Origin of the sequence: Calidithermus timidus DSM 17022, assembly GCF_000373205.1 — a bacterium.
GTDB classification, from domain to species: domain Bacteria; phylum Deinococcota; class Deinococci; order Deinococcales; family Thermaceae; genus Calidithermus; species Calidithermus timidus.
This window is the reverse complement of sequence record NZ_KB890700.1, coordinates 109,176-164,998: the sequence shown is the minus strand read 5'-3', so window position 1 is coordinate 164,998 and position 55,823 is coordinate 109,176. Positions and strand designations below refer to the sequence as shown.

Below are 55,823 nucleotides of genomic sequence, written 5' to 3'. Positions count from 1 at the left end.
GTAGCCGTAGACTTCAGTGAGCACGTCGCCGAAGATGTAGGCCAGCGGGAAGAGGATGGTGCCCCCGTCGAAGGTGAAAGGACCGAGCAGGACCACCTTGGTCGAGGCGATGTTGGATACGATGAGCACCACCACGAACACGGCGGTGATGAGGTCTATGTAGCGATAGGTCTTCATGGGCGAGCCCTCAAAAAAGTTTACCGGCTCGAGGCGGCCATGAAATAGCCCACCCATAGGAGCGCACGACGTATGTCCCTATGGCGGTCGACCACCCACAATCGACGCCCAAGGCTAATCCGCCTGTGACGTGATAAACGGCAGGTTCCGGTCGAACTGCGCACGGTCGAGGCCGTAGCCGTAGACGAAGGCGTCCTCGATCTCGAAGCCCAGGTAGTCGATGGGCACTTCCACCCGGCGACGGGCCGGTTTGGAAAGCAGGGCGGCGACCTTGAGGCTCGCGGGCTGGCGGGCCTCGAGCATGCGCAGCAGGTAGTTGAGGGTGATGCCGGTATCGACGATGTCTTCGACGATGAGGACGTGGCGGCCCGCGATGGGGATGCGCAGGTCCTTGATCAGCTCGACCTCACCTGAGGTACGGGTGGAGCTGCCATAGGAGGATACCGCCAGAAAGTCGATGCTCAGGGGCAGCTCGATGGCCCGCACCAGATCGGCCATGAAGATGAAGGCTCCGTTGAGCACGCACACCAGGTGGGGCTGCTGGCCGGCGTAGTCCTGGGTGATCCTGGCCCCGAGGGCCTCGATGCGGGCTCGAATCTCGGCTTCAGTGATCTGAACGCTTCCTTTTCCGGGCTGGAAGATGCTCACGCTGCGATTTTACCCGAGCCGGGCGAGGATTTTGGGGTTGGGTCCGATCAGGCGAGGCCTCGGGTGGGCGAGGGTGGGGTCTGGCCTTGCGGGCATCCGCGGCTCCCCTGGGCTTTGCATGCGGCTTGGGTCGGTGAGCGGCCTCGAGCCCCTCCGACCGCGGACGGCGCGGCTTGGGCTTGCTGGGTTCGGCGGTGAGGGCGGAGATTTCCTCAGGGCCCAGGTAGCGCCACTCGCCCGGCTTGAGCTCGCCCAGCTCCAGCATCCCAATCCGGGTGCGCACCAGCCGCTCGACGGGATAGCCCACCGCTTTGAGCATGCGCCGCACCTCGCGCTTTCTGCCCTCGGCCATCACCAGCCGGACTCCACCGCTCACGGGTTTTGCCTCGATGGCTCGAGCCAATCCATCGTCCAGCTCGACCCCTTCCACCAGCTTCCTGCAGGCCGCCTGCGAGAGTTCCCCACCCCTGCACCAGGCCCGGTAGACCTTGCGCACCCCGTAGCGCGGGTGGGTGAGGCGCTGGGTGAGATCGCCGTCGTTGGTGAGCAAGAGCAAGCCCTCCGACTCGCGGTCCAAGCGGCCCACCGGGTGAAGGCCGGGCACGTCGGGCACGAGCTGGTAGACGGTGCGCTCGGCGTGGCGGTCACGCTTGGTGGTGGTGACGCCAGCGGGCTTGTGCAGGGCGATGACCACCTTTTTCTGCGGCAACCGCACCCGCTCGCCGTCGAGGCGTACCACGTCCCCCTCCCCCACGCTCAGGCCGAGGCTGGCCACCTGGCCGTTGACGCTCACGCGCCCGGCCCGGATCAGCTCCTCGGCCTTGCGGCGGCTGGCGATGCCTGCTCGGGCGAGAAATTGCTGCAATCGCATCCCCCTTACTCTAAGCCAAAGCGCCGCCGTATCCTGAGGAGCAAAGCCAGGGAGGAAGCCATGGCAGGCAAGTTCGTGCTCTCGCGCACCGCGGACGGGCAGTTCGTGTTCAACCTTCAGGCTCCCAACGGGGAGGTCATCCTCACCAGCGAGCGCTACGCCAGCAAGGACGCCGCTTTGGCGGGCATCGCCTCGGTGCGCTTCAACGCGCCCATCGAAGCGCGCTACGAGCGGCTGACCTCGAGCGATGGCCGACCCTACTTCGTGCTCAAAGGAGCCAATGCTCAGGTGATCGGACACAGCGAAGCCTACAGCTCGCCGGCAGCCCGCGAGCAGGGCATAGAATCCGTCGGGCGCAACGCCCCGGAGGCCACTCTCGAGGACCGCACCTGAGGCCACAGCCTCCAAAGCCCCATACAATGGACCTATGCTCCTCCGCACGCTGGGCGGACTCGAGCTCGAAGGCTCCAGTTTTGGCCGCCTGAAGCCACTGCTGTTGCTGACGTATCTGCTGGTGGAGGGGGCCTTGGCCGAATTGCCCTAGAGCGGCGCTTTCTTCTGGAAATTGGGCCTACGCTTTTCTTTCAGCGAAGCCAGGCCCTCTTTGGCGTCCGGTCCCATGAAGCCCAGGAATTCCAGCGCCAGCGAGGTGTCGAAGGTCGGGCCGGCCAGGCGCAGCCAGTTGTTGAGGGCGTACTTGCTCCAGCGCAGGGCGGTGGGCGAACCCTTGGCCAGCCTGCGGGCGATCTCCAGCGCCTTGCCATACACCTCGGGGTCCTCCACGCACAGTGAGACCAGCCCCAGCCGCTCGGCTTCCTCGCCGCTCATGGGCTCGTTGAGCAGCAGGTAGTACTTGGCCTTGTTGAGGCCCACCAGCAGTGGCCAGACGATGGCCGAGTGATCCCCGGCAGCCACCCCCAAGCGGGTGTGCCCGTCGAGGATGCGGGCGCTTTTCCCGGCCACGGTGATGTCGCACAGCAGGGCCACCGCCAACCCGGCACCTACGGCGGGCCCCTCGAGCGCCGCCACGGTGGGCTTGGAGCAGTTGATCACGTTGTAGACCAGGTCGCGGGCCTCCTTCCAGACCCGCACCAGCGCATCGTAATCGCCGATCATCTCCTCGATGAGCTCGAAGTCCCCCCCGGCGGAGAAGGCCCCGCCCTCCCCCCGCACCAGCACCGCACCGATGCTCTCGTCGGCGTCGATGTCGCGCCAGACATAAGCCAACTCGCGGTGCATCTGGGCATCGGCGGCGTTGAGGCGACCGGGGCTCGAGAGCAGCACCTCGAGCACCCCTTCCTCGGGCTCGGCAAAGCGCAAGCGTCGATAGGCGTCTTTCCAGGACATGCCCACAGCTTAACGGGTGGCCTGACTGCGTTTTGCACCTGGTATCGGGCGTCCCGCGTTCGGTGGCTGTTAGAATGCCCGCATGCAAGTCAAGGAGCTGATGAAGCCTAGGCCCTACACCGTCCGGGGCGACGAGCCGCTGATCGTGGCGGCGGAACGGATGCTCGAGCACAGGCTCGGAGGACTGCCGGTGGTCAACGAGAAAGGCCAGCTGATCGGGCTGCTGGAGATCGACGACCTGCTGCCCAAGCCCGAGAACGTACCTTTCTCCACCGTGCAGGCCCTGCAGCTCTTCGGGGAGTGGGTGGATCCGGGTTCCATCGAGAAGATCTATGCCCACTACGCCAGGATTCCGGTACATCAGGTCATGCGCACCGAGGTGGCTACGGTGCGCCCTGAGGACTCGCTCGAGACCGCCCTCACCCGCATGCTGGAGGGCCAGCAGTACCGCAGGGTCTTAGTGATCGACGAGCACAACCATCTGCTGGGTACCCTCACCCGCAGCGACTTCTTGCAGCTATTCGTGCGGAGGGGGGCTTAGATGCACGGGGCAGGACACCTGCTCGAGGTCTTCTTCCTGCTGCTGGCCGCCCAGTTCATGGGCTGGCTGTTTCGCCGCCTCAATCAGCCTGCCGTCATCGGCGAGGTGCTGGCCGGGGTGCTGGTAGGGCCTGCGCTGCTGGGCCTGGTACACGAGGGCGAAGTGCTGGAGTTCCTGGCCGAGCTGGGCGCGATCTTTTTGCTGTTCATGGTGGGGCTCGAAACCCGCCTGAAGGACATCCTGGCCGTGGGCAAGGAGGCCTTCCTGGTGGCGGTCCTGGGCGTGGCTTTCCCCTTCGTGGGGGGCTACTTCTTCGGGCTGGCCATCGGCTTCGAGCAACTGCCTTCGCTCTTTTTGGGCACCGCGCTGGTGGCGACGAGCGTGGGCATCACCGCGCGGGTGCTGCAGGAGCTGGGCGTGCTCTCGCGCCCTTACAGCCGCATCATCCTGGGCGCGGCGGTGATCGACGACGTGCTGGGCCTGATCGTGCTGGCGGTGGTCAACGGGGTGGCCCAGAGCGGGACGCTCGAGCTGGGCACCGCGGTGCGCATCAGCCTGCTGTCGGTGGTCTTCGTGGGCAGCGCCGTGCTGCTGGTGCCGCTGGTGGGGCGCATCCCAATCCGGTCTCTGCCGGTGGGCAGCCCCTTCGGCTTCGCCCTGCTGGTGGGCGTGGGGCTGGCCTCGCTGGCCGCTACCATCGGGCTCGCGCCCATCGTGGGGGCCTTCCTGGCCGGGATGCTGCTGGCCGAGGTACGCGAGGAGTTGCGGCTGGAGGAACCCATCCAGGCCGTCGAGGGCTTCCTGGCCCCCCTCTTCTTCGCCATGGTGGGGGTGCGGCTCGAGCTCTCCGCCCTGGCCAGCGCCAGCATCCTGCTCTACGGCAGCGTGGTGCTGCTCATCGCCCTGCTGGGCAAGCTGCTGGGAGGCTTCCTGGGCGCCTTTTCCCAGGGCTTTCGTCGGGCGGTGGTGGTGGGGGTGGGCATGGCCCCCCGCGGCGAGGTGGGCCTGATCGTGGCCGCGCTGGGCTTGGCGGCAGGCGCGGTCAACGAGGAAGAATACGCCTTGGTGCTGTTCATGGTGGTGGGCACCACCCTGCTGGCTCCCCTCTTCCTGCGCCCCAGCATCACCTGGGCCGAACGCGCGCTTGAGCCCAGGGCCGGCCAGGAAGCCATCGACGAAACTCGAGGGTAAAGCAAATTTCAGGTGGGGAGCGCGAGGGCTGTGCTACACTCGGCCTAATGAAAGCCAAAGCCCTGCTCCCCTGGCTCCTGGGCGCAGCACTGTGTACTCAGGCTTTCATCGTGGCTCAGGGGAACACCGCCCCTCCCCCCTCGCAGGCCACCTATATCGTTCAGCGCGGCGATACCCTCTACTCCATCGCCCGGCGCTTCGGCACCACGGTGGCCACTTTGATGGAGCTCAACGGCCTGACCAGCAGCGCCCTGAGCCCGGGGCAGGTGCTCAAGTTGCCGAACAGCGCCCCGACCCCCAAAGCCCAGCCCAAGTCCACCGCCTCTGAACCCATCCCCAACACCTATACCGTCCAGCGTGGCGATACCCTATATTCCATCGCCAAGCGCTTCGGCAGCAGCGTCGAAGCGCTGATCACGCTCAACGGGCTCAACTCTCCGACGCTCGAGGTCGGTCAGGTGCTCAAGCTGCACCCCGAGGCGGCGAAGGCCGGCGAAGCCACGGCGGAGGCAGGGGGGCTCGAGTACGACCCCAACCATCCCCTCATGCCCGTCATCCTCAAGTACCTGGGTCTGGTCTACAAATACGGCAGCAACTCCGACAGCACCCTCGACTGCTCGGCCTTCGTACAACGCGTCTACGCCGACATCGGCGTGCACCTACCCCGCACCAGCCGCGAGCAGTACGCTGCCCTGCCCGAGGTGGCGGGGGAGTTGCGCCAAGGCGACTTGGTGTTCTTCAGCTTCGGCGGCAAGGACATCGACCACGTGGGCATCTACTTAGGCCGGGGCGTCTTCGCCCACGCCAACAGCTACGCCAGCCGGGTGGTGATCGAGGGGCTCTCCACGCCCTATTACCAGAAGACCTACCGGGGAGCCCGACGCCCCGACCTGAGCGCCGTGGCGCGAACGGGGCCATGAGCAAGGCTCCAACCGGCTGAGGCGGGTGCGGCTACGCTCGCCCATGGGCGAGTGTTTGTGGAAGCGGTCAAAACCCGGCCTCCTCGAGCAGCTCCCGCAGCACGCGCAGGTTCTCGAGGGCATGGCCTTTGGTGGTGTTGTTGAAGATGAACCAGGCCTGGCCGATGTCCTCCTGCTCGCGGGCCTCGGCCAGCGACTGGACCCAAAAAGCCAGCTCATCACGGCTGTAGCGGTAGTCGTGGCGCTCAGACTGGTCCTTGCCCTCGTACCACTTCTCCTTGTTGCGCCCGGAGAGCCGGATGTAGACGACCTCGCCGGTGACGTGGAGCCGGTTCTTGGGCAGGCCCGGCAGCGGGGGATAATCGGTGCTGACCCAGATCAACCCCGCCTTCCTGAAGGCCTCGCGCACCTCGTCGTTATCCCAGGAGTGGTGGCGGAACTCCACGGCCAGGCCGCCCGGTGCCAGGACCCGGTCGCGGAAGCGCTCGACCAGGGCCGCAAAGTACTTGCGGTTTTCGGGGGTGCGGTGGAAGCGCTGGGGAAACTGGGCCAAAAAAGGCCCCAGCACACCCGCATTGCGCAGGGGGGCCACCGACTCGAACAGGCGCTTGTAGTCCTCGTCGGTGGCGTTGAGCTCATGGGTCATGCTCTGGTGGATCTTCACGCCCCAGTGCACCCGGCCCCCGCTCTTCTTCAGCATGCCCTCGAAAGCCCGCACACCGGGAATGTTGTAGAAGGAGGAGTTGAGCTCGACCGCGTTGAAATGCTGGGCGTAGATGGAAAGCCACTGGTCTTTTTTGGCCTCGGGCGGATAGATCAGGCCCACCCAGTCCTCGTTGGAATAGCCGCCGGTGCCCAGGTAGAGCTCCATCCCTCTAGTTTAGCCGCGCCGGAAGCGATTGGCGCATCACCTGCTCGAGCAAGCCGGAAGCTTCAGAGGACCGGGGCGGCGGGTTCGGGCGGTGGAGCCTGGTCGTGGTCGGGAAGCAGGGTCTCGGCGTCGCGCACAGCCGGGAACAGGTAGCCCCCCAAGCCCACCAGCGCGCCCAGGATGCCGGTGAACACCAACATCAGGGCGATCCCCGCGCCCGGCCCCGTGCCCACCAAGCCGCCGAAGGTGCCCGCCAGCGCTCCGCCCGGCATCATAGCCGGGGTCATGAGCTTGTCGGCTACCGGGCCCGCCAAGAGCATGGCGAGGGGATTGGCGACCCAGGCGATCATGCGCCGGGCCGAGAAGACCTTGCCCTGCACGTCCGGGGGCACCTTGGCCTGCCAGATGGCTTGATTGGAGCCGTTGAGGATGGGGATGATCATCAAAGCGACGAAGCTGGCGAACGCCCACAGCGCCACGCCCTGCCCCAGGCCCATCAGCAGGCTGCCAAAGAGGCTCGAGAGCACCATCCCCAGCAGTACGCCATGCACTTTGCGCCTGGGGCCGCCCCAGGTCGAAAGCAGCAGGCCGCCCAACACCCCCCCAATCCCGGCGGCGGTGCGGACGATGCCCAGCGCGGTCTCGTCGTTGGCGGTGCGGCTCAAGACCATGGCCGGCAGCACCGACTGACCAAAGGTAGCGAAGAGGTTGAGCAGGAGAAAAGTCGTCTGCAGGCCCAAAAGGCTCGGACGGGCGAAGATATAGCGAAAACCGTAGGCTGCCTCTTGCAGCAGGTTCCCCCGGCCCTCGAGCCCCGCCGCGCTCTGCCTGGGCTGAGGTACCTTCACCGCCAGCAGGGCCCCCAGGGCCACCAGGAAACTCGCCAGGTCGATGGCCAGAAGCCCCCCAATGCCGATCGGGCTGTAGAGCAGCGCCGCCAGGATGGGGGCGCCGATCCCCGCCACCGACTCGCTGAGGGCCATCAGGCCGTTGGCCCGCGCGTACTGCTCCTTGGGCACCATGGTGCTGATGGCCGCCGAGAAGGCGGGCCACTGGAAGGCCTGGAAAGCCCCGGTGATGGCCGCCGCCAGGTAGAGGTGCCAAATCTGCAGGCTCCCCCCGAGGTAGAGTCCATAGACCACCAGGGTGGCGAAAGCCGAACCCAGGTCGGAGAGCATCATCATCCGCTTGCGGTTGCTGCGGTCGACGAGCGCTCCGGCAAAGGGCGAGACCATGATCAGGGTCAGGAAATGGAAGAAGCCGAGCAGGGCCAGCGAGGTCGCCAGGCCAGTCTGCTCGTAGGCCCACAGCATCAGCCCAAACTGGCTCATCTCGGAGCCCAGGATGGAGACCAGTTGCCCTGAGGCCACCAGGGTGAAGCCAGGAAGGCCGGTGGGTACTCTGAAATTCCGCATACGAAGCCAGGCGCAGGCGCCTTTGACAGCGCAACCGTGCCCTAGGTTAGCGGCCCTCTACTCAGATTAGAAGCCAGCGTGTAGAGTAGTAAGGAACATGATTGCAACCGTGGAAATTCCCTCGATGCTGGAGGTCAGGAACCCCCTGGCAGCGCGCATCCTGGCCGATCCCAATATCGCTTTGTGGCTCAAACCGTTCATGAAGGCCGAGCTCTCGGTTAAGGAAGCCGCCGAAACCCTCAAGGTACCCTTGCAGACGCTGCACTACCGGGTCGAGCAGATGGTGGAGGCGGGGTTGCTCGAGGTCGTGGGCCTGGAAGCCCGGCGCGGGCGGCCCATCAAGCGCTACCGGGCTACCGCGCTAGGTTTCAAGGTACCCCTCGAGCTCATCCCCCCCCGCATGCTCGAGGACCTCGAGGGCGCAGTGTTCTGGTCGCGGCAGCTACAAGAGGGCCTGGAGCGCACCCGCAAGCTGCCGAAGTACCGCGACTACCTGATGGTCTATCTCAACGAGCGCGGCCTGATGATCTTCGGCTCGAGCCACGAGAAGGTGCGCCCTAAGATCCTCGCAGAGGACGAGCCCGCCGTGCTCAGCCTGTGGAGCGCCGGCCTGCACCTCAGCCGCGAGGACGCCAAATCCCTGCAAAAGGAGCTGTGGGAGCTCTACCAGCGCTATCACGAACGCCAGGGCCCCGAGCGCTACGTACTACACCTGGGCCTGGCGCCGCACCCGGATGGCAATTAAAACGCCCTCACGCCAACGCCTCTTCGGCAGGCGTATAGGGTAAGCCAAAAGCCTCGGCCACGCCTTTGTAGGTGAGCTTACCCTGGTGGGTGTTGAGGCCCTTGCGCAAAGCAGCGTTGTGGCGCAGGGCATCCAGGCCCTTCTCGGCCAGTTGCAGCAGGTAGGGCAGGGTCTCGTTGGTGAGGGCGAAGGTGCTGGTACGGGGGACGGCGCCGGGCATGTTGGCGACGCCGTAGTGCACCACGCCATCCACCACGTAGGTGGGGTCTTTGTGGGTGGTGGGGCGGATGGTCTCCACGCAGCCGCCCTGGTCCACCGCCACGTCCACGATGACCGCGCCCTCCTTCATGGTGGACAACATATCGCGCCTGACCAGCTTGGGAGCCTTGGCGCCGGGAATGAGCACCGCACCGATCAGGAGATCGGCGTGCTGGATCGATTTCTTGATGTTGGCCTCGGTGGAAGCCAGGGTGATGACGCGCCCGCCGAAGACGTCATCGAGGTATTGCAGCCGGGCTTTGGAAACGTCCAGGATGGTCACCTGAGCCCCCATGCCCAGGGCAATCTTGGCAGCGTTGGTGCCCACCACGCCCCCGCCGATGATCACCACGCTGGCCGGAGCCACGCCAGGCACCCCACCCAGCAACACACCCCTCCCACCATGGGGCTTCTCGAGCGCCGCCGCCCCCACCTGGGGCGCCATGCGCCCGGCCACCTCGCTCATGGGGGTGAGCAGGGGCAAGGAGCCGTCCTCGAGCTGCACCGTCTCGTAGGCAATGGCGGTGGTTCCACCCGCCAGCAAAGCCCGCGTCAGGGGCTCATCGGCGGCCAGGTGGAGGTAGGTGTACAGCAGCAGATCCTTGCGCAGGTACTTGTACTCCTCGGCGATGGGCTCCTTGACCTTGACCACGATCTGGGCCGCCCAGGCCTCCTCCGCCGAGACCATCTGAGCCCCAGCGGCCTCATATTCCGCGTTGGAAAGGCCCGAACCCACCCCAGCCCCTCGCTGCACCAGCACCTTGTGCCCACGCCGTACCAAGCTCTCCACGCCGCCCGGAGTGAGGGCCACCCGGTTCTCCAGGGTTTTGATCTCTTTCGGCACGCCAATGACCATGGCTTCCTCCTCGCTTTTCCCACAAGCTTAGAACCCGATGTCGCAGTTTTGAATGCGAAAGATCCGTGAATTGGGCTAAACCGGCTTAGATCGTTAGGTATAATTCCCCTCGTGGCTTACGATTCAAGCAAGCTGCTCGACGCGACCAACCTGGCCATCCTGCGCGAGCTACAGCAGGACGCCCGGCTGTCCTACAGCGAGCTCAGCCGTCGGGTGGGCCTGAGCGTACCCGCCGTAACCGAGCGGGTACGACGGCTCGAGGACGCGGGAATCATCGAAGGTTACGGGGTGCGACTGAACTTCGAGGCGCTGGGCTACGGCATCACCGCCCTCATCGAGCTCTCGGCCCCACCCAGTCGCTACCCGCAGGTCCTGGCTTTCTGCGAACAGACCCCCGAAATCCGCGAGAGTTACTTCGTGACCGGCGATTCCTCCTACGTCATGCGGGTGGTGGCCCGCTCGGTGCAACACCTCCAGGAGATCATCCAGCGGCTGGGCACTTTTGGCAGCACCCGCACCGCGGTGGTGCTCTCGAGCCCCATCATCAAAACCAGTTTCGATCTCGAGCAGCTCAGGCATTGACGCGGCTTAATGTAGGTCTAACCCTCATGACCCGCGCGCGGCCTTTGCTATGCTTAGCTCAGTGGTTGCAAGGAGGTGTCAATGAAACGCATTTCGCTGATGTTTCTCTGTACTGGCTTGGCGGTATTGTTGACCGCCTGCCCCATGAACAAGCCTCCCACCATCACCGCCTTTCAGGGCGTACCCAGCAGCGGCGCCGCCCCTCTGACGGTGACATTTTCCTGGACTATTTCCGACCCGGATGGCGATGCCCTGACCTGCAAGCTGGACGTGAATAACGACGGTACCTTCGAGTACACCATCAACAATTGCACCAGCACCAGCACCCAGCAGCACACTTATTCCACCGCTGGCGCCTATACCGCCAAGCTACAGCTCGAGGATGGAAGGGGCGGCAGCGACTCCAGGACCACTTCCATCACCGCAACCACCCCTCCCAGCGACCCCTACAACATCACGCTACGCTTTACCGGGACCCTGACTACCGGCCAGCAAGCGGCTTTTGACGCCGCCGCCGCGAAGTGGGGACAGGTCATCACCCAGGGCTTCGCCAGCATCAACCTCAACATCTCCGCCGACGAGTGTGCCAGCGGCTTCCCCGCCTTCAACGGTTCGGTGGACGACATCCTCATCGACGCCGCCGTGGTGACCATCGACGGCCCGGGCGGCATCCTGGGCCAGGCCGGGCCGTGCTTTACGCGAATCTCCAACGACCTCACCGTCTACGGCATCATGCGGTTCGACTCCGCCGACCTGGACGCCCTGGAAAGCAGCGGCCAACTCGACGAGGTCATCTTCCACGAGATGGGACACGTGCTGGGGATCGGCACGCTGTGGAATTACAACCGCTCGCTGCTGACGGGGGCGGGCACCGATACCCCGCTGTTCGTAGGGGCCAAGGCCGTGGCTGAATGGCAAGCCCTGGGCGGCAGCGGCAACGTGCCGGTAGAGAACTGCAGGGACAAGAACAACAACCCCATCTCGGGTTGCGGGTCCGGAACCCGCGACGGCCACTGGCGTGAAGCGGTCTTCGACAACGAGGTCATGACCGGCTACCTCAACAGCGGGGCCAACCCCTTGAGCAAGGTCACCATCGGCTCGCTGGAAGACCTCGGCTACAGCGTCAACTACAGCGCCGCCGACCCCTACACCCTGCCCAGCCTCCAAGCCTCCAGCAGCGCAACCAAGATCCCTTTGAACATCATCCTGATCACGCCCAAGGGTAGCCGCTAGCCTCATCAAACGAAGAAGCCAGGGGCCTCCCCTGGCTTCCTTGCTGCCTGTGGGCTTAGCCGACGAGGGCTTCGAGCTCGTCCACCATGCTGCTGAGCACCCCGAAGCCGCGCTCGAGCGGCTCGGGGCGGGTCATGTCGATGCCGGCGATCCGGAGGGCCTCGAGGGGGTACACCGAGTCGCCCGCCTTGAGGAAGTCCAGGTAGCGCTTCGCGGCGATCTCGCCCTGCTCGAGCACGTCGCGCGCCAGCGCGTTGGCGGCGGCGATGCCGGTGGCGTACTGGTAGACGTAGAAGGGACTGTAGAGGTGGGAGAAGTTCATCCAACCCGAGCCCAGCCGCTCTTTATCGATCTCCACCTCGCCGCCGTAGCCCTCGGCGAAGAGCTCGGCCAGGCGCTCGATGAGGAAGGAGGCGGTGAGGGCCCCGCCCCGCTCGATGCGCTCGTAGAGCTCGAGCTCGAAGCGGGCGAGGGTGGGCATGACGAAGAGGTAGCGGTGGAAGTTGGAGAAGGCTTCCTCGAGCACCGCCAACCGGTAGGCGGGGTCTTGGGCCTCGCGCAGCAGCATGGAGCGCACCATGGCCTGGTTGAAGTTGGAGGCCACCTCGGCGATGAACAGGCTGTAGCGGGCGTAGATGGCGGGCTGGGCCTCGCGGGTGAAGTAGGAGTGCATGGAGTGGCCCAACTCGTGAGCCAAGGTGCTCAGGGAGTAGAGGTCGTCGCTCCAGCTCATGAAGATGTAGGGGAAGGTGCCCTTGAGCCCCGAGGAATAGGCCCCGGCCCGCTTGCCCTGGTTCTGGCCCCAGTCCACCCAGCGCTCCACGAACAACCCCCGGCGCATGGGCTCGACGTACTCCCTCCCCAAGGGCTCCATGCCCCGGCAGATGATCTCGCAGGCCTCGGCGAAGGTAAGCTTGGGGCTTTGGACGATGGGGGCCGGCGAGTCGTAAATGGGCACGTCGAAAGTGTGCAGTTTGCCCCCCATGGCCTTCTTGCGTAGCCGCCAGAAGCGGTGCCAGGTGGGGAGGTTGGCCCGGAAGATCGCCAGCAGGTTGTCGAAGACCGCGCGGGGAATGTTGTCCACGGTGCGGCTGACGGAGAGGGCCATCTCGAGGCTGCTCTTGTAGCCGCGGGTCCTGGCCTGGAAGGCGTAGGCCTTGATGCTGCCCTGAAGGGTGGAGGCCAGGGTGTGCTTGAAGGCTAAGTGGCCGTCGGCGTAAGACTCCCAGGCCGCCTTGCGCACCGCAGGCTCAGGATGAACGAGCAGCTCGCCCACCGTGGCGTGGGCCACCGGGAAGCTCTGCCCGGCGTACTCCACGGGCCTGAAGGTCATGTCGGCGTTGGTAGCGGCGGAAGCCGTGGCGCTATGCCCCGCCAGGGGGTCGCCCACCTCGGCCAGCACAGCCTCGACCTCGCCGCTGCGGACGAAGGGCTTGCGGGTCTGCAGGGCTTCGAAGTAGTGCCGGTAGAGCGCCAGTTGCGGCTCGGCCTGCATCCATGTCTCGAGCCGCTCGAGGGGAATACCCAGAACCTCTGGCTCGATGTAGGCTGCCGCTGCCCCCAGGCGAGCCAGGGCCCCCCGGGCCTGGGTCAGCATAGTGGTGTAGAGCGGGTCCGAGCCGTCGGTGGAGTGGTTGAGGCTGGCGTATACGAGCACCTTGCCCACCTCGAGCTGGAGCCGGTCGCGAAGCTGCAACGCCCGTAAGAGCATCTGCGCCGACTCCCCTAGCCGCCCCCTGAAGGGCTCGAGCTCGCTCAGCGAGGCCAGCGCGGCCTCCAGGGCCTTTTGCCACTCCTCGCTCGAGGCAAAGAGGGCTTCGATGTTCCAGGTCTGTTCTTTGGGCAACTCCGAACGTCGGGGCAGGGTATTGACCATGCACAGATTGTACGAAGCCCGCAGAGGCCAAGGCGCGTAGACTGAGGTCATGCGACCTCGGGTGAAGTTCTGGCTCGAGAGCCCGGAAGGCAAATACCTGATGGGGCCTGGGCTATACCGTCTGCTCTTAGCCGTAGCACAGCAGGGCAACCTCAAGGAAGGAGCCCGTCGCATCGGGGTGAGTTACCGCAAGGCCTGGAGCCAGGTGCGCGAAGCCGAGGAGCGGCTGGGCTTCACACTGCTGCACAAGCACTCGGGCGGCGAGAGCGGCGGGAGCAGCCAGCTCACGCCTCAGGCCCAGGAGCTGCTCGAGCGCTACGGCAAGGTGGCGGAGGGGCTCGAGCGGGTAGTCAGGGAGCAGTTTGCCAGGGCTTTCGAACCAGTGGAGTAGAACTATGCCAAAGACGAATAGATATTACGTGGTGTGGGAAGGCCGCCAGAAGGGCATTTTCGACACCTGGAGCGCCGCCGAAGCCCAGGTTAAGGGCTATACTGGGACCAAGTACAAAGCCTTCGAGAGCCTCGAGGCCGCCCGCGCCGCCTTCGCGGGCGAGCCCCACGAGCACATCGGCAAGAAGCCCAAGGCAGATTCCCCTTTGGGAGCGGCTGGCACCGCTACGCCTAAAGCCGGTTCCCGGCGCATCCTGGCCAACCCGCCCATCTGGGACAGCTACAGCGTGGACGCCGCTTGCAGCGGCAACCCGGGGGTGCTCGAGTACCGCTGCGTCCACACGGGGAGCCGGGAGGTCGTCTTCGCAAGGGGTCCCTACGACGCGGGCACCAACAACGTCGGTGAGTTCTTAGCCCTGGTGGAAATCCTGGCTTTGTGTGTGAAGAAGGGCGACCCCCGCCCCATCTACACCGATTCGAAGACCGCCCTGGCCTGGTTGCGCAACAAGAAGGCCAAGCCCCAGAACCCCCAGCGGTTGAACCCACTGCTGCTCGAGCGGCTGGCTCGAGCCGAAGCTTGGCTGGCAAAGCACAGCTATCCCAACCAGGTGCTCAAGTGGGACACCGGGGCCTGGGGGGAAAACCCGGCGGATTACGGGCGAAAGTGAAGGGGTGCGGATCGCGCCCCCACGTCGTAGGCAAGCGGCTAATTCAGCGTCCGCCCGCCCAGCATGCCCCGGGCCCGCTCGGCGTAAGCGGTGAGGGTCTGGTGCCACTCGTCGGCCTCGGTGAGGTAGGGTAACACCTCGTGGCTGCGCGAGAGCATCTCGGCGGGGTTTTCATAGCCCATCTGGGCGAGGGTGTCGACGATCATCTCCTGGGCGGTGATCCAGTCGCGGCTGCCCTCGGGGGCCTCGGCTACGGCCTCGCGGTAGTGCTTGAGGGCTTGCTGGAAGTTGAGCAGGTCGTAGGCCAGGTGACCCAGGATGATGTGCCCGGCGGCCAGAGCCCCCTCCTCCAGCGCCTCCCGCGCCGCTTCCTCGGCCTCGCTGTAGCGCGACTGACGGTAGAGCACCTCGGCCAAGTCGCCCAGGGCTTCGCCGGGGTAGTCGTAGTCGGGGTCGCGGATCACCTGGCGCAGGGCGGCTTCGGCCTGCTCGAGGTCGCCCGCGTCGAGGGCCGCCACGCCCAGCTCGTGCAGGGCGTAGGTGCGGTCGGTGCCCTCGGAGCGCTCGACGGCTTCGCGGAAGGCCTGGATGGCCTCGGCGTACTGGCCCAGTTGCATCAGGGCCTGCCCCTGCACCAACGGGGTGCCGTGGGCGCGCTCGGCTCCGGCCTCCTCCAGCAGCCGGGCCCGCTGGATGGCCTCCAGCGCCAGGCTGGGGTTGCCCAACAGCAGCTGGGCCCGGGCGGTGAGGTAGTAGCGGGTGGCGGCGTCCTCGGGGTCCTCGAGCGAGGGGTCGAGGCCCTCGGCCTCGGAAAGGTAGCTCATCGCCTCCTCCAGCACCTCCAGCGCCTCCCGGCCCTGGCCCGCCTCGACGAACATGGCCCCCGCGTCGAGGAGGTTCCAGTAGCGCTCCATGCCCACCGACAGCTCGGCTGCACGGCGGTAGGCTTCGGCGGCCTGGGCGGGCTGGCCCATGCGCTCGTGGGCCTTGCCCAGCAGGTTCTGAGCCCGCCAGGCCAGAAAAGGCGGCAGCTCGAGCCCCTGGCTGAGCAGGGCGATGCTCTCCTCGGGCACGCCGAGGTAGAGCAAGGTCTGGGCCTGGTGGAAGCGCACCCGCGCATCCTCGCTCGGCTCGAGCAGGGGCCGAACCTCGTGCTCGGGGGCCCCTTCGAGCGCGCGCGCTTCGGCCAGCAAAGCGCGGAACAAGGGGTCTTCCTGCAAAGTCGGAACGGCGTTGGCGCCGTGCTCGAGAGCCCGGTAAATCCCCTCGATGCCGCCTTCGCCATAAAGCGTGTAAGCCTCTGCCAGCAACAAGGCAGCCTCGGCAGCCTCGCTGCCCTGAGCAAAAGTCAGGGCACGCACCATCACCTCGAAGGCGGTGTCGTAATCCCCTTGGTACAATGCCTGTAACACCCGCTGCATCAGGGGCACGATAACACGCTGGGAGCCGAGGGCAAAGGGATGAGGGTGACATCTTCGGGGGCATCGCCGTAGGCAGGCTTTCCGAATGCCAGAACCCATTCCTCATGCCGGACTGGAGTACCATTGTTCCTTAGGAGGTTACGTTGTCCACACGCATCAATCCTTGGACCATTGTCATCGTGTTGCTGCTGGGCTACTGGCTGTTCAGTCAGTTTAGCGGCAACAGCAGCCGCGCCACGCTTTCTTATAGTGAGTTCCTCAGCTTTGTCGAGCAGGGCAAGGTGCAATCGGTGGTGCTCCAGAACGGGCGTATCTCGGGCGAGTTCAAAGCACCCGAGCGCCTCGAGGTGGGCGGTCGCTCGGTGGTCGAGCGCCGCTTCAGCCTGCCCTCGGTCCCCCGTGAATTCGCGGACCAAAACCTGATTCCCCTGCTCAGAGCGCAAGGAGTCCAGGTCTTCACGCGCGAGGACTCGATCTGGCCCCAGCTCCTGTTCAGCTTCCTGCCCATCCTGCTCCTCATCGGCTTCTGGTACTTCTTCTTCATGCGCGCGCAGGGCGGGGCGGGCCAGGTGATGCAGTTCGGCCAGAGCCGCGCACGTCAGTACGGCAAGGAACGCCGGGTCAACACCACCTTCAAGGACGTGGCCGGCCACACCGAGGCCAAGCGCGAGCTGATGGAGGTCGTGGACTTCCTCAAGAACCCCCAGAAATACATCAGCATCGGGGCCGAGATTCCCAAAGGTGTGCTGCTGGTGGGGCCGCCGGGGACCGGCAAAACCCTGCTGACACGCGCGGTGGCCGGGGAGGCCGGGGTGCCCTTCTTCTCGGTCTCGGCCTCGGAGTTCATGGAGATGTTCGTGGGGGTGGGGGCCAGCCGGGTGCGCTCACTGTTCGATGAAGCCCGGCGCAGCGCTCCAGCCATCATCTTCATCGACGAGCTCGACTCCATTGGCCGCAAGCGGGGTGCGGGGATCGGCGGGGGCCACGATGAGCGCGAGCAGACCCTCAACCAAATCCTCTCCGAGATGGACGGCTTCGAGAAGGACACCAGCGTGATCGTGCTGGCCGCGACCAACCGGCCCGACATCCTCGACCAAGCCCTGTTGCGGCCAGGACGCTTCGACCGGCAGGTGGTCATTGGCTTGCCGACCCTCGAGGAGCGCAAGGAAATCCTGCTGGTGCACATGCGCGGCAAGCCCATCGCCCCCGACGTCGAGCCCACCGAACTCGCCCAGATCACCCCCGGCTTCAGCGGGGCCGACCTGAAGAACCTGGTCAACGAGGCCACCCTGCAAGCCGCCCGCAGCGGTAAAACCCAGGTCACCATGGAGGATTTCCGCCTGGCGCTGGACAAGGTGGTGCTGGGCCTCGAGCGCGGCTCCCTGCGGCTTTCCCCCGAGGAAAAGCGGGCCGTGGCCTACCACGAGGCCGGTCACGCCATCGTGGGCGAGGTGCTGCCCCACGCCGACAAGACCGAGAAAGTCTCCATCGTGCCGCGCGGCATGGCGCTGGGGGTGCGCTGGAGTATGCCCCAGGAGCGCATCCTGATGAAGCAGGAGTACCTCGAGGACACCCTGGCCATGACCCTGGCCGGGCGGGCCGCCGAGGAGAGCTTCATCGGCTCGGTCTCGACCGGAGCCGCCGACGATTTCAAGCGCGCTACCCAGCTAGCCAAGCAGATGGTGCTGGACTGGGGCATGGGCGAGCACTTCCGCAACCTGGCTTGGGGCTCCGACTCCGGCCCGGTCTTCCTGGGCGAGGAGATCGCCCGTAAGAAGGATCACTCCGAGGAGACCGCCCGCCTCATCGACCAGGACATCGAGCACATCCTCGATAAGGCCTACGACCGGGCCAAGCTGGTGCTGCAAGAGCACGCCGAAGCCGTGCACAAGGTGGCCGAAGAGCTACTGCAAAACGAGACCATCCTGGGCCAGCGGGTGCGCGAAATCCTGGCCGAGACCCAAAAGGCTCCCCAGCCCACCACGGCAGCCGAGGGGTAAGGGACGGCGAGGGCCAGTGGCCGAACGATGCTGAAGGGCCGGGTCTTGAGATCCGGCCCTTCCTATACCCCTCCCCTGGCCCCCCGCATGCGTTCACTGCCCCGAAGCCAGCATGCGCTGCCCCAGGTCGCTGCCGATCAGCACGATCACATCGGCCTCTTCGGGATAGTCGGGGTCTTTCTGGAGCTCGCCGATGCCCAACAACTGCTGGATTTCCCTGGCCCACCCCTCGAAGGCGGCCTGCTTGTAGATGACCCTCGAGACCTCGCTGGGCCTGGCCGCGGTGCCGGTGCGCTGGACGCGGTAGCCCTGCTGCTCCAGACGGCCCGCCGTGGCCCGCGCCACACCGCCCAGCCTCGAGGCGTTGTACACGCTCAGTCGCACCAGCCGCCGCCCGGCCTCCTCCTCGCCTTTCAGCAACCAGTCCACCAGGGCCTGCGAGCGAGCGCGGTCGAGGTTGTAGTAGTAGGCCCCGCCGTAGTAGCCTCCCTGGCCGGGAAGGGTGGTGCTCCGCAGCTCGCTCAACCCCGAGCGCCCGAAGCGCGCCCCCAGGGCCAGGAGCTGGGGCCTCGCGAGGTCGGTCTCGACCTCGCGGAATACCACCTCGGCGATGGCCTCGAGGCGCAGCAGGTTCTGCGGGGTCATGGCCTGCTGGGCCATGGCGCGCAGGAGCTGCTGCTGGCGCTCGGTGCGGCGGATGTCGCCCTCCTCCTTGGAGTGCTTGACGGGGTAGATGGGGACGCGGTTGCCCCAGCGGTCGAGCTTGTAGGTGTTGACCTCGCGGAAGCGCACGAAGCCCACCGCCTGCTCGCCGTTGATGAACTGCCGCCCTTTGGGCAGGTGGATGTGCAGCCCGCCCCAGTTGTCGTCGTAGTGCATCTCGTCGATGGTCTCGACCCACACCCCCCCTAAAGCATCGACGATGTTCTTGATGGCGGTGTCCTTGATGATGACGTAATGGTCGATGGTGAGGTCGAAGGTGCGCTCGAGGGTCTGCTTCAAGAGCTCGACCCCGCCCCGGCTGAAGGTGCCGTTGATCTTGCCGCCGATGCCGTCGGGGGCCACCACGTAGGTGTCGCGGGGCACCGAGACGGCTGCGGCCTGGCGCCTGGCCAAGTCGAGCGAGAGCAACATGATGGTGTCGGCGCGGGCGTTCTTGGTGTAGGGCATGCCGCGCGAGTCGTGGTTGTAATCCTTGCCCACGATCAGGATGTTGACCCGCTCCTTGCCCCAGAAGAAGTCCTGCGGCTTCTGCACGATCCGCAGCAAGGTGGCCGGGGGAACGTGCCCCGCGATGGCCGAAACCGTCTTGTACAGCCAACCCAGCCCCACCAGGACGGCAAAGAGTAAAACCCATCGCAGCACACGCATGTACATCGCCCCTGGAGGGCCTGCCGCCCTCTCAGTCCCCCACCTTAGCAGATAAGGATGAAAATTATGGCGTCGTACGCAAAATGCAATACGCAAAGCATACGACGTACGCCACTTTAGCCCACGCTACACGTCGGCCAGCTCGCCCCAACGCGCGTAGAGCCCCTCGAGCCGCTCCCTAAGCTCGGCCTCCTCGGCGGCGATGCGGGCATAGTCCTGAGGGGTCAGACCGGGCTGGTTGGCCTCGGCGTGCAGGGCACGAAGCTGGGCCTCGAGCTCAGCGATGGTGGCCTCGAGCTGCTCTCGCTCGCGCTCGAGGTGCCAGCGGCTCTTCCCGCGCCTGGGTTGGGGCTTTGCAGTCGGGGGCTCGGCGGGGCGGGCCGACTCGGAAAGGGCCGTGACCTTGCGGCGCTCGAGGTACTCGCCGGGCGCAGCCGGGTAGTCGTCGAACTGCCCGCTCCTGAGGTGCCAGGTGCGGGTGGCGAGCCGCTCGAGGAAGAACAGGTCGTGCGAGACCAGCAGCAGCGTACCCTCGTAGGCCAGCAAGGCCCGCTCGAGGGCTTCGACGGTCTGGAGGTCGAGGTGGTTGGTGGGCTCGTCGAGCACCAGCAGGTTGGCCTGCTGCAGCGAGAGCGAGAGCAAGGCCAGCCGGGCCCGCTCCCCGCCCGAGAGGTCTTTTACCCGCTTGAACTGGGCCTCGTAGGGGAACATCCAGGCCCCCAGCGCGGCGTGGGCCTTCTCGCCCAGCAGGCGGTAGAGCGTTTCGAAGAGGGTGAGCTCGGGGTCGAAGCCGGAGAGCTTCTGGTCGTAGTAGCCGATACGCACGCCCGGCCCGGTGCGGATACGCCCGGCGGGGTCGTCGGAGGGGAGCTGGCCCAGCAGCACCTTGACCAACGTGGTCTTGCCCGCGCCGTTGGGGCCGATCAGCGCGATGCGCTCACCTCTCGAGACCAGCAGGCCCTCGATGTCAAAGAGCGTTCGTCCCGCCAAATTCTTGCGCAGGTGGGCGGCCTCCAGCACCCGCTCGGGGCCGGGGGACTCGGTGGGAAAGCGCATGCGCACCACCGCATCGGGGCCCTCGGGTTCGGGCGGGGCTTGCTGCAAAAATTGCTCCATGCGGGCCTCGAGGCCGTGCATTCGGCGGGCGTGCTTGGCGCTGGAAGGCGCCCAGCGGCGGGCTTGCTCGAGGATGCCCTCGCGCCGCTGTTTCTCCTTGAGCCAGCCGGCATACTCGCGGGCCTCCTGCTCCTCCTGCGCGGCACGCTGGGCGCGGAAAGCCGAGTAGTTGCCCTCGTAGAGCCGCAGCTTGCCCTGCCGCAGCCAGGCCACGCGCCGGGCAACCCGGTCGAGGAAGCCGCGATCGTGGGAGATGGTGATGGTGGCCCCGCCGTAGCCCTCCAGGAAGCCCACCAGCCACTCCACCATCTCGAGGTCGAGGTGGTTGGTCGGCTCGTCGAGCAGCAGGGCATCGGCCCCCGACAGCAACAAGGCCCCCAGCGCCAGCCGCCGCGTCTCCCCGCCCGAGAGCACCGTTGCCCGCTCGCCCTCGCGCCCCTCCAAGCGCAAGCCCCTGAGCACCGACTCGTAGTTGGAGCGCCGTCTGTAGCCCCCCAACAGCTCGAAGCGCTCGTGCAGCTCCTCCCAGCGGCGGTACGCCTCGGGGTCGGCCAAGTTCGCCTCGAGCCCGGCCAGCTCGGCTTCGAGCCGCTCCAGCCGGGCGAATCCGCTCTTGAGCACGCCCTCGACGGTATCCTCAGGGCCAAAGCGGGGGTCCTGCTCGAGCAGCCCGAGGTAGACCCCCTCCGGCCTGTACACCCGTCCGCGCACGGGCTCGAGCTCGCCCACCAACAGCCGCAGCAGCGTGGTCTTGCCCGAGCCGTTGGCCCCCACCAGCGCCAGCCGGTCGCCGTGGTAGAGCTCCAGGCTCACCCCTTCCAGCAGGTCGCGGGCGCCCAGGGAGTACTCGAGGTTTTCAGCAAAGACCACGCGCACGAGGACCAGTGTAGCGGAAGAAGCGCCGAGTCTTGACACTCCCACGGCGTGGCGGGAAGCCCACCGATGGTAGGTCTTACACCCTCCACAACCTGAGTACCGGCATCGCCGGGCCGCTGGTGCGGCTTCACCGTGTGCCCCACGGCGACGGGAAAGGGCTTGGATAGCTTGCTTCTCGCCATCCTTCCACGGTATAGCGCAAACATCGAAGTTACGTGGGCGTGGGCTTTGTAGACCCCCACACCCCCCTTTTGTAAACCACCTTCTTTCGGGCAACAAATGTAGCAACCCGAACGTTCCCCTTTGCTGCTCCCACCCCCTCGGTGAGCCGGGGCCATCCCCTGGCTAGGGGGAGGTGAGGATGGCGCCATTCACTCCCACCGCCACGAAGCGACCGTTCCCGTAGATGACGCCGTTGAGCCACGCGCCCGTTCCCGAGTCCACCTCGTTCCAGTTCGTCCCTTCCGGGGAGGTGAGGATGATGCCGCCACTTCCCACCGCCACGAAGCGGCCGTTCCCGTAGGTGACGCCGGAGAGCCACGCGTCCGTTCCCGAGTCCACCTCGTTCCAGTTCGTCCCATCCGGGGAGGTGAGGATGATGCCGTCCCGTCCCACCGCCACGAAGCGGCCGTTCCCGTAGGTGACGCCGAAGAGCCCCGCGCCCGTTCCCGAGTCCACCTCGTTCCAGTTCGTCCCATCCCTGGAGGTGAGGATGGCGCCGTTATATCCCACCGCCACGAAGCGGCCGTTCCTGTAGGTGACGCCGTTGAGCCACGCGTCCGTTCCCGAGTCCACCCAGGTCCAGTCGGTCCCTTCCGGGGAGGTGAGGATGATGCCCTTATCTCCCACCGCCACGAAGCAGTCGTTCCCGTAGGTGACGCCGTTGAGTCCCGCGCCCGTTCCCGAGTCCACCCGGGTCCAGTCGGTCCCATCCCTGGAGGTGAGGATGGCGCCGTCAAGACCCACCGCCACGAAGCGGCCATTCCTGTAGGTGACGCCAAAGAGCCACGCGCCCGTTCCCGAGTCCACCTCGTTCCAGTTCGTCCCATCCCTGGAGGTGAGGATGGCGCCGTTATATCCCACCGCCACGAAGCGGCCGTTCCCGTAGGTGACGCCAAAGAGCCACGCGTCCGTTCCCGAGTCCACCTGGATCCAGTCGGTCCCTTCCGGGGAGGTGAGGATGATGCCGCCACTTCCCACCGCCACGAAGCGGCCGTTCCCGTAGGTGACGCCGTTGAGCCCCGCGCCCGTTCCCGAGTCCACCTCGTTCCAGTTCGTCCCATCCCTGGAGGTGAGGATGATGCCGTCCACTCCCACCGCCACGAAGCGGCCGTTCCCGTAGGTGACGCCGTTGAGCCCCGCGCCCGTTCCCGAGTCCACCTCGTTCCAGTTCGTCCCATCCCTGGAGGTGAGGATGATGCCGTCCACTCCCACCGCCACGAAGCGGTCGTTCCCGTAGGTGACGCCGAAGAGCCACGCGTCCGTTCCCGAGTCCACCTGGGTCCAGTCGGTCCCTTCCGGGGAGGTGAGGATGATGCCGTCCCGTCCCACCGCCACGAAGCGGCCGTTCCTGTAGGTGACGCCGGAGAGCGATGCGCCCGTTCCCGAGTTCACCTGGGTCCAGTTCGTCCCATCCCTGGAGGTGAGGATAGTGTCGCCCACCACCACGAAGCGGCCGTTCCCGTAGGTGACGTCGGAGAGCGATGCGCTGACCACCCGCCAGATCAGCCCTGCATCGGGGTTCCCGCCCCCACCGCCGGAGCCTTGGGTAACTGTGAGGATACACCTGGCAAAGAGAAGGGCTAGGACTGCTAGGACGCCTAGGAGCCACCTGGCCTTCATACCGCTTGCCTCCGTGGGAACTATTCTAACCCAAGTTGCCACCTATCCCTTGCCCTGGGATGACCCCCAGACCAAAGTCCCCTCTAGCGGCATCCTTACCCTCGCCATCCTCGCCGCCCTCTACCTCGGCGGTAACCACCCAAAGGCCCCGAACCTGGCCCGTGACCTCCGCCTCTTCTCCCACCCCCTCCAAAGGCCGCTTCATCCACGAGGTGGGCCCGACCCCGGGGCGCCTGCACGAGCTCACGCCGGATTCAAGCAGACCGCCTGGCAGCAGGAGAAATCCTGCTGGGCAGCCTCAAGGCCTCAACCGTCAGCCGTGAGCCGACGTACGACACTCAAAAACGCTCCAGCGTGACGAAGCTGTACGCGTAAGGGTGCTGCCCGTCGGCCTCGTGGCACTCGCGGGACAGCTCCCGCCACTCACCCAGGTCAAACTCGGGGAAAAAGGCGTCGCCCTCGAGCTCGGCATGGACGAGGGTGAGGTGGATACGTCGGGCCAGCGGCAGAGCCTGAGCATAGAGCTCGGCCCCGCCGATCACAAAGGTCTCGCGGTGCTCGGGAGGCTGGTGAGGGGCGCCATCCGCGGCCTTCAGGGCGGCCTCGAGCGAGCCCACCACCGTGCAGCCAGGGGCCGAGTAGCCAGGCGTGCGGGTGACGACGATGTTGGTTCGGCCCGGCAGGGGCTTGCCGATGGACTCGTAGGTCTTGCGGCCCATGATGACCGGGTGGCCCATGGTAAGCCGCCGGAAGCGCTTGAGGTCGCCCGGCAGTCGCCAGGGCAAAGCGTTGCCCCGACCTATAACCCGGTTTTCGGCCATGGCGACGACGAGCGAGAGCACACTACACCGCTACGGGCGCTTTGATGGGGGGGTGCGGGTCGTAGCCGACGAGGGTGAAGTCCTCGTAGACGAAGTCCTCGAGCCGCTTGCGCTCGGGGTTGAGGAGCATCTGCGGCAGCGGGCGCGGGGAGCGGGTGAGCTGGAGCTGGGCCTGCTCGAGGTGGTTGAGGTAGAGGTGGGCGTCGCCCAGGGTGTGCACGAACTCACCGGGCTTGAGGTCCGTGACCTGGGCGATCATGAGGGTGAGCAGGGCGTAGGAGGCGATGTTGAAGGGCAGGCCCAGGAACACATCGGCGCTGCGCTGGTAGAGCTGGCAGGAGAGCCTGCCGCCAGCGACGTAGAACTGGAAGAGGGTGTGGCAGGGGGCCAGGGCCATTTTGGGCAGGTCGGCCACGTTCCAAGCGCTCACCACCAGGCGCCGGGAGTCGGGGTTGCGCCGAATCTCCTCGACCACCCAGGCGATCTGGTCGTAGGTCCGCCCGTCCGCCCCCTCCCAGCTCCGCCACTGCTTGCCGTAGATAGGCCCCAAATTGCCCTCAGGATCGCTCCACTCATCCCAGATGCTCACCCCGTTGGCCTTGAGGTAGGCGATGTTGGTGTCCCCGCGCAAGAACCACAAGAGCTCGTGGATGATCGACTTCACGTGCAGCTTCTTGGTCGTCACCAGCGGGAAGCCCGCGCTCAAATCGAAGCGCATCTGGTAGCCGAACACCGACTTGGTGCCGGTGCCGGTGCGGTCGGACTTGAGGGTGCCGTGCTCGAGGACGTGCCGCAGGAGTTGGAGGTAGGTCTCCATCACCAGCATGATACCTCCAGCGGGGCATTCCATTCCCTATCGGGAGATCGTCTGGGCCTACAGCAGGAAGCTCCAACACCCAGCCCTTGCATCTTGCGCTTTGCGTCCTACCTCACCACTTCCCCTGGCTCATCCTCACCCCCCGAAGCGCCACCACCGCGCTCACCAGCAGCAAAGCCCAGAAGGCTTGGGGCTTACCCCACAGGGCGAAGAGCGCGTAGAGATAGCCCACCACGGCCCCCGCCGGGATGGGGTACACACCGCGGCGGGCGCGCTTCCAATAGAGCTGCCAGTACAGGGCGGCCACCCCCAGCCCGAGGGCCACGGACGTGAGGGTGAGCTGCGGGAGCAGCCACAGGAAAAAACCGACGGTGGGTGCGATCCCGCCGCCGCCCCGGAAGCCGAAGTAGAGCGGCCAGTTGTGCCCGGTTACCAGCGCGGTAGCCATCAGCGGCAAGGCCCAGGGAGCGTGGGCAAAAGTGCTCAGGTAGGCCACCAGCATACCCTTGAGGATGTCCAGTAGCGCCACCGCCAGGCCCCAGGCAGGGCCTAGCTGGCGGAAGGTACCCGAGGCGCCAGGAACGTCGCGCTGGGTCAGGTCTACCCCGCGCAGCTTACCGGCCACAATGCCAAAGGGTACGGAACCGATGAGGTAGGCGAGCCCAACCAGTAGCGCGTCCATTCCCCAAATTTATCCGTTCTACAAGGCGTAGGCCAAAGGCGGTGTGCTAGTATAAACTGCGTGAGCTAGCCCTAAAACCTGGGCAGGGGTTTCTAAAGTGACGGGCACCAAACGCAAACCCACCATACACGAAGTAGCCCACATGGCCGGGGTCGGGATCGGCACGGTGAGCCGGGTAATCAACAACCATCCCTCGGTGCGGGCCGAGACCCGCGCCCGGGTGCAACAGGCCATGGAGCGCCTGGGCTACGCGCCCAACCCCCATGCCCGGCGGGTGGCCGGGGGACGCAGCTACACGGTTTCGGTGCTGCTGCCCTTCGTGGCGACGGAGTTCTACATCCGCCTGATCGAGGGCCTCGAGGCCACACTCTGCGAGGAGCGCTACGACCTCGCACTCTTCCCCCTCCTCACCCCCAAGCGCCTGGAGCGCTACCTGCGCTCGGGTACCCTGGCCTACCAGACCGACGGCCTCATCGTGGCCTCCTACGACCTCACCGAGCACTTCGCCGGGGGGCAGTTCCCCACCGATCGGCCCGTGGTCCTCGTCGATGCGCGCAACCCCAACTACGATTCGGTGTTCATGGACAATTTCCTGGGCGGGAGGTTGGCCGCTGAATACCTCTCGCGCTTCCCCGGAGAACTCTTCTTCATCACCGTGGAAGAGGACATCGACCGCGCCTTCAGTCACACCGTCTTCGCCGAGCGCCGGGCCGGCTTTCAGCAGGGGGCCGAGCTGGCCCAAAAGACGGTGAACCCCGACCAGATCTTCCACACCCGCCTCTCCGCCGAGGGGGGGCGCCTGGCCCTGCAGAGCTTCCTGCGCCACTATAGCCCTCCCCTCAACATCTTCGCCGGGGCCGACCTGATCGCTTTGGGAGTGATGGAGGAGGCCGAGCGGCTGGGGCTCAGGCTGGGCCAAGACCTGCGCTTGCTGGGCTTCGACGGGCAGCCCTGGACCGCACAATACGGCCTCTCGACGCTGGCGCAGCCGGTCGAGGCCATGGGGGCCAGGGCTGCGCAATTGCTGCTCGAGCGCCTGCAAAACCGCCGCTTCGAGCCACGCCAGGTGCGCTTCGAACCCCAGCTCATCGAGCGCTCCTCGACGCTGGGGCCGCAGGTGGCGGTTTCAGAAGGCTGAGAAGGGGTCAGGATCTAAGGCGCTTTGCGTAGTCCACGCTAAGTAACCCACGTACCAAGTTTCACGATTTGGGGGTGCTAGGATGAGGTTCGATGAACCGGGTACGTGACCCCAAGCTGCTCCCCGTCGTGGAGAAGGTCGAGCGGGGTGAGCGGCTGAGCTTCGAGGAGGGGATGCTACTCTACCACACCCCCGACCTCAACACCCTGATGCGGCTGGCCAACCTGGTGCGCGAGCGCAAGCACGGCGACAAGACCTTCTTCGTGCACTCGCTGCGGCTGGAGTTCACCAACATCTGCTACGTTGGCTGCACCTTCTGCGCCTTCGCCGCCCGCAAGGGCGATCCCCGCGCCTGGGACTACGACCCCGACGTGGTGGTGGAGAAAGTACGCGAGAAGTGGGAACCGGGCATCACCGAGTTGCACATGTCCAGCGGGCATCACCCCAACCGGCCCTGGAGCTATTACCTCGAGATGGTGAGCAAGCTGCGCGCAGCCTTCCCCACCCTGCAGGTCAAGGCCTTCACCGCCGCCGAGATCGAGCATCTGTCGAAGATTTCCAAAAAACCCACCCTCGAGGTGCTGCGCGAGCTGAAGGAGGCCGGGCTGGCCGCGCTGCCGGGCGGGGGCGCCGAGATCTTCGCCGACCGGGTGCGCCGCCAGATCGCCAAGAACAAGGTCAAGGCCGAGAAGTGGCTGCAGATCCACCGCGAAGCCCACTCCCTGGGCATCCGCACCAACGCCACCATGCTCTACGGGCACATCGAAACGCTCGAGGAGCGCCTCGACCACATGGACCGCCTGCGCAAGCTACAGGACGAGACCGGCGGCTTTCACTCCTTCATCCCCCTGGCCTTCCAGCCCGACGCCAACGACCTCGCCAAGAGCCTGGGCAAGAGGGAGTTCACCACCGGCCTCGACGACCTGCGCAACCTGGCCGTCGCCCGCATCTACCTCGACAACTTCGACCACATCAAGGGCTATTGGGTGATGATCTCCTCCGACTTGGTGCAGGTCTCGCTCGACTGGGGCGTCTCCGACATCGACGGCACCATCATCGACGAGCACATCGCCCACGCCGCCGGGGCCACTTCCCCGCTGGGCCTGTCAAAACAGAAGATGGTGGAGATGATCCAGAGCGCCGGGCGGGTGCCGGTCGAGCGCGACGCCTTCTACAACGTGGTCAAGGTGTGGAACCAGCTCCCGCTGGTGCCCGAGAAGGCCAAGGCCCTAGCCAAGGCCCGCGCCTGAGCCGCCTCGGAGTCCCCATGCCCGACTACGTGCTCGGCGTGCCCCGCTACGCCAACAGCGCCCCCCTGTACCACTTCCTCGAGGAAGGCGACGGGATCGCCTTCCGCTACGGCGTGCCCACCGAACTCAACCGCTGGCTGCTCGAGGGCAGCGTGGACCTGAGCCTCGTTTCCTCCTACTTCTACCTCGCCAACGCCGAAAAGCTGCGTCCCCTGCCCGACTTTTCCATAGCCGACTTGGGGCCGGTGTACTCGGTCAACCTCTTTCACACCCGGCCCTGGCAGGCGCTGCGGCGCATCGCCCTCACCACCGAGAGCGCCACCAGCGTGCGGCTGCTGCAATACCTGCTCGAGTCCGACGGCTTGAGCCCCGAGTACACCCGCGAGCAAGGGGGCCTGGAACTGCTGGAGCGCTACGACGGGGTGCTCCTCATTGGCGACCGGGCCATCGCCACCTACGCGGGCTTGCTGAGGCACATCCCCGAGTCGGTCCACCAGGTCCCACGCGAGTTCAGCGGGCCGCAGGGCTCACCCCTGTGGGTCAGCGACCTCTCGATGCGCTGGTACGAGCGCACCCGGCTGCCCTTCGTGTTTGCGGTGTGGGCCACCCGGCGCTCAGAGCCCCCGCCCCCCGAGGTCGTGCGGCGACTGCGGGCGGCGCGTTCGCTGGGGCTGGGCAACCTGGCCGCCGTGGCGGGCACCGAGGCCCAGCGGCTGGGCGTGCCCGAGCGCCTGATGCAGCACTACCTCTGGAACTTCCGCTACCACCTCGAGGCCCCCGACCGCCTGGGGTTGGAGACCTTCGCCAAGGCCGTGGGGATGACCTATCCCGGCGACTACTGGGACGTGTAGCGACTGGCCACACGGGCCATGGCCATGAGCTTGAGCACCCCGGCGGCCACAAAGCCGGTGAAGCCGGGCTCGAGGGCGCGCTGGAGCATCGCCTCCCAGACCCCAACCGGCTCGAGCGGAGGAGGGGGGATGTCGTGCGGCCACACCGAGGTATCGGCCTCCTGGCTGCTGGGGTCTTGCAGGTTCCACCGGGCGATCCAGCCGTCGAGGGCATCGACGTAGCCGTTGAGCCCCTCGATGGGCCACAACAACAGCGTCACGCGGATGTCGAACATGGCCTCATCGTGGTCACTGACGGTGGGAGGGTTTTGCAAGCGTTGCAGCACGAAGCCGGGCAGTTCCCTGAGCGCCGCTTCGTAAAACTCCTGCCACGATTGCTGCCAGAGGGCCTCCAGGCTCATCACCTTAGCATTTTGAACCCGCCCTTGGCTCAAGGGCGGGTATTTGATCACGCGCATTGGGTGCAAATGTCACAACACCGCGTAGGGCCTGCGCTTCAGCGGTTGGGCAAGGGAACGATTTGCGGAGCGACCCTGACCTCCAGCGTCCTTCCCGAGCGCCAGACCTTGAGGGTGATGCTCTCGCCTGCCTTCTTGCTGCCCAGCACCGCCCGCAGGTCGTTGATATCCCTCAGGGAGCGACCATCGGCCTCGAGCAGCACGTCGCCATCGATGCCGATCTCCTCGGCGCGACCATCGGGGGTCTGCACGAAGATGGTCCTTTGCGAACCCCGCAAGCCCGCCTTGGCCGCCGGACCGCCCGGCTCGACGCTGCCGACGATCAGGCCGGTCTCGGGCAGGTTGTAGCGCTGCCGCAGGTTGTCGGGCAACCCCGCGACCGGGAACACCGTCACCCCAAGGCGGGGCCTCGAGGCGATGAGGGCATTGGTATCGAGCGTCTTGCCCGCCTTGAGGTCGGGGAGGTACTGCTTGGCGATGTTGATGGGGATGGCGAAGCCCACCCCCGCCGACTGGGGCTGACCGCCGATGAGGCCGGAGCTGGTGTAGATGGCGGTGTTGATCCCGATGACCTCGCCCTTGGAGTTCAGCAGCGGCCCGCCGGAGTTGCCGGGGTTGATGGCGGCGTCGGTCTGAATCACGTTAGGCACGAAGCCATCCCCGCTACCCACCGCGCCGGGGTTCTTGCGGATGGCCGAGACGATGCCCTCGGTCACGGTGAACTCGAGGCCGAAGGGGTTACCCATGGCGATGGCCTTCTGACCCACTTTGAGCGCATCGGAATCGCCCAGTTTCATGGGCTTGAGCAGCGCGGCGGGCGCCTCCACCTTGACCAGGGCGATGTCCAGCGCTGGAGCCGTTCCGATGACCTTGGCCTTGTACTCCTTGGGATCGTTGTGGAACTTGATGGTGATCTCGCTGGCCCCCTCGATGACGTGGTAGTTGGTCAGGATGTTCCCCTCGCTGTCGAGGACGAAGCCCGAACCCACCCCGCTCTGGGGTTGCGGCTGGGCGAAGAAGGGGCGCAGGAATTCCGGCACGTCTTGGAGGTTGACCTGTGGCACGGTGCGGGTGGCTACGTACACCACCCCGTCGCCGGCGTTTTGCACCACCTCGATGGTGTTCTGTTCGTTTTGCAGGTAGCCCTGAGCTTCGTTGAGCGGTGTCACCTGGGCCTGGGGTGCGGTGGTCGTGGGGGGGGTCTGGCTACGGGTCATCCCCCACCACAGCACCCCTCCGGCGATCACAGAGAGAAGCCCAAAGGTCGCGGCAGAAGTCTTCAAGGACATGCTCATCCCTCCTGATTCTGAGCGTAGGCAGCCGGTGTGAAGATGGCGTGAAGGCGCCGTGTACGAAACCCCTGCTCCACGGCTCGAGTCAACACCTCATCCTAGCGCGGATCGATGCGGGCAATTGCAAATCACCGTTTTATTTGAAGGCCCTCAGGCAAACACCACGGTCTTGTTGCCGTGAACGATGATGCGGTCCTCGAGGTGCCACTGCACCGCCCGCGCCAGCACGGTGCGCTCGAGGTCGCGCCCCAGCCGCACCAGTTCGGCCACGTCGTTGCGGTGAGAAACCCGCGCCACGTCCTGCTCGATGATGGGCCCCTCGTCCAGGGCCTCGGTGACGTAGTGGGCAGTGGCCCCGATCAGCTTCACACCCCGCTCGTAGGCCTGCTTGTAGGGGTTGGCCCCGACGAAGGCGGGGAGAAAGGAGTGGTGGATGTTGATGATGCGGTTGGGGTAGTGGGCCACGAATCCGGGCGAGAGGATCTGCATGTAGCGGGCCAGCACCACCAGGTCCGAGCCCTCCAGCAGTCGCAGGATTTCGGCTTCGGCCTGTTCCTTGGTCTCTTTGCTAACCGGGACGTGGTGGTAGGGGATGCCAAAGCGTTCGACCTCGGCCCGCAGGTTGGGGTGGTTGGAGATGACCTGGGTGAGCTCGCAGGGCAGCTCCTTGTTGGAGTGCCGCCACAGGAGCTCGTTGAGGGCGTGGTCGTACTTGGAGACCAGGATCGCCACCTTCTTGAGGTCGGCGGCGTAGCTGATGCGCCAGTCCATCTCGAAGCGGGCGGCAACCCGCTCGGCAAAAGCGCTCTCCAGCACGCTGCGCGGCACGTCGAGGTGGGGGGTCTGGAACTCCAGCCGCATGAAGAAGGTGCCGCCCTCGGGATCGGTGGAGTGCTGGTCGAGGGCGGTGATGTTGGCGCCGTGGTTGAAGAGGAAATTGGAAACCGCCGCCACGATGCCGGGGCGGTCGGGGCAGGTGATGAGCAGTCTGGCGGTGGCGTCTCGCTGCATCTGGACTAGGCTAATGGCTGGGGGGCGAATGCTCAAGCGTGTCGATAGCCGATAGCTGGGCGTGGGTCGTAGGCCGCCAAACGCGAAACGCCCCTTAGCAAGGGGGGCCGGGGTGGGGTCCACCGCGAGCCGCGGGCCACCAGCCATGGGCCTTCCGTCCTGTGCCGACGGCTTAGCGCTTCCCGTTCACCCGCTCCACCGCCCGCACGCCCCTGCGCCCGAAGCGGCGGGCGAGCTCGAGTTCGCTCATCACCAGGGCGGTAGGGCGCCCGTGGGGGCAGGTCCAGGGCATCTCGCAGCGGGCCAAGGCGTCGAGGAGGGCCTGGGCCGGGGCCTCGGCCATGGGGTGCCCAGCCTTGATCGCGGGGAGGCAGGCCAGGCGAGCCAGGACGCTGCGCCAGGCCTCGGTGAAGCTGTGGGCCGCGAGCGTCCCCTTGACCACCTCGGGGACGAGGGTGGGGTGTCCGGCCAGAAAAGCGGGGACGCTGCGGATGCGGTAGCGGCCTGGGCCAAAGGGCTCGAGCACCAGCCCCACCGCCTCGAGCTCCTCGGAGCGCTCCTGATAGGCCATCTCCTCGCCCAGGCTGAGGTTGAGCAGCTCGGGGTACTCGAATTCGACGGGCGGCTCCTCGCGGTAGCGGCGCGAGAGCTCCTCGTAGAGGATGCGCTCGTGGGCGGCGTGCTGGTCCACGACGTAGAGCTCGTCGTCGGCCTCAGCCAGCAGGTAGAGCCCGCGGAAGACCCCCACGAAGCGCAGGCGGGGAAAACTGGCCCGCCGCACGGGGGTGGGACCGGCGATGGGGGTGGGGTCGGGCAGGGCGCGGGCCAGCGGGTGGGCGCTGAGCAGGCTTTGGATGGCTCGGGCCACGAAGGCCAAAACCGGCTCGGGCTCGAGCAGGCGCACCCGCGACTTGTCGGGGGTGGTGTTGACCAGCACGGCCTCGGGGGGGAGCTCGAGGCCCAGCACCCCCACCGGGTACTGCCCGCTGGGCAACAGCTCCTTGTAGGCCAAGAGCACCGTCTGGAGCAGGGCTTCGGGCCACTCCACCGGACGTCCGTTGACCGCCAGGAGCAAGCGGTCGCGGCGCGGGCGCGAGAGCTCGGGGCGGGAGAGCAAGCCGGTGAGCCGGAAGGGGGCCTCCGCGAAGTCGAGCTCGAGCAGCCGGTTGGCCACCACCGAGCCCCACACCAGCCGCGCCGCCTCGGGGAAGCTGCCCCCGGCGTGGGCCAGTTTCTCCTCGCCATCGCTCAGCAGGCGCAGCCATAGCCCTGGGCGGTGCAGCAGGTAGCGTGAGAGCAGGCCAACGACCTTGCGAGCCTCGGCGGCGGGGGGCTCGAGGCCTCGGCGCCGCGCCGGGAGGTGCTCGAATAGGCGACTCACCTCGACGCGGGTTCCGGGTGGGGCAGGGTGCTCGCTGAGCGCTATTTCCTCCAGAAAGGCGGTGAGGGTGGCCCCGCCGAACTGGGCGGGGGGCCTGGAGGTGATCTTCAGCCGGGCCGCCTGCCGGATGGCCCACAGGCCCTCGCCCCGAAAGCCCAGCGTGGCGATGCGGCTGAGGTCGCTGAGCTTGCTGGTGGCGTGGGCTTCGACGGCCAGCGGCAACTGCTCGCGGGGAATCCCCTGACCGTTGTCGCTGACGCAGATGCGCTCGAGGCCCCCCCCGACCAGCTCGACCTGAACGCGGGTGGCCCCGGCGTCGAGGGCGTTCTCGAGCAGTTCGCGCACCACGTCCACCGGCCCCGAGACCACCTCGCCCGCGGCGATCTCGCGCACGAGCTCCTCGGGCAGGCGCCGGATCACGGGCCACCCCCACCGACGGATTCACGCCAGCTCATTGGACACCACCGTCTTCTGCACTTTATCGCGCCAGCGCTGGAGCAAAAGCAGCGCCTCCAGCGGGGTGAGGCGGGTGGGGTCGAGGTTCAAAAGCTCGTCGAGCACCTCCTGGCCCACGTCGCCTACCTGGGCCTCGAGCCCCGCCAGCAAGATCGCCGCCCGGCTCAGCACCTCGCGCGGCAGGCCCGCCAGCCTGGCGACCTCCAGGCCGTAGCTCCTCGAGGCCGGCCCCGGCAACACCTGGTGGTAAAACACCAGCCCGCCCGCCTCCTCCCGTGCGGCGACGTGGTAGTTGCGGGCTCCGCTCAGGCGTTCGGGCAGGGCGGTGAGCTCGAAGTAGTGGGTGGCGAAGAGGGTATAGCAACGCACGCTGTCGTGCAGGTATTCGGCAGCGGCCCAGGCCAGCGAGAGGCCATCGTAGGTGCTGGTGCCACGCCCGATCTCGTCGAGCAGCACCAGGCTGCGGCTGGTGGCCCCCTGCAGGATCTGGGCGAGCTCCTCCATCTCGACCATGAAGGTGCTGCGTCCCCCGGCGATGTCGTCCGAGGCCCCGATGCGGGTGTAGATGCGGTCGAAGAGGGGCAGCAGCGCCTCCTCGGCGGGCACGAAGGAGCCGATCTGGGCCAGCAGGGCGATGAGCGCGGTCTGGCGCAGGTAGGTGGACTTCCCGGCCATGTTGGGGCCGGTGAGGATCAAGAGGCGCTCGCCGGGGGAGAGCTCGAGGTCGTTGGGGATGAACTCGCCGCCCCGCTCGACCACCGGGTGCCGCCCCGCGCGGATGTGCAGGCGCCCGTCGGGACTGAAGCGGGGCCGCACGTAGCCGTACTGGGCGGCAGCCTCGGCCAGCGCGGCGTACACGTCGAGTTCGGCCAGCACGCCCGCCGCTTCGCGCACCAGCGGCGCAACCCGCCCCACCGACTCGCGCAGTTCGAGGAAGGCCGCGTACTCGCGCTTGCGGGCCTCCGACTCGGCCAGCAGGATCTCGCGCTCCTTCTCGCGCAGGTCGGGGCGGGTGTAGCGCTGGCGGTCCTTGAGGGTGGCGATGGCCCGCCAGTCGGAGGGCACCTGGGCGTAGTAGGGCCGGGTGACCTCGAGGTAGTACCCGAAGACCTGGTTGTAGCCCACCTTGAGGGGAATCCCGCTGCGCTCGCGCTCGCGGGCCTCGAGGCCCGCGATCCAGGCTCGAGCGGCCTCGGCCCGCTGGCGCAGGGCGTCGAGTTCGGCGTCGAAGCCTTCGCGGATCAGCCCACCCTCGGTGAGCTTGAGCGGCACCTCCTCCACCAGCGCGGCGTGGATGCGCTCGGCCACCTCGGCCAGCTTGGGCAAGCGCTCGGCGAGGTTGAGCAGGGCGCTCGAGCCCCGCAGCAACCCCGCCAGCTCCGGCAAGAGCTCCAGGCTGCGGGCCAGGGCCAACAAGTCGCGGGCGTTGGCCCGCCCCGCCGCCAAGCGCCCGGCCAGGCGCTCGAGGTCGTGGATGCGGTAGAGGAGCTTGCGCACCGCCTCGCGCAGCACCCCGTCACGCACCAGCGCCTCTACCGCGTCCAGCCGGGCCTGGATGGGGCCCTCCTCCACCAGCGGGTGGCGCAGCCAAGCCCGCAGCAGTCGCCGACCCGGCGCGGTGCGGGTCAGGCCCAGCACCCCCATCAGCGTGCGCTCCTCGCTGTTCTCCCCTACCGGGCTGGGGTCATAAACCTCCAGCGTGCGCAGCGTGGCCTCGCTCATCTGCATAAAGGCGCTGGGGTCGTAGCGCAAGAAGCTTTGCACCTGGGGCAGGGCTCCGCCTTGGGTGGCCTGAGCATAGCTCAGCACGGCCCCCGCCGCCCGCAAGAGCGCGGGGTGCTCGAGCCCAGTGGGCAGCGCCCCGAACTGCGCCCGCAGGGCCTGAGCCGCCACTTCCTCCTCGAAACGCCCCGGTGAGAGCATCACCGGAAAGCGTCGCTGAAACTCCTCGAGAAAGCCGGGATTGCAATAGAGCTCCGGCGCCAACAGCACCTCGGCAGGGCGGTAGCGAAATAGTTCGTCCCAGACGCCGCTCTTTCCGTAGAACACCGCACCGCGGAACTCCCCGGTAGACACGTCCAGCAAGGCCAGCCCGTAGCCGTCGCCCGTAGCCAGCGCGGCCAGGTAGTTGGCCTCGGGTCGTAGCAGGGCTTCCTGGGTCAGAGTGCCGGGCGTGAGCAGCTGGGTCACCTCGCGCCGCACCAACCCCTCGGCGTCCTCGGCCAGTTCCATCTGGTCGGCCACGGCGATGCGGAAGCCCAGCTTGAGCAGGCGCTCGAGGTAGCCGTCCACCGAGCGGATGGGGATTCCGGCCATGGGCGTGGTGAAGTCCTTGCTGGTCTTGCGGGTGAGCGCGATGCCCACTGCCCGCGCCAACCGCTCGGCGTCCTCCCCGAAGGTTTCGTAGAAGTCGCCGACCTGAAACAACAGCAGGTACTCCGGGTAGGCGTCCCGGAGTTCGACGTACTGCTGGAGCAAAGGCGGCAGGGGGCCGGAACCCTGGCCCTTGAGGGTCATGGGCTTATGCTACCAGCAGAACAGCCACCGTCAACCACCAAACCCTTCTATCGAGCCACCTCCCAGGCCAGGTGCTCGAGCTCGGGCTTGATCAGTTTGTTCCAGGCCACCTGCACCGCGTTGGGCGAGCCCGGCGTGCAGATGACCACCCGGCGGTGGTACACCCCAGCCATCGCCCGGCTGAGCATGGCCGCCGCCCCCACCTCGGCGTAGGAGAGCATACGGAAGAGCTCGCCGAAGCCGGGCATGGGCTTCTCGATCTTGCGGGCGAGCACGTCGTAGGTGGTGTCACGGGGGGCGATGCCGGTTCCGCCGTTGAAAATGATGATCTGAGCCCCGCTCTTCACCATTTCCTCGAGCGCCTCCGCAACCTGTAGGGGCTCGTCCTTGATGATGCGGTAACCCACGACCTTATGCCCCATGCCGGTGATCTCGGGCTCGAGGTAGTGGTAATTGGTGTCGGTCTGTGGGGTACGGGTGTCGGAGACCGTGACGATAGCGACGGAAACCGGGCCTTTGGAGTGAGCAATCTCTTTGTGTTTGTCGGTGCTTTCCGAAGGCATATGGTCCATTTTAAGTGCCCGCCCACTGATTTTCCCCGAAGCGTTTGTGCACGCGCTGGCGAAGGATCTAGCAGGCGTTGAGCCGATTCGAGAGGCGAAGCTTCCCGTGGGATACTTAATGACGCACCCCACCCTCCCCGTGCACGTGCTTGTGCGCGAGCTCTTCCGGCTCGGCCTCGCGCACGGCGTGGATGGTGACGGTGTACTCGAGGGTCTTCCCCGCCCACTTGGGGTTGGCGTCGAGGGTCACGCGGTCGCCGTTGACGGCAGTGACGCGGTAGGAGAGGGGGTTTCCGGCTTCGTCCTCGGCGTAGAGCAGGGCGCCGGGCTGGGGGTCGAAGCCGGCGGGGAGTTCGGCGCGGCGCACCTCGAGGCACTTCGAGGCGTCGTACTCGCCGTAGCCCTGGGCGGGGGGCACGCTCACGACGAAGCTGCCCACCTCCCGGCCCCGCAGGGCGGCCTCGAGGCCCGCCAGGAGGCCGTGGGCGTGGCCGATGAGGACGGTCTGGGTCTCGCCCTCGTGGGTGCGGTCCTCGATCTCCCCGTCCACGCGGAGGACGTATTCGAACTTGACCACGGTTTTATCGGCTACCTTCATGGGCACCTCATCGTTGAGAATACATTATCATCTAATCCGGGAGCCGGTGGCCCCGAAAGGTAATCTACCCGAGGGTCGCTGCCGGGGCGAAGGCTAAGCTCTGGGAGAGGGCAGCTATGGTCAAGTTCAAAACCCGTGTTCCGGTCACCGTCATCGGCGGCTTTCTCGGCGCCGGCAAAACCACGCTGGTCAACCACCTCATCCACTCCGGGGTGCGGCGCTTCGGCGTGATCGTCAACGAGTTCGGCGAGACCGGCGTGGACGGGGCGCTCATCGAGAGCGTGGACTCCGACGGGATTGCCGAGCTCTCCAACGGCTGCTTGTGCTGCGTGGGGCGCGACGACCTGATGAGCTCGCTGTTCAAGATCGCGGCTAAGCCCAACCCACCCGAGCACATCCTCATCGAGCTCTCCGGCCTGGCCGACCCCGTTCCCGTAGCCCAGACCGTGCTCGATCCCTTCGCCCGCGCCAAGTTCGAGCTCGACGGCATCGTGGGGGTGGCCGACGCGCGCAACCTCGAGCGCACCCTGCGCGACGGTCCCGAGGGCGCCATCCAGCTCGCCTACGCCAACGCCGTGATCCTCAACAAGACCGACCTCGCCACGCCGGAGCAGCTCGAGGAAGCCCGAAAGGTCATCGCCCAGATCAACCCGCTGGCCGAGGTGCGCGAAAGCGCCCACGCCCGCGTCGAGCCCAACGGCCTGCTCGCGCTAAAGGCCTTCGATCCCGAGTGGAAGCCCAAAGGCCACCAGCACCTCCACACCCCCGACGTGGTCACCTTCACCCTGACCAGCACCAAAGCCCTCAAGCGCGAGCGGGTCAACGAGTTCATCGAAAACTACATCATCTCCCGCCCCGACCGCCTCTACCGGGCCAAGGGCTTTTTGAGCGTGCAGGGCTTCGAGGAGGAGGTGCTGTTCCAGGCGGTGCGGGAGATCTTCGGCATGGAGCTCACCGGCCGGCCCCGCAGCGGCAAATCGAGTCTGGTGGTGATCGGGCGGGGGCTCAACGAGGCGGAGTACCGCGAGGCTTTTGCGCGGCTGAGCTAAGTGCCCTTCGCCTGATTTTTGAGTCCCCCCACGATAGAATCCAATTCCAAATGCACCTCGAGGCCGCCCTCCCCTACCCCGAATTGGCCCTGGCTTTAGAAGCCGTGCTGCGCGAGCGCAAAGCCGGAAAGACCCAGGCTCCCGAGCGGCTGGTCATGCCCCTACCCGAGGGCGGCACCCTGCTGCTGATGCCCGCCAGCGACCAGGAGATCGCCATCACCAAGCTGGTGACGGTCCATCCCCAGCAGCGGCCCAGCGTGCGGGCGGAGTTGGTGGTGATGAACGCCCGCACCGGCGAGCGCCTGGCCCAGCTAGACGGCGCCCTGGTGACCGCCCGGCGCACCGCCGCGCTATCCCTGCTGGCTGCGCAAAAGCTGGCGCCCAAGCCCCCTGGGCCCGACGATAGGCTGCTGGTAATCGGCGCAGGGGTGCAGGGCCGCAGCCACCTCGAGGCCTTCCGGGCCGGGCTGGGTATCCGCAAGGTGGCGATCGCCTCACGCTCGGAGGATTCAGCCCGGCGCTTGCTCGAGCACGCCCTGAGCCTGGGCATGGAAGCCACCATCGCCCCTGAGGTGGCTCAGGCCGCCTCCGAGGCTCTTCTAATCGTCAGCGCCACCACCAGCCCCACCCCGGTGCTGGGCGAGGGGGTGCGAGAGGACGCCTTCATCGCGGCGGTAGGCGCTTACCGCTCCGACATGGCCGAGCTCTCTCCCATCCTCGTGCAGCGCTGCCGCATATTCGTGGATACGCTCGAGGGGGCCCGGGCCGAAGCCGGCGACCTGATCCAGGCCGGGGTGGATTGGAGCGAGGTCACGCCGCTCGAGGACGCCCTGGAACTGGCCCGCCCCCAGGGGCCGGTGCTGTTCAAAAGCGTGGGGCACGCGCTGTGGGACCTGGCCGCGGCGCGCTTGGCGGTGCAGTCGCTCAGTTGATGAGCTTGAAGCCCAGCTTGGGCGGGTCGGTAGGGTAGAGGGGCTCGAGGGCCACCACCGCCACCTTAGCCCCCCCACGCTTGCTGGCCAGCGAGGCGCTGAAGGCGGCGAGCTCGCCCAGGTCGAAAGCCCCCAGCGCCAGCTTCTCGGGGATCCAACCGGCGTTGGCGAGGCGTTCCTCGGCGTCCTGGCGGATGCGCTCGAGCCGCCGCTGCACGTCCTCAGGCTTGCTGGGCAGCACCAACACCCCCGTCGCCAACACCTCGCCCTTGGCGAAGAGTTGCTCGCGGGCGCGATATCCCAAGCGGATCTGCAACTTGCTGCTGTCGGGGTTGACCCCAACCGGGCGGGCCAAGAGCAGCCCCGGGCGCAGATTGGACCCCAGGTTGAGCTGCTGCACCACTTCAGCACCCCGCAACCCCAGCAGCCTCGCCCGCAGGTCCACCCGCCGGCGGATCTCATCGAGGGCCTGCTGCTCCTTGCCCGGAACCAAGGGCTGCTCGGCCAGCAATACCTGCTCGAGCAGCTTCTCCAGGCCCCCCTGCAGGATGCGGCTGCTGTTGCGCAGCTTGGCGTTTTCCTCCTCGACCTGGGTGAAGCGGGCCTTAGCCGTCAACAGCTCCTTCTGGGCCGCCGCCAGGCCCTCCTGAAGGCGATTGCGCTCCTCCATCAGCTCCTTGAGCGCTCCCTGGGCCTCCTGGCGCTGGGCGTTGAGCAGGGCGATATCTCCCTCCAAGCGCTTCTTTTCCTCGGAAAGCTGGCGGGCGCTCTGCTCGAGGGTACTCAGGCGGGCCTGGGCTGCCTTGGCAGCCTGTTGCAGGCTACTCAACCGCTCCTGGACCTGATCCACCTGCTCTCGCAGGCGGCGCTCGACGCCCTGGAGGGTAGCGCGCTCCCTCTCCAGGTGGGCAAGCTGGCCCTGCTGCTCGACAAGCCTGCGCTGCTGTTCACGAATGGCCTGCAGAAGCCGATCCCTGGTAGCCAGTAATTCGGCCTTTTCTTTCTGGACCAGCTCAAACTCCCCTTGCACCCTCCGCAGGCGGCTTTGGGTTTCCTCGAGCTCCTCGCGTGAGGCTGCCAGCAGCTTCTGCTGGTTGTCCAGCGTCTCGCGCAACTGGTTGACGTCGCGTCGCAGCTCGTTGGCTTCGCCCTGAAACCGGCTGGCCTGCTCGGTGGCCCGCCGGCGCTCCTCGTCGAGGCGCTGAAGGTCCTGGGCGTAGCGCTGTACCTCTCGGCGCAGCAGGTTGCGCTCCTGCCGCACGGTCTCGGCTTGCCAAATGGCCTCGCGCGCATCGCGGACCAGCAGGAAGAAGGCCGCAAAGGCGCTCAGCGAGATGAACACCCCCGTACCCACCGCGATCACGGTCCCAGTGGTGCGGGGCCGCATCCCCAAAAGCCGCCAGTGTCGCTTACCCACCCGCTTGGCGATCACGTCGCCCAGGTAGGCCACTACCCCCGACACCAGCACCAGCAGAATGAGCATCGATGCTAAAGTCATGCCGTACCGCCTAATACCAGCTCTGAATTTGCTTTCGCCTGTGGGAGGGAAGAGCGCAGTTCGGAGATATCAATTGTATCAGACGCCCCGGCTTCTCGAGGCCCCCTGAAGAGGGTTTCATAGCTCGTACTCGTCGCCCAGGTAGTGCAAGCGCACGCCCGAGTCGCGGGCGAAGTCTTCAGGGGAGCCGTGGAAGGTCATCTGGCCGTCGTACATCAAGTAGACCCGGTCGGTGATGGCCAGGGTTTCGCGCACGGAGTGGTCGGTGATGAAGATGCCCACCCCGCGCCGCTCGCGCAGCTCGGAGATCAGCTTCTGGATGTCGTGGACGTTCTTGGGATCGACACCGGTGAAGGGCTCGTCGAGCAGGATGAAGTCGGGGTTGGTGCACAGCGCGCGGGCGATCTCGAGCCGTCGTCGCTGCCCCCCCGAGAGCTTGTAGGCGTAGAGGTCCTTGAGCGCGGTGATGCCCAGCTCGTCGAGCAGGGCCATGGCCCGGTCCAGACGCTCGGCTTTGGAGATAGGCTGGAACTCCAGCACCGCCAGCAGGTTCTCCAGCACCGTCATGCGACGGAAGGCCGAGGGCTCCTGGGGCAGATACCCCACCCCCATGCGGGCCCGCTTGTACATGGGCAGCCGGGTGATGTCCCGCTCACCCAGGCGGATGCTGCCGCTATTGGGGCGGATAAACCCCACCACCATGTAAAACGTGGTGGTCTTGCCCGCCCCGTTAGGACCGAACAGGGCCACGATCTCTCCGCGGGCAAGCTGCAAATCCACCCCCCGCACCACCTCCCGGCGCCCGTAGCGCTTGACCAGGCCCTGGGCCACCAGCTGCCCGGGCTGGGTGGGCTTGGGGGGGTTGATGACCGCCGTTTCCATTGATTAAAGCCTATCACCCTGCCTTAGCACACCGTGAGAGGGGTGGCGCAGATAGTCGCCCGCTTACCGTATGATCTCATCCGTGTCCAAGCGCATCCGAGCCATCTGCTTTGACTTTGACGGGACTTTAGCGCAGTTTGAGGGGGACTTCGCTCGGCTCACCGCGCTCTGCTGCGACCAGCTGGGCATCGACCCTGGCGACCGGGCGTTCCTGGCGACCTATGAGCGTGAGATCCGGGCGGAAGGGCACGTCACTTTTGCCCTGGCGCTGCGACGGGCGCTCGAGACCCACGGCTACCCCGTGCCGGCGGGTCTCGAGGCCTTCGCCGCCGAGGTCACCGCACGCTACGCGGCGGAAGTGCGGCTGCTGCCGGGGGTTCGGGAATTGCTGGCCTACTTTGCCCCCCTGCCCAAGGCCATCATCACCAACGGCCCCGCCGACATGCAGTGGGCCGCCATCCGCAGCGTGGGCCTCGAGCGCGAGTTCGAAGCCATCGTGGTCTCCGGCGACCCCGATGTAGCGGTACGCAAACCCCACCCCCGCATCTTCCACCTCGCCTGCGAGCGGCTGGGCGTTCCCCCCCACGAGACCCTGATGATCGGCGATCACCTCGAGGCCGACATCCAGGGAGCCATCGCTGCGGGGCTCCAGGGCCTGCATCGCCCGAATTCGGCCTAAGCGCTTGGCGCCCCCTCGTCGATCAAACGACGATATACCTCGAGCGTGGCCCGCGCCGTCTTTTCCCAGGTGAACCTCCGGGCTCGCTCGAGACCCTTCTGCCTCAAGCTTTCCCTCAGCCCTGTATCCTCCCAGAGCCTTCGCAGCCCCTCGCGGAGGGCCTCTACCGAAGTCGGATCCACCAGCAGCGCCGCCTCGCCCACCACCTCGGGCAGCGAGCTGGTGCTGGAAGTGAGCACTGGAGTGCCGTGGGCCATGGCCTCGATGGCGGGGATGCCGAAGCCCTCGTAGAGCGAGGGAAAGGCCAGCGCCCGCGCTCCGTAGTACAAAGCGTGCAGATCATCGTCACAGACGTAGCCTAGGACGAGCACGTGGGTGAGGTCCTGCCGAAAGAGTTCGTGTGACTTCCACTGCTTAGCTCCCACGATCACCAGCCGCGCTTCAGGGATGTCCTGGCGCAGCAGCCGGAAGGCCCGCACCAGGCGCGGCAGGTTCTTGCGGGCCACCAGGTTGCCCACGTAGAGGAAATAGGGGGGTTCGATCCCCAGCCGCTCGAGCACCCCCTGCACCTCGGCCTCGCCCATGGGGGGCGGGGGGTTGACGCCGTTGTAGGTCACGTGCAGCTTGGCCCTGGGGATCCCGGCCAGGCGCTCGAGGTCGCCCGCCGCGTGATGGCTCACGGTGAGCACCGCATCGGCGCTGAAGCGGGTCCAGGGCACCAGGGTGCGGAAGATCAGCCGCGTGGCCAGGGGTTGCAGGTCGGGGGTGGCCAGAGGAACCGCGTCATGAATGGTGGTCACCCGCCGATATCCCGCAAAGGGCATCAGGAAGGGTGCGATGCCACAGGGGTCGTGTAGGATGTCGAGCCCCAGCCGCCGCGCCGCCTGGTGCAACACCAGGTTGCCCAGGCTCGCCGCAAGGGGCACCCTGGCCAGGCTGGGCACTGCATAGGTCTCGAACTCGCGGTACCAGCCCAGCTCGGAGTGGGGATAGGGGTTGAGCAGCACGACCTCGAGGCCGGGCTCGAGCTTCCTCAGGGCACGGGTGAGTTCGACCGTGTAACGCCCAATCCCGCTCAGCGAGCGGTCCATGCCGTAGGTGAAGAAGCCAACCCGCACCGCTTCTACCCGCGCAGCCCGCCGTTGGCCACGCGCTGGAGGTCCTTCTCGACCATCATGCGCACCAATCCCGCCAGGTCCACCTTGGGCTCCCAGCCCAGTTTGGCCCGGGCTTTGGCCGGGTTGCCCAGCAGCAGGTCTACCTCGGCAGGGCGGTAGTACTCGGGATTGACCCGCACGATGACCCGCCCCTTTTGGTCGAGGCCCACCTCACCCACCCCTTCCCCCTCCCAGCTGATCTCAAAGCCCGCGGCCCGGGCCGCGTGCTCGACAAAGGTGCGCACCTTGGTGGTGACCCCCGTGGCCAGCACGTAATCGTCGGCCTCAGGCTGCTGCAACATGCGCCACATGCCCTCGACGTAATCCCCGGCGAAGCCCCAGTCGCGCTGGGCGTCGAGGTTGCCTAGCTCGAGCACCTCCTGCTGGCCGTAGCGGATGCGCGCCAGCGAGCTGGTGATCTTGCGGGTCACGAACTCCTGCCCGCGCAGGGGGCTCTCGTGGTTGAAGAGGATGCCGCTGGAGGCGTGCATCCCGTAGGACTCGCGGTAGTTGACGGTGATCCAGTGCCCGTAGAGCTTGGCCACCCCGTAGGGGCTGCGCGGGTAGAAGGGGGTCCGCTCGGTCTGGGGCGTCTCCTGCGCCTTGCCGAACATCTCGGAGGTGGAGGCCTGGTAGAAGCGAATCTTGGGGTTGACCTCGCGGATGGACTCGAGAAGGCGCCCCACCCCCAGCGCGTCGACATCGGCGGTGTAGAGCGGCTGCTCGAAGGACAGCGCCACGAAGCTCTGGGCCGCCAGATTGTACAGCTCGTCAGGCTGCACCTTCTCCAGGGTGCGGCGGATGTTGGAGTACTCCAGCAGGTCGAAAGCCACCAGCCTCACGTCCCCGGCGATGCCCAGCTCCTCCAGCCGCCACAGGTTGACGCTGGCGCTGCGGCGGTAGGTGCCGTACACCTCGTAGCCCTTCTCCAGCAACAGCTTCGACAGATACGCCCCGTCCTGCCCGGTGATCCCCGTGATCAACGCTCGCTTTGCCATTCAAACACCCTCCAAAATCTCGTGCGCCGGGCTTCCGGCCTACCGCCAGCCAACCACACGCGCCGTTACCTAGCGGTTACATCAGGGCTGGGTCACCCAGCCCTCGCTGCACCCCTGCCCCAACAGCACCTCCCAGGTCTTGCGGGCGGTGGCCTCCCAGGTGAAGCGGGCCGCCTGGGCGTAGCCCTTCTCACGCAGGTGCTCCGCCAGGCCGGGCTCCTCGAGCACCCGCCGCACTGCGGCCGCGATGGCCTCGGGGTCGCGGGGGTCGACCAGCAGGGCGGCCTCCCCCGCCGCCTCCGGCAGCGAAGAGCAGTTCGAGGTTACTACGGGGGCCCCTGAGGCCATGGCCTCGAGCACCGGCAGCCCGAAGCCCTCCTCGAGCGAGGGGAACACGAAGGCGGCCGCGTTGCCGTAGAGGCTGGGCAGGTCCTCGGTGGCGACGTAGCCGACGTGCTTGACCCGCTCGTCCAGCCCCAGCCTTTGGCGCTCGCGCCCCAGCCACTCCAGGTGCTCGGGGGCCCAGGGGCCGAAGAAGCGCAGCTCGAGGCCGGGGTGGTGCGGCGCGAGGCGGGCGAAAGCCTGCAGCAGCCCGGCCTGGTTCTTGTTGGGGTTGAAGGCCCCGCCGTGCAGCAGGTAGCGCCCAGCCCCAGCGTAGCGCCCCTCTGCCACGCTCGGCTTGAAGCGCTGGTGGTTAACCGCCAGCGGCGTGACCGTGACGCGCTCGGGGGGGATGCTCAGGATCTGTACCGCGTCCTGCTTGGCGCTCGAGCTGATCGCCACGAGGTGGTCGGCCCGCTTGAGGCGGCGGGCGTAGGTGCGCCAGCGCGCGGCGCTGAAAGGATCGCCCAGGTCGCCCAGCTTGAAGGGCGTGAGGTCGTAGAGCGTGGCCACGGTGCGGCCAAAGGGGTTGAGCACCAGCCCGTTGAAGTCGGGGGCGAAGAAAACCCTGGGCCGCGTGCGCAGCAGCGCGTAGCGCAGGAAAAACTCGTTGTAAATCCAGTACGCCTGGGCCGGTTTGTGGGGGCGGGGTGCGGTAAGGAGGCGCTCTTTGGGCACGAAGTCGGGGAGGGCGCTCCCCCCTCCCCCCCAGCTCGAGGCCACATACAGGGGCCTCATCCCCTGCTCCTCGCTGGCCCTGAGCAGCTCGAGCAGGTAGTTGCCCACCCCGCGCACCCGGTGCTCCGATTGCAACGGCGTCGCGTCGATCAATACCATTCGCCGTCTCCTAAAGCTGCCAATGCCACCAATCGGATCGGCCAAACCCTCACCCATGTAGCCTACCCACTCACACGTGAAGCCCTCGTTAAAGTCCCGGGGAGCATAGGTGCTTTGCGTTTAGCGCTTGCGCCTCCGGCTCCCAGCGTTACACATTAGGGGCAGGCAAAACGTAGCGGTCACGTCGGGCTTCACGCGCTATTGGCTCGAGGCCAGCGGCATGATCACGAACAACCAAACGTTGGCCAGGCCGTGTGCGAGGCTGACACCCAGAATCGAGCGCGTGCGCCAAGCCAGCCAGCCCCAAACCCAGGCGACGATGGTCACGAAGAGCACGTCCCCTGCGGACTGCCAACCGAAGTGAAAGGCTCCGAAAATCAGCGCCACGAAGCTGATGCCTCCCAGCGGCCCCAGCACCGGTATGATCATGTGCTGCAGCAAGCCCCGGAACATCAGCTCCTCGCTGAAGCCGGTGAAGACCATCAGGATCACGATGGGCAACAGGATTTCTGGCCACTCGAGGCTCCCCACCAGGGCCTGCGGCTGGATGATGCGGTGCTCAATGATCCCCACCACCAGGCCGCTCAGGGCGATCAGAAGCTGCACCGGGAGGAAGCCCACCTGAAGCCCCACCTCCTGGCGGCGCAGGTTGAGGGTGCGAATGGTGATGAAGACCGCGATGATGAGCGGAAAGTTGACCAGCGGGAAGCGCCAGATAGCTTCGACGAAGCTCTGCGGCATCATCAGGTCCAGCACCCGCACCATGGGGGCCAGAGCCAGCACGCTCAGCATCCGGGCCGCCGGTCCGCTCAGGTAGGCGGCGTGAATCAGGGCACTCAAGACGATCAGGGTGTGCACCAACATCCCCGGCCCCCGATTGGCTCCGGCGGCCAGCCACTCCGCCAACACCAACCCCGCGAAATAGAGCCATGCCGGCCAGAATGGGCGTTTTAGGGCAACAGTCTCCACCAGCGCTACTCCTTCTAAGGTTGGGTACTGCCCACCAGATCTACCCGTAGGTAAAGCTGGCGGTAGGGCGTGGAATCTCCTGGGCGGTACAGCTCGAAATTCAGTTGGGTCCGGCCCGAACCCGCCGGAGCCTTCAGCCGAAGGGTACGCGCCCAGGTTCCCTCGTGGGCGATCACCGGAGTATGCAGCTCACCGATGGCGGGATCGAAGGGCACCCTAAGCCGGTATTCCATGCGCCTGCGCTCGAAATTGCGCAGCACCAGGGTCACGGTAAACGCTTCACCCGGGCGCAGCTGTCTGGCATAGTTCTCCAGCCCTCCCTGAGGGCCCAGCACGTAAAACTCGGTAAAGCGCTCGTTGGGCCGCGCCACCCAGTACACCACAAAAGCCATCAGGGCAAAGCTGACGACCCAGGCTACCTGAGTGGTGCTGGGCCGCAGCTCAGGGGTGAAGCGCTCCGGTAGGGGCACCCTCGAGCGCCGCCACAGGGCCATCCCCCCCAGCAGCACGGTGGCGATGGTCATGCCCACCGCTACCGAGGCCGATCTGATCATGAAGGGTGAGTAGTTGAGGATCACCCCCACCAACACGATCACCGGCACCGACAACCCCAGGCACAGGATCAGGCGATCGGCAAAGTCGAGGTCTGATCGCCTGGGAAAGAGCACTATCATCAGTGCATAACCCGGTAGGGCCAGCATGGCTAGAAAACCCAGCACCACCCGCAGTGGAGACTGCACATCGGGAAAAAGCACGACCCACGCACCCACCGTGACCGCCAAAACCATCACCAGCAGCAGGTCGCGGTTTTGTTGGTCAAGCTTCATAGCCTCCAGTGTAGTGGCTCCCCAGCGGTTTAGGGGGCCGCATGTACCCGTGCTTCATCCGATTTTTTCGCTGCACTACACAAAAAAGCGAACCTCAGGGTTCGCTTTGCATACAGGCAGTTCTTTAGGAGGAACTGATAAAGCGCGCCACCGCTATACCGAACAGGGCAAAAGCCAAGGGAACCAGGCCCACGTTGGTCAAACGGGCAAAGTTGCGGGCCCTGGGGCTCTCCGAAGCGGCAGCCAGCTCCTTGGAGACCATCAAAATAACCATCGCCACAACCACCAGTGCAGTCCAAACAAAAGCCACAGCGGTCGGGTCAGCGGTCACCGCAGTGGTTGTGGTGGTTGTGACAGTAGTAGCTACCACAATAGACCTCCGTCTGTACCCGACTCGAGTGTAGATTAGGCCCTGGGTAGTGTCAAGCGAGCGGGGCTCGTTAAGCCTCCGTTACCTGCTTCACGTTCCCAATCATGGCCAGACTCCGGGTAAAACGTCCTACCCGCAGGTTGACAGCCGGTGAGGCCCATGCTACTTTGGGGGACGCTTGGGCGATTAGCTCAGCGGGAGAGCACACGCTTCACACGCGTGGGGTCGTAGGTTCAAATCCTACATCGCCCACCACAATGGCGGCGGGAAAGGCCGGGATTGATCAGATCCCGGCCTTTCCCTTGACCTCTAATCCCCGCAGTCCTCAGCCGCGCACGGCTTCCAGGCTTCCATAGTGCGTCCACCAGGGCTTAGCGCCCTTGGCCAGTACCTCGTTGAGCATCTGGATGTTCCGGACCCCGCGGTCCGAGAGCCACTCCTCCAGCGCCTGGACGCCCTGGGTGGCATACACGGGGATGCCCTCCTGCCAGGTCGCGCGCCCGCACAGCACCCCGCTGAAAGGCACGTCGGCCTCGATGGCCAGCTCGAGCGACTCCCGGAACACCGCGTCGGATACGCCGGCGGAGAGGTAGATGAAGGGCTTCCCCGCGGCCTGGGCGGCGGCTTTGAGGTGCTGGATGGCTTCGGCGCGGGTGTACGCAGCCTCGCCCTTGAAGGCACTGGTTCCTTGGGTATAGGCGATGTTGAAAGGCAATTCGACCTTGAGCACGTCCACGCCGTAGCGGTCTTTGGAGAACTCCTCCATGTACTTGGCGACGTACTTAGGCTTGACCCGGGCGAACTCGAGGCTCTTCTCGTCACCAACGCTATCGTCGTAGGCGAGGGGCTCGAGGAAGAAGGGCACGTCCAGCGCCGCACACTCCGCGCCCACGCGCTCGATAAAGGCGTGTTTGACGGCGTTGATCCTGACCTCGTCGAAGGGGTTGTAATACAGCAGGATCTTGATAGCGTTGGCTCCGGCCTCCACCAGGCGGCGCACGCTCCACTCGGGCAGCAGGTCGGGCAGGCGGCCCTTGCTGCTGGTGTCGTAGCCGGATTTCTCATAAGCCAGCAGCACCCCGGTTCCGGGTGCCCTGACCTTCAGGGCCGGCAGGCCGAACTCGGGGTCCAGGAGGATGGCCGAGGCGTAGGGCGTGAGGATCTTGGTCACGGCCATCTTGAACTCGGTCAGTTCCGCCTCGCTCACGTCGCCACCCTTGGCTTTGGCAATGGCCTTGCGCAGGCTACCGCGCTGGTCCATTGCCGCAGCGGCGATGATGCCCTTTTCATCGGCGCAAGCCTGGATGCCCTCGTATTTGCCTTTGCCCATGCGCATTGCGCTCACCTCCACACAGCCAGTCTATTGCAAAAGCGCAAGCTCCTGGCCGGGCGGGCCTTCGACCCCAACTACCCTTTTCCCGCGGAGCGATTCGTTTCCAAATGAATGGTTTGGCTTGACAATAGTTCATTTTGAAAGTAACCTGGCGAGGTGCTGTCTTGGATGGTGCTCGTTCGAATATGGAAGCTCATGCGGGACCTGCGCGACGAAACCCTGCCGCAGCTCGAGCGCCTGGGGCTGGCCCCCAACGACCCCTGGCTGCTGGCAGGCATCGAGCACCACCACCATCCCACCGAGGTGGTGCGTCTGACGCAGTTGCCCGCGCCCACCGTCTCGCAGATGCTCAAGCGCCTGGAGGCCGAGGGCTTGCTGGTGCGCTCGCTCGACCCTTCCGACCTGCGACGCTATCGCTTCGAGTTGACCGCTCGAGGCCGGGAGGTATTGGAGGAAAGCCGCACCCTTCTGATGAGCGCTATGGAGCGCCGCCTCGAGCGCCTCAGCCCTCCCCAGCGCCAGCAATTTGCACAGCTTCTTGAAACCCTCACCCACCACACCGACCAATTCACGAAGGAGTGATCATGAGCGAAGCCGCCTCGACCCAAGCCCCTTCCCAGGGCGTCAGCCGGGAGAACCGCCTGACTTTCATCGGTATTCTGCTGGGCATGTTCCTGGCGGCGCTGGATCAGACCATCGTCTCGACCGCGCTGCCCAAGATCATCGCCGACCTCAACGGCACCGAACTCTATGCCTGGGTCACCACTTCCTACCTGCTGACCTCCACGGTGGCCGCCCCCATCTTTGGCCGCCTGACCGAGCTCTACAGCCGCAAAGCCATCCTGCTGATCGCGGTGCTGATCTTTCTAGGCGGCTCGGCGCTGTGCGGGCTTAGCCAGAACATGCCCGAACTCATCGTCTTCCGAGGCCTTCAGGGCATCGGTGGGGGGGCGCTGTTCGCCCTGGCCCTCACCACCATCGCCCTGCTGTTCCCCCCGCGCGAGCGTGGCCGGGTGGGCGGGCTCTTCGGGGCCATCTTCGGCTTCAGCAGCGCGGTGGGACCGTGGCTAGGTGGCCTGCTGACCGACCACCTCAGCTGGCACTGGGTGTTCTACATCAACATGCCCGTGGGCGCGGTGGCCTTGTGGTTCATCGTCCGCTTCATGCCCCGCCTACGACCAGAGCACCGCGAAAGCTTCGACTTCCTGGGAGCGGGATTGTTGGTGGTGTGGACCGTTCCGCTGATGCTGGCCTTCTCCTGGGGGGGCAGCACCTACGCCTGGGGCAGCCCGCGCATCCTCGGCCTGTTCGCCCTGAGCGCGGTGGGCCTGGTGTTGTGGGTCTGGTCGCAGACCCGCGCCAATCACCCGCTCTTCGACCTCACGGTCTTCCGCGTGCGCAGCTTCACCTTGGCCTCGGTGGCAGGCTTCTTCTACGGCCCGGCCTTCCTGGGCGCGGTGGCCTTCCTGCCGCTGTACCTTCAGGTGGTCAAGGGTGTCTCGGCTTCGGCCTCGGGCGTCACCGTGCTGCCGCTGACGCTGGGGGTGATCCTCGGCGCGGTGGGGAGCGGGGTCCTCTCGAGCCGCATCGGGCGCTTCAAGCCCATCCTGGTAGTGGGCACGCTGTGGCTGCTGGCGGTCTTCCTGGTGCTGCACTTCGTGATCAGCGTGGAGACCCCGCTGTGGCTGGCGGTGCTGTTCTTCCTGTTGCTGGGGTTGGGCCTGGGCCCCTCGCAATCGCAATTACAGATCGCGGCGCAGAACAACGTGCCGCTGCAGCGGCTGGGCTCGGCCACTGCGGCCATCCAGTTCATCCGCCAGATCGGCTCCACCATCGGCATCGCCGTGCTGGGAACCGTGCTGGCCAACACCCTCAACGCCGAAACCTGTAAGGTCTTCCCCGACAACGCCTCCTGCAAGCCCGGAGCTACGGTGCGGCGTAGCCAGGAGGGGGTCCAGGGGACCAACCTCGACGCGAGCTTCGCCCAGCTCGAGGCCCGCCTCGTCGCCGCGCTCAAGGGCGACCACCAGGCCTACATGGCCCTGATGAGCGACCCCAACCTCCCCGCCGAGCAGAAACAAAACCTCGTCGATGGCGGCATCCCCGCGCAGTTCGACGCGCTCGAGGCCAAGGTGATCGCCGCGGTCAAGGGTGACGTGACGGCTTACCGCCAGCTCGTGAGCGACCCCAAGGTACCCGAGCAGCTCAAGAGCCGACTGGTCGAGGGCGGGATTCCGGCCCAGGTCGAAACGCAGAACCGCCAACTCCTGGTCGCGCTGGAGAAAGCCCTTCGGGGCGATGAGCAAGCCAGGGCTGCCCTGCTGGCTAACCCCCAGCTCCCGGCCCAAGTCAAGGACCTGCTCAGCGGCCCCAGGCCCCCGACCCAGGCCGTAGCGGGCATCCTCGAGGGCGTGCGGCGGGGCCTCGAGGCCGCCAAGCCGCAGCTCATCGCCCAGGTCGAGGCTCAGGCCATCCCGCAGATCCAAGAAGGCCTGCGGCAGGCCGAGGCCAGGGCTCTGGAGGAAGTGCCCGCGAGCCTGGTGAAGAGCCTCGAGGCCACCAAGGAGAAGCTCAAAACAGCCCTCAACAACGGCATCACCCAAGCCGAGAAGAACATCTTCCTGTACGCGGCGGGCTTCGTGCTGATCTCGTTTTTGTTCATCGCCCTCTTGCCCAACGAGGAGCTCAGGGGCGGTGGAGGCTTTGGCGCGCGCGGGGCTCCGGCCACAGCACACTAGAGCGGTTCCCACGCATACCGCCTACAGCTGCTTCCTGCTGTAGGCGGTAATTTACGCTGCACGCGGTGCAGCGTAAATGCGGGAAAGCCGATAAACTGCCAAAGTAACAGCCACGTAACGGCCAATCCTCACAATGAGGTTGTGGGCAAAGCGCCTGGGCCAGCACGATGCGGGAATTGCGCTCAACGTCTCGCTAACGTCTGCCGGCAGACCCGAGCGCCCACCTTCCACTCTGCAAGGCAGTTTCACCGTGCCCTAGCCGCTTCGGATGAAGGCCAAACGCGGCACGAAGTTGGTATCCGCTCACGGCTCAAAGCCAAAGCTCAGAGCCGAGCAGGCATAATAACCCCGTGAAGCAACTGCTGACCCTGAGCCTGCTGGGCGGGCTGTTGCTGGGCTGCGCCCCGCGCACGAGTGCCGACCCCGAGTACCTCACCGCCTACGCCGCCGCCCCCCGCACCAACCTGGCCTGCGTGGGCGAGTCCAACCGCCCGGGGCCGGTGCTCGAGTACGGCCCCAACGTCTGCACCTTAGTGGTCTACCCCACCGCCGCGCGCGACGGCACCCGCGCCGAGTACACCATCACCCTCTTCTACCGCACCCCGGTGGGCAGCCTCCTCCAGCCGCGCTACGAAAACCGCACCCGGGTCATCACCGGCGACAGCCCGCTTTCCCCCGGCAACCCCGCCACCGCCACCTTTCCCGTCTACGTCCCCGACCGCAATTTCTTCCGCCAAGCCGGACGCATCCTCGAGAACGCCTTCAAGGTCGTGCTCTCGCTAGCCCCCGCCGCCCTGGGCAACTACCTGGGCGTTCCCCTCCCCGCCATCGGCATCGACAAGACCACCAGCGGGCTCTACAAGGCCATCGAAACCGCCATCCACGACCTGATCAACGCCAAAGACGAACCCTACGCGCTGGAAGTGAGCGCCCGCGTCTGCGGCCCCATCCTGTGCACGCCGACGCAGAGCAGGACGGTGGGTTTGCCTTAGGGTGGCCCACGCGGTGGCTCGCATGGTAGTCCCTACAGCCAAAAGCGCTCTGAGGGCTGAATCCGGCATCATTCGCCGACAGTGCTGCCCAGGCGGAGGTGGGGTGAGAGCAGGCGCACGGCTTCACGGGAGAGCTCCCACAAGCGCCGGTCCTCAGGATCGCGGGGCCGGAAAAGGCGCCCGGCGAGCTCGAGCTCGGCGATGATTCGTCCGGGGTTGGCGGCCATGATCAGCACGCGGTCGGCCAGGTAGACCGCCTCGAGGGGGTTGTGGGTCACCAGAAGCACCGTGCCCTGCTGCTCCTTCCACAACTCCAGCACCTCCTCGCGCATGCTCATGGCGGTGATCTCGTCGAGGGAGCTGAAGGGTTCGTCGAGCAGCATCACTTCGGGATCGAGGATAAGCGCCCGCGCCAGCGCCACGCGGTGCTGCATCCCCGTGGAGAGCTGATTGGGGTAATAGTCGTAGTAATCGGCCAGCCCCACCCGCCTGAGCCAGTTCTGCACCCGCGCCCCCACCTTAGGGGAGGGGTTGGCCTCGAGGGCGAAGTGGATATTCTGCCGCACCGTCATCCACGGCAGCAGGCGGGGCTCCTGAAACACGTAGCCGATGGTGGGTGGCACCGGGCCGAGCGAGTTGGTGAAGCTCACCTGACCGCCGTAATCGCGGTCGAGGCCGCTGAGGATGTTGAGCAGGGTGGTCTTGCCGCAGCCCGAAGGCCCCAAGATGGCCACGAACTCCCCGCCCTTGACCTCGAGGTTCACCCCCTCCAGCACTGTCTTTGGACCCCGGCTCGAGGAGAAGACCTTGCGCAGGCCCAAGCAGCGAATCCCCACCATCAGATCACCCGCTCCACAGGCCGCCGCCAGCGGAAAGCGCGCTCGCTCAAGGCCAGCATCGAGAGGTCGATGGCCGCCAGCACCAGGGTCATGGCCAGCCCATAGGCCAGGATGCCGCGCATCTCAAACATCTGGAAGTAGAAGTTGATCTGGTAGCCAACCCCGCTAGTGCGACCGATCAGCTCGGCAAACACCACCATCTTCCAGCTCAGCGAGAGCACCCCCCTGGCGGTGCCCAGCAGGTAGGGCGCCAGTTGGGGGAACACCACCTGGCGCCAAATCTGCCCCCTGGGTCTGCGCAGCGCTCGAGCCATCTCCACCAGCTTGACGTCTATGGAGCGGATGCCCTCGCGCATCTGCACGATCACCTGCGGCACCATGATGATCACCAGCGCTACGATGGCCGCCGTGTCGTTGAGCCCAATGAGCAGATAGCACACCACTAGCGGCAGTATGCGGGGGATGGCCAGCCCGGTAACCACCCAGGCTTCCAGCAGGCGGTCCAGGGTGCGCGAAAGCCCTACTGCCACCCCGACCAGGACGCCCAGAGCCATGGTGATCGCAAAGGAGAGCAGCACCCGCCACAGGGTAATCCCCACGTGGACCCACAACTGCCCGCGCTCGTGCTCACGGATGAGAAATTCCACCGTCTCCACCGGGCCGGGAACCACCGTACGCCCCAGCAGCCAGGACAGCCCCAACCACACCAGCACGATCGAAAGCAGTGAAAGCACCCGCAGGCCGAGGGAACGGGAAAAGTCCCCCTGCGAGCGGGTGGAGGTTTGGGCAGGGAGGGCTTCCATGCTACTCCTTCTGTCCTTTGAGTTTCGCGCTTCTTGCGGGTCTGCTCAGTGACATCGCTACCTTTTGCATCCCCCTACGCTCTTCACCCCCTCCTGCCCACTCGAGGACCCGAAGTAGCCGCACAGCCCCGCACACGCCGTACTCGAGCAGCCCAACCGCGCCGACCCTGACGCCCCAGTCCTATCGCCGGCTACGTGAAGATGGCCCTAGTCACCAAGGGGTTTGAATTGCGTGCTGTAGGCTCTGGCGTCGAAACGCGAGACCCCCACCACCTCCGCGCCGGCTACCTGCACCATGCGCTGCACCAAGTTGGTCAGTCCCACCACTACCCCCGCGTCCCAGCGCTTGGGAAGGCCAGATTCCCAGCGCTTGCGCACCGCCGGCATCAGGGAGCGGTCGGGCAGAGCGTAGAGGTTCTTGTCCAGGATCTCCTGCCAGAAGGCGTCGGTCTCCTTCATCCGCTGGTTGGCGAGCTGAACCGCCTTCAACAGGCGCTCGACGGTGTCGGTATCGACATCGTTACGAGCGATGATCAGCAGCAGCGGAAGGTCCTGCGGGGCCCCCAGCTCCTTGAGCATGTCCACCGCCGAGATCAGCTCCCGCGCCTCACCCGAAGCCACCTGTCGAGCCACGAAATGCCAGAAAGGCAGCGCCGCGTCGATCTCGCCCTTCCTCAGCAACTCCGACATCAGCGGGGGAGCCGCCGCTACCACCTTGCTGTCTTTCTGCGGGTCGAAGCCGTACTTGTAAACCGCCAGCGCCCGCAGGATGAGGAGGCTCTTGTCCCCTAGGCTCTGCGCGGCGATGGTCTTGCCCTTGAGGTCGGCGACGCTTTTGATGGAGCTGTCGGCCCGGACCACCACCCCGCCCGTCACCAGGCTGTAAGGATAGACCGCTCGAGCGGGAATCCCCTGCTGCTGGATACGAACGGCCTCGATGAAGTCATCCACCGTGACCTGGACCTCTCCAGCCCGTAGCGCGAGCTGGGTGGCTGCTTTGGTAGGGTAGGTCACCTCCTTGATCTGTATCCCCAGTTGCTTATCGATGCCAAAACGCTCAATCGCATAGATCACCCAGCTAAAAGTGCCTCCCGCCTGAAGCCCTACCCGGATGGTCTTCGGCTCCTGGGCCAAAGACAGGCCGCTTACCACCAAGGTAGCCAGCAGCGCCAATGCCCTCACGCCCACTCCCATGGCTCACCTCTTTCGTGCACTTGAGCTTTGCTTTTGTAGTATACCCCGCTCAAGCCAACTCGAATAACCCACCCGACTACGGCTAGCGGTTTTTCACCTCCCCAAGGCTGCTACCACGAAGCCCATCTCCTGGGAAATCTCACTCGCGGCATCGGCAGCCATGTGCCCGTAGATCTGCATGTGCTCATCGTCCATGCGAAAGGCCGGGCCTCCCACCGCGATCGACCCCACGACCCGGCCATTGGCCCCAAAAATCGGCGCGGAGACGGCGCAGGTTTCCTCGTCGTACTCCCGG

General features: G+C 66.2%; 54 protein-coding genes, 1 tRNA gene and 1 pseudogene (2 of these 56 cut by a window edge). 21 read left to right on the top strand and 35 right to left on the bottom strand.

Translation table 11 applies throughout. The features are described 5' to 3' along the window. The 3 genes from B047_RS0113785 to B047_RS16885 all read right to left on the bottom strand — a co-directional run. On the bottom strand, positions 1-177 hold the 5' end (the start) of the coding sequence (locus B047_RS0113785; RefSeq protein ID WP_018467559.1) for a queuosine precursor transporter. The gene continues 504 nt to the left of window position 1, outside the view; 177 of the gene's 681 nt are visible here — the first part of the coding sequence; it begins with the start codon at positions 175-177; its stop codon lies beyond the left edge, outside the window. 114 nt (positions 178-291) lie between these two features. Beyond that, complete coding sequence (gene hpt / locus B047_RS0113780; RefSeq protein WP_040779952.1) at positions 292-819, bottom strand: hypoxanthine phosphoribosyltransferase; 528 nt, start codon at positions 817-819, stop codon at positions 292-294. Next, the gene (locus B047_RS16885) at positions 782-1,696 is read right to left on the bottom strand and encodes a pseudouridine synthase (RefSeq protein WP_018467557.1); all 915 of its coding nucleotides are present in this window, start codon (positions 1,694-1,696) and stop codon (positions 782-784) included. Before B047_RS16885 ends, hpt begins: the two co-directional genes overlap by 38 nt. A gap of 60 nt (positions 1,697-1,756) precedes the next feature. Between B047_RS16885 and B047_RS0113770 the strand changes: the two genes are divergently transcribed. Then, positions 1,757-2,089, top strand: a complete 333-nt coding sequence (locus tag B047_RS0113770; protein WP_018467556.1) for a YegP family protein — start codon at positions 1,757-1,759, stop codon at positions 2,087-2,089. A gap of 147 nt (positions 2,090-2,236) precedes the next feature. Here B047_RS0113770 and B047_RS0113760 read toward each other — a convergent pair whose 3' ends face one another. Next, a complete protein-coding gene (locus B047_RS0113760; RefSeq protein WP_018467554.1) occupies positions 2,237-3,043 on the bottom strand; it encodes an enoyl-CoA hydratase/isomerase family protein in 807 nt (268 codons plus the stop codon). Between the two features lie 82 nt (positions 3,044-3,125). Here B047_RS0113760 and B047_RS0113755 point away from each other — a divergent pair, with 82 nt between their 5' ends. The 3 genes from B047_RS0113755 to B047_RS0113745 are packed head-to-tail and all read left to right on the top strand — an operon-like array spanning position 3,126 to position 5,695. Then, entirely contained in the window at positions 3,126-3,584 is a 459-nt protein-coding gene (locus B047_RS0113755) for a CBS domain-containing protein (RefSeq protein WP_018467553.1), read from the top strand. Continuing rightward, positions 3,585-4,775 (top strand): cation:proton antiporter, encoded by a 1,191-nt coding sequence (locus B047_RS0113750; protein WP_018467552.1) that lies wholly within the window; start codon positions 3,585-3,587, stop codon positions 4,773-4,775. It abuts the gene before it with no gap. A gap of 47 nt (positions 4,776-4,822) precedes the next feature. Continuing rightward, complete coding sequence (locus B047_RS0113745; protein ID WP_018467551.1) at positions 4,823-5,695, top strand: C40 family peptidase; 873 nt, start codon at positions 4,823-4,825, stop codon at positions 5,693-5,695. A gap of 67 nt (positions 5,696-5,762) precedes the next feature. Here the strand turns inward: B047_RS0113745 and B047_RS0113740 are convergent, their stop codons facing one another. Both B047_RS0113740 and B047_RS0113735 read right to left on the bottom strand, forming a co-directional pair. Further along, a complete protein-coding gene (locus tag B047_RS0113740) occupies positions 5,763-6,566 on the bottom strand; it encodes a DUF72 domain-containing protein (RefSeq protein WP_018467550.1) in 804 nt (267 codons plus the stop codon). A gap of 62 nt (positions 6,567-6,628) precedes the next feature. Next, entirely contained in the window at positions 6,629-7,981 is a 1,353-nt protein-coding gene (locus B047_RS0113735; RefSeq protein WP_018467549.1) for an MFS transporter, read from the bottom strand. A 97-nt stretch (positions 7,982-8,078) separates the two neighbouring features. Between B047_RS0113735 and B047_RS0113730 the strand changes: the two genes are divergently transcribed. Continuing rightward, a complete protein-coding gene (locus tag B047_RS0113730) occupies positions 8,079-8,726 on the top strand; it encodes a helix-turn-helix domain-containing protein (RefSeq protein WP_018467548.1) in 648 nt (215 codons plus the stop codon). Between the two features lie 7 nt (positions 8,727-8,733). On the opposite strand, the gene ald is transcribed toward B047_RS0113730, so the two are convergent. Continuing rightward, entirely contained in the window at positions 8,734-9,840 is a 1,107-nt protein-coding gene (gene ald, locus B047_RS0113725; protein WP_018467547.1) for an alanine dehydrogenase, read from the bottom strand. A 111-nt stretch (positions 9,841-9,951) separates the two neighbouring features. Here ald and B047_RS0113720 point away from each other — a divergent pair, with 111 nt between their 5' ends. Both B047_RS0113720 and B047_RS16880 read left to right on the top strand, forming a co-directional pair. Further along, entirely contained in the window at positions 9,952-10,422 is a 471-nt protein-coding gene (locus B047_RS0113720; RefSeq protein ID WP_018467546.1) for an Lrp/AsnC family transcriptional regulator, read from the top strand. Positions 10,423-10,503: 81 nt separating this feature from the next. Next, positions 10,504-11,655 carry a PKD domain-containing protein gene (locus B047_RS16880; protein WP_018467545.1) on the top strand — a complete coding sequence of 384 codons (1,152 nt, stop codon included), beginning with the start codon at positions 10,504-10,506 and terminating at the stop codon, positions 11,653-11,655. 55 nt (positions 11,656-11,710) lie between these two features. On the opposite strand, the gene pepF is transcribed toward B047_RS16880, so the two are convergent. Continuing rightward, the gene (gene pepF, locus B047_RS0113710) at positions 11,711-13,531 is read right to left on the bottom strand and encodes an oligoendopeptidase F (protein WP_018467544.1); all 1,821 of its coding nucleotides are present in this window, start codon (positions 13,529-13,531) and stop codon (positions 11,711-11,713) included. A gap of 49 nt (positions 13,532-13,580) precedes the next feature. Between pepF and B047_RS0113705 the strand changes: the two genes are divergently transcribed. Together B047_RS0113705 and B047_RS0113700 are read left to right on the top strand one after the other, a co-directional pair. Beyond that, positions 13,581-13,922: a winged helix-turn-helix domain-containing protein gene (locus tag B047_RS0113705; RefSeq protein ID WP_018467543.1), complete on the top strand. Its 342-nt coding sequence runs from the start codon at positions 13,581-13,583 to the stop codon at positions 13,920-13,922. A gap of 4 nt (positions 13,923-13,926) precedes the next feature. Then, positions 13,927-14,589, top strand: a complete 663-nt coding sequence (locus B047_RS0113700; RefSeq protein WP_026234894.1) for a ribonuclease H1 domain-containing protein — start codon at positions 13,927-13,929, stop codon at positions 14,587-14,589. 38 nt (positions 14,590-14,627) lie between these two features. Here the strand turns inward: B047_RS0113700 and B047_RS0113695 are convergent, their stop codons facing one another. Then, a complete protein-coding gene (locus tag B047_RS0113695) occupies positions 14,628-16,010 on the bottom strand; it encodes a tetratricopeptide repeat protein (protein ID WP_018467541.1) in 1,383 nt (460 codons plus the stop codon). A gap of 143 nt (positions 16,011-16,153) precedes the next feature. Here B047_RS0113695 and ftsH point away from each other — a divergent pair, with 143 nt between their 5' ends. After that, positions 16,154-18,010, top strand: coding sequence for an ATP-dependent zinc metalloprotease FtsH (gene ftsH / locus B047_RS0113690; RefSeq protein ID WP_040779901.1), 1,857 nt, complete (start codon positions 16,154-16,156; stop codon positions 18,008-18,010). Positions 18,011-18,103: 93 nt separating this feature from the next. On the opposite strand, the gene B047_RS0113685 is transcribed toward ftsH, so the two are convergent. From B047_RS0113685 to B047_RS0113675, 3 genes are all read right to left on the bottom strand, one after another. After that, a complete protein-coding gene (locus B047_RS0113685; protein WP_245533750.1) occupies positions 18,104-19,381 on the bottom strand; it encodes an LCP family protein in 1,278 nt (425 codons plus the stop codon). 126 nt (positions 19,382-19,507) lie between these two features. Then, the gene (gene abc-f, locus B047_RS0113680) at positions 19,508-21,373 is read right to left on the bottom strand and encodes a ribosomal protection-like ABC-F family protein (protein ID WP_018467538.1); all 1,866 of its coding nucleotides are present in this window, start codon (positions 21,371-21,373) and stop codon (positions 19,508-19,510) included. A 345-nt stretch (positions 21,374-21,718) separates the two neighbouring features. Continuing rightward, positions 21,719-23,089, bottom strand: coding sequence for a WD40/YVTN/BNR-like repeat-containing protein (locus B047_RS0113675; RefSeq protein ID WP_157205936.1), 1,371 nt, complete (start codon positions 23,087-23,089; stop codon positions 21,719-21,721). A 184-nt stretch (positions 23,090-23,273) separates the two neighbouring features. Between B047_RS0113675 and B047_RS18770 the strand changes: the two are divergent. Next, positions 23,274-23,466, top strand: a pseudogene (locus tag B047_RS18770) (hypothetical protein); the annotation flags it as partial. Between the two features lie 87 nt (positions 23,467-23,553). On the opposite strand, the gene B047_RS0113665 reads toward B047_RS18770, so the two are convergent. The 3 genes from B047_RS0113665 to B047_RS0113655 all read right to left on the bottom strand — a co-directional run bounded on the left by B047_RS0113665 (position 23,554) and on the right by B047_RS0113655 (position 25,535). Beyond that, complete coding sequence (locus tag B047_RS0113665; RefSeq protein ID WP_018467535.1) at positions 23,554-24,057, bottom strand: dihydrofolate reductase; 504 nt, start codon at positions 24,055-24,057, stop codon at positions 23,554-23,556. A 1-nt stretch (position 24,058) separates the two neighbouring features. Continuing rightward, on the bottom strand, positions 24,059-24,862 hold the full coding sequence (locus B047_RS0113660; protein ID WP_476695746.1) for a thymidylate synthase: 804 nt from the start codon (positions 24,860-24,862) through the stop codon (positions 24,059-24,061). Between the two features lie 103 nt (positions 24,863-24,965). After that, entirely contained in the window at positions 24,966-25,535 is a 570-nt protein-coding gene (locus tag B047_RS0113655; RefSeq protein WP_018467533.1) for a glycerol-3-phosphate acyltransferase, read from the bottom strand. Positions 25,536-25,632: 97 nt separating this feature from the next. Here B047_RS0113655 and B047_RS0113650 point away from each other — a divergent pair, with 97 nt between their 5' ends. From B047_RS0113650 to B047_RS0113640, 3 genes are all read left to right on the top strand, one after another. Then, complete coding sequence (locus B047_RS0113650) at positions 25,633-26,673, top strand: LacI family DNA-binding transcriptional regulator (protein WP_018467532.1); 1,041 nt, start codon at positions 25,633-25,635, stop codon at positions 26,671-26,673. A 92-nt stretch (positions 26,674-26,765) separates the two neighbouring features. Next, on the top strand, positions 26,766-27,923 hold the full coding sequence (mqnE, locus tag B047_RS0113645; RefSeq protein ID WP_018467531.1) for an aminofutalosine synthase MqnE: 1,158 nt from the start codon (positions 26,766-26,768) through the stop codon (positions 27,921-27,923). A gap of 17 nt (positions 27,924-27,940) precedes the next feature. Further along, a complete protein-coding gene (locus B047_RS0113640; RefSeq protein ID WP_018467530.1) occupies positions 27,941-28,774 on the top strand; it encodes a menaquinone biosynthetic enzyme MqnA/MqnD family protein in 834 nt (277 codons plus the stop codon). Here the strand turns inward: B047_RS0113640 and B047_RS0113635 are convergent. The 7 genes from B047_RS0113635 to B047_RS0113605 all read right to left on the bottom strand — a co-directional run bounded on the left by B047_RS0113635 (position 28,759) and on the right by B047_RS0113605 (position 37,050). Continuing rightward, positions 28,759-29,175: a hypothetical protein gene (locus tag B047_RS0113635; protein ID WP_018467529.1), complete on the bottom strand. Its 417-nt coding sequence runs from the start codon at positions 29,173-29,175 to the stop codon at positions 28,759-28,761. The genes B047_RS0113640 and B047_RS0113635 overlap by 16 nt on opposite strands. A gap of 95 nt (positions 29,176-29,270) precedes the next feature. Further along, positions 29,271-30,521: a S1C family serine protease gene (locus B047_RS0113630; protein ID WP_026234893.1), complete on the bottom strand. Its 1,251-nt coding sequence runs from the start codon at positions 30,519-30,521 to the stop codon at positions 29,271-29,273. A gap of 153 nt (positions 30,522-30,674) precedes the next feature. Continuing rightward, entirely contained in the window at positions 30,675-31,535 is an 861-nt protein-coding gene (gene purU, locus B047_RS0113625; protein ID WP_018467527.1) for a formyltetrahydrofolate deformylase, read from the bottom strand. Positions 31,536-31,707: 172 nt separating this feature from the next. Continuing rightward, the gene (mutL, locus tag B047_RS0113620; RefSeq protein WP_018467526.1) at positions 31,708-33,336 is read right to left on the bottom strand and encodes a DNA mismatch repair endonuclease MutL; all 1,629 of its coding nucleotides are present in this window, start codon (positions 33,334-33,336) and stop codon (positions 31,708-31,710) included. 21 nt (positions 33,337-33,357) lie between these two features. After that, positions 33,358-35,889 (bottom strand): DNA mismatch repair protein MutS, encoded by a 2,532-nt coding sequence (gene mutS, locus B047_RS0113615; RefSeq protein WP_018467525.1) that lies wholly within the window; start codon positions 35,887-35,889, stop codon positions 33,358-33,360. A gap of 47 nt (positions 35,890-35,936) precedes the next feature. Further along, positions 35,937-36,452, bottom strand: a complete 516-nt coding sequence (locus B047_RS0113610) for a MogA/MoaB family molybdenum cofactor biosynthesis protein (RefSeq protein WP_018467524.1) — start codon at positions 36,450-36,452, stop codon at positions 35,937-35,939. Between the two features lie 115 nt (positions 36,453-36,567). Beyond that, complete coding sequence (locus B047_RS0113605) at positions 36,568-37,050, bottom strand: FKBP-type peptidyl-prolyl cis-trans isomerase (protein WP_018467523.1); 483 nt, start codon at positions 37,048-37,050, stop codon at positions 36,568-36,570. 116 nt (positions 37,051-37,166) lie between these two features. On the opposite strand from B047_RS0113605, the gene B047_RS0113600 reads away from it, so the two are divergent. Continuing rightward, positions 37,167-38,099 carry a CobW family GTP-binding protein gene (locus tag B047_RS0113600; protein ID WP_018467522.1) on the top strand — a complete coding sequence of 311 codons (933 nt, stop codon included), beginning with the start codon at positions 37,167-37,169 and terminating at the stop codon, positions 38,097-38,099. Between the two features lie 50 nt (positions 38,100-38,149). After that, positions 38,150-39,031 (top strand): delta(1)-pyrroline-2-carboxylate reductase family protein, encoded by an 882-nt coding sequence (locus B047_RS0113595; protein ID WP_018467521.1) that lies wholly within the window; start codon positions 38,150-38,152, stop codon positions 39,029-39,031. Here the strand turns inward: B047_RS0113595 and B047_RS17295 are convergent. Continuing rightward, positions 39,024-40,529 carry a DUF3084 domain-containing protein gene (locus B047_RS17295; protein WP_026234892.1) on the bottom strand — a complete coding sequence of 502 codons (1,506 nt, stop codon included), beginning with the start codon at positions 40,527-40,529 and terminating at the stop codon, positions 39,024-39,026. The genes B047_RS0113595 and B047_RS17295 overlap by 8 nt on opposite strands. Positions 40,530-40,646: 117 nt before the next feature. Next, positions 40,647-41,411 (bottom strand): LPS export ABC transporter ATP-binding protein, encoded by a 765-nt coding sequence (gene lptB, locus B047_RS0113585; protein WP_018467519.1) that lies wholly within the window; start codon positions 41,409-41,411, stop codon positions 40,647-40,649. Positions 41,412-41,493: 82 nt separating this feature from the next. Between lptB and B047_RS17290 the strand changes: the two genes are divergently transcribed. Then, complete coding sequence (locus B047_RS17290; protein ID WP_018467518.1) at positions 41,494-42,090, top strand: HAD family hydrolase; 597 nt, start codon at positions 41,494-41,496, stop codon at positions 42,088-42,090. Here the strand turns inward: B047_RS17290 and B047_RS0113575 are convergent. From B047_RS0113575 to B047_RS17990, 6 genes are all read right to left on the bottom strand, one after another. Next, the gene (locus tag B047_RS0113575; protein ID WP_018467517.1) at positions 42,087-43,208 is read right to left on the bottom strand and encodes a glycosyltransferase family 4 protein; all 1,122 of its coding nucleotides are present in this window, start codon (positions 43,206-43,208) and stop codon (positions 42,087-42,089) included. The genes B047_RS17290 and B047_RS0113575 overlap by 4 nt on opposite strands. A 5-nt stretch (positions 43,209-43,213) precedes the next feature. Further along, positions 43,214-44,245: a GDP-mannose 4,6-dehydratase gene (gmd, locus tag B047_RS0113570; protein ID WP_018467516.1), complete on the bottom strand. Its 1,032-nt coding sequence runs from the start codon at positions 44,243-44,245 to the stop codon at positions 43,214-43,216. Between the two features lie 81 nt (positions 44,246-44,326). Next, entirely contained in the window at positions 44,327-45,463 is a 1,137-nt protein-coding gene (locus tag B047_RS0113565) for a glycosyltransferase family 4 protein (protein ID WP_018467515.1), read from the bottom strand. Positions 45,464-45,661: 198 nt separating this feature from the next. Beyond that, complete coding sequence (locus tag B047_RS0113560) at positions 45,662-46,432, bottom strand: CPBP family intramembrane glutamic endopeptidase (RefSeq protein WP_157205935.1); 771 nt, start codon at positions 46,430-46,432, stop codon at positions 45,662-45,664. A gap of 14 nt (positions 46,433-46,446) precedes the next feature. Then, positions 46,447-47,259, bottom strand: coding sequence for a DUF1616 domain-containing protein (locus B047_RS0113555; RefSeq protein WP_018467513.1), 813 nt, complete (start codon positions 47,257-47,259; stop codon positions 46,447-46,449). A gap of 124 nt (positions 47,260-47,383) precedes the next feature. Beyond that, positions 47,384-47,539, bottom strand: coding sequence for a hypothetical protein (locus B047_RS17990; protein WP_157205934.1), 156 nt, complete (start codon positions 47,537-47,539; stop codon positions 47,384-47,386). A gap of 270 nt (positions 47,540-47,809) precedes the next feature. On the opposite strand from B047_RS17990, the gene B047_RS0113545 reads away from it, so the two are divergent. Then, a tRNA-Val gene (locus tag B047_RS0113545) sits at positions 47,810-47,884 on the top strand. A gap of 70 nt (positions 47,885-47,954) precedes the next feature. Here B047_RS0113545 and B047_RS0113540 read toward each other — a convergent pair. Then, positions 47,955-48,980 (bottom strand): tagatose 1,6-diphosphate aldolase, encoded by a 1,026-nt coding sequence (locus tag B047_RS0113540; protein ID WP_018467511.1) that lies wholly within the window; start codon positions 48,978-48,980, stop codon positions 47,955-47,957. A 138-nt stretch (positions 48,981-49,118) separates the two neighbouring features. Between B047_RS0113540 and B047_RS0113535 the strand changes: the two genes are divergently transcribed. From B047_RS0113535 to B047_RS0113525, 3 genes are all read left to right on the top strand, one after another. Continuing rightward, entirely contained in the window at positions 49,119-49,544 is a 426-nt protein-coding gene (locus B047_RS0113535) for a MarR family winged helix-turn-helix transcriptional regulator (protein ID WP_245533749.1), read from the top strand. A 2-nt stretch (positions 49,545-49,546) separates the two neighbouring features. After that, on the top strand, positions 49,547-51,700 hold the full coding sequence (locus B047_RS0113530; protein WP_040779938.1) for a DHA2 family efflux MFS transporter permease subunit: 2,154 nt from the start codon (positions 49,547-49,549) through the stop codon (positions 51,698-51,700). 350 nt (positions 51,701-52,050) lie between these two features. Beyond that, on the top strand, positions 52,051-52,692 hold the full coding sequence (locus B047_RS0113525; protein ID WP_018467508.1) for a hypothetical protein: 642 nt from the start codon (positions 52,051-52,053) through the stop codon (positions 52,690-52,692). A 68-nt stretch (positions 52,693-52,760) separates the two neighbouring features. Here the strand turns inward: B047_RS0113525 and B047_RS0113520 are convergent, their stop codons facing one another. The 4 genes from B047_RS0113520 to B047_RS16865 form a co-directional block, all read right to left on the bottom strand. Then, positions 52,761-53,531, bottom strand: coding sequence for an ABC transporter ATP-binding protein (locus B047_RS0113520; RefSeq protein ID WP_018467507.1), 771 nt, complete (start codon positions 53,529-53,531; stop codon positions 52,761-52,763). After that, a complete protein-coding gene (locus B047_RS0113515) occupies positions 53,531-54,334 on the bottom strand; it encodes an ABC transporter permease (protein WP_018467506.1) in 804 nt (267 codons plus the stop codon). Before B047_RS0113515 ends, B047_RS0113520 begins: the two co-directional genes overlap by 1 nt. 207 nt (positions 54,335-54,541) lie before the next feature. Further along, positions 54,542-55,528 (bottom strand): ABC transporter substrate-binding protein, encoded by a 987-nt coding sequence (locus B047_RS0113510; RefSeq protein WP_018467505.1) that lies wholly within the window; start codon positions 55,526-55,528, stop codon positions 54,542-54,544. A 93-nt stretch (positions 55,529-55,621) separates the two neighbouring features. Next, positions 55,622-55,823, bottom strand: the end of a protein-coding gene (locus B047_RS16865) for an IclR family transcriptional regulator (protein ID WP_018467504.1). 584 nt of this gene lie beyond the right edge of the window; 202 of the gene's 786 nt are visible here — the last part of the coding sequence; its start codon lies off the right edge, out of view; the stop codon is at positions 55,622-55,624.

Coding starts and splice junctions, on each gene's coding strand:
- B047_RS0113705 (WP_018467543.1), top strand. CDS start 13,581: ATGCGACCTCGGGTGAAGTTCTGGCTCGAGAGCCCGGAAGGCAAATAC.
- B047_RS0113630 (WP_026234893.1), bottom strand. CDS start 30,521: ATGTCCTTGAAGACTTCTGCCGCGACCTTTGGGCTTCTCTCTGTGATC.
- B047_RS0113745 (WP_018467551.1), top strand. CDS start 4,823: ATGAAAGCCAAAGCCCTGCTCCCCTGGCTCCTGGGCGCAGCACTGTGT.
- gmd (WP_018467516.1), bottom strand. CDS start 44,245: ATGGCAAAGCGAGCGTTGATCACGGGGATCACCGGGCAGGACGGGGCG.
- B047_RS0113655 (WP_018467533.1), bottom strand. CDS start 25,535: ATGGACGCGCTACTGGTTGGGCTCGCCTACCTCATCGGTTCCGTACCC.
- B047_RS0113600 (WP_018467522.1), top strand. CDS start 37,167: ATGGTCAAGTTCAAAACCCGTGTTCCGGTCACCGTCATCGGCGGCTTT.
- B047_RS16880 (WP_018467545.1), top strand. CDS start 10,504: ATGAAACGCATTTCGCTGATGTTTCTCTGTACTGGCTTGGCGGTATTG.
- purU (WP_018467527.1), bottom strand. CDS start 31,535: ATGCAGCGAGACGCCACCGCCAGACTGCTCATCACCTGCCCCGACCGC.
- B047_RS0113605 (WP_018467523.1), bottom strand. CDS start 37,050: ATGAAGGTAGCCGATAAAACCGTGGTCAAGTTCGAATACGTCCTCCGC.
- mqnE (WP_018467531.1), top strand. CDS start 26,766: ATGAACCGGGTACGTGACCCCAAGCTGCTCCCCGTCGTGGAGAAGGTC.
- B047_RS0113635 (WP_018467529.1), bottom strand. CDS start 29,175: ATGAGCCTGGAGGCCCTCTGGCAGCAATCGTGGCAGGAGTTTTACGAA.
- B047_RS0113520 (WP_018467507.1), bottom strand. CDS start 53,531: ATGGTGGGGATTCGCTGCTTGGGCCTGCGCAAGGTCTTCTCCTCGAGC.
- B047_RS0113750 (WP_018467552.1), top strand. CDS start 3,585: ATGCACGGGGCAGGACACCTGCTCGAGGTCTTCTTCCTGCTGCTGGCC.
- B047_RS0113760 (WP_018467554.1), bottom strand. CDS start 3,043: ATGTCCTGGAAAGACGCCTATCGACGCTTGCGCTTTGCCGAGCCCGAG.
- B047_RS16885 (WP_018467557.1), bottom strand. CDS start 1,696: ATGCGATTGCAGCAATTTCTCGCCCGAGCAGGCATCGCCAGCCGCCGC.
- mutS (WP_018467525.1), bottom strand. CDS start 35,889: ATGACCCTCAAGGGCCAGGGTTCCGGCCCCCTGCCGCCTTTGCTCCAG.
- B047_RS0113610 (WP_018467524.1), bottom strand. CDS start 36,452: ATGCCTTCGGAAAGCACCGACAAACACAAAGAGATTGCTCACTCCAAA.
- B047_RS0113730 (WP_018467548.1), top strand. CDS start 8,079: ATGATTGCAACCGTGGAAATTCCCTCGATGCTGGAGGTCAGGAACCCC.
- B047_RS0113740 (WP_018467550.1), bottom strand. CDS start 6,566: ATGGAGCTCTACCTGGGCACCGGCGGCTATTCCAACGAGGACTGGGTG.
- B047_RS0113660 (WP_476695746.1), bottom strand. CDS start 24,862: ATGCTGGTGATGGAGACCTACCTCCAACTCCTGCGGCACGTCCTCGAG.
- B047_RS17295 (WP_026234892.1), bottom strand. CDS start 40,529: ATGACTTTAGCATCGATGCTCATTCTGCTGGTGCTGGTGTCGGGGGTA.
- ald (WP_018467547.1), bottom strand. CDS start 9,840: ATGGTCATTGGCGTGCCGAAAGAGATCAAAACCCTGGAGAACCGGGTG.
- B047_RS0113685 (WP_245533750.1), bottom strand. CDS start 19,381: ATGCGTGTGCTGCGATGGGTTTTACTCTTTGCCGTCCTGGTGGGGCTG.
- lptB (WP_018467519.1), bottom strand. CDS start 41,411: ATGGAAACGGCGGTCATCAACCCCCCCAAGCCCACCCAGCCCGGGCAG.
- B047_RS0113555 (WP_018467513.1), bottom strand. CDS start 47,259: ATGAAGCTTGACCAACAAAACCGCGACCTGCTGCTGGTGATGGTTTTG.
- B047_RS0113640 (WP_018467530.1), top strand. CDS start 27,941: ATGCCCGACTACGTGCTCGGCGTGCCCCGCTACGCCAACAGCGCCCCC.
- B047_RS0113695 (WP_018467541.1), bottom strand. CDS start 16,010: ATGCAGCGGGTGTTACAGGCATTGTACCAAGGGGATTACGACACCGCC.
- pepF (WP_018467544.1), bottom strand. CDS start 13,531: ATGGTCAATACCCTGCCCCGACGTTCGGAGTTGCCCAAAGAACAGACC.
- B047_RS0113735 (WP_018467549.1), bottom strand. CDS start 7,981: ATGCGGAATTTCAGAGTACCCACCGGCCTTCCTGGCTTCACCCTGGTG.
- B047_RS0113595 (WP_018467521.1), top strand. CDS start 38,150: ATGCACCTCGAGGCCGCCCTCCCCTACCCCGAATTGGCCCTGGCTTTA.
- B047_RS0113510 (WP_018467505.1), bottom strand. CDS start 55,528: ATGGGAGTGGGCGTGAGGGCATTGGCGCTGCTGGCTACCTTGGTGGTA.
- B047_RS0113770 (WP_018467556.1), top strand. CDS start 1,757: ATGGCAGGCAAGTTCGTGCTCTCGCGCACCGCGGACGGGCAGTTCGTG.
- B047_RS0113755 (WP_018467553.1), top strand. CDS start 3,126: ATGCAAGTCAAGGAGCTGATGAAGCCTAGGCCCTACACCGTCCGGGGC.
- B047_RS0113700 (WP_026234894.1), top strand. CDS start 13,927: ATGCCAAAGACGAATAGATATTACGTGGTGTGGGAAGGCCGCCAGAAG.
- B047_RS0113530 (WP_040779938.1), top strand. CDS start 49,547: ATGAGCGAAGCCGCCTCGACCCAAGCCCCTTCCCAGGGCGTCAGCCGG.
- B047_RS0113565 (WP_018467515.1), bottom strand. CDS start 45,463: ATGGTATTGATCGACGCGACGCCGTTGCAATCGGAGCACCGGGTGCGC.
- B047_RS0113515 (WP_018467506.1), bottom strand. CDS start 54,334: ATGGAAGCCCTCCCTGCCCAAACCTCCACCCGCTCGCAGGGGGACTTT.